Annotated in this window: 58 protein-coding genes and 1 other annotated feature (1 of these 59 only partly in view); of the genes, 8 read left to right on the top strand and 50 right to left on the bottom strand. The window is 40.9% G+C overall.

Annotation, left to right across the window (positions count from 1 at the left end):
• Positions 1 to 106 carry the start of a DNA polymerase III subunit delta gene (holA, locus tag HC179_RS11430; protein ID WP_168864420.1) on the bottom strand. It extends 920 nt beyond the left edge of the window, so 106 of the gene's 1,026 nt are visible here — the first part of the coding sequence; its start codon is at positions 104 to 106; its stop codon lies beyond the left edge, outside the window.
• A gap of 323 nt (positions 107 to 429) precedes the next feature.
• Here holA and HC179_RS11435 point away from each other — a divergent pair, with 323 nt between their 5' ends.
• Positions 430 to 564 carry a YqzM family protein gene (locus HC179_RS11435; protein WP_010196171.1) on the top strand — a complete coding sequence of 45 codons (135 nt, stop codon included), beginning with the start codon at positions 430 to 432 and terminating at the stop codon, positions 562 to 564.
• A gap of 139 nt (positions 565 to 703) precedes the next feature.
• Here HC179_RS11435 and HC179_RS11440 read toward each other — a convergent pair whose 3' ends face one another.
• From HC179_RS11440 to HC179_RS11450, 3 genes are all read right to left on the bottom strand, one after another.
• Positions 704 to 3,013, bottom strand: a complete 2,310-nt coding sequence (locus HC179_RS11440) for a DNA internalization-related competence protein ComEC/Rec2 (protein WP_168864421.1) — start codon at positions 3,011 to 3,013, stop codon at positions 704 to 706.
• Between the two features lie 6 nt (positions 3,014 to 3,019).
• Positions 3,020 to 3,589 (bottom strand): ComE operon protein 2, encoded by a 570-nt coding sequence (locus HC179_RS11445; protein ID WP_148988023.1) that lies wholly within the window; start codon positions 3,587 to 3,589, stop codon positions 3,020 to 3,022.
• A gap of 76 nt (positions 3,590 to 3,665) precedes the next feature.
• The gene (locus tag HC179_RS11450; RefSeq protein ID WP_168864422.1) at positions 3,666 to 4,328 is read right to left on the bottom strand and encodes a helix-hairpin-helix domain-containing protein; all 663 of its coding nucleotides are present in this window, start codon (positions 4,326 to 4,328) and stop codon (positions 3,666 to 3,668) included.
• An 82-nt stretch (positions 4,329 to 4,410) separates the two neighbouring features.
• Between HC179_RS11450 and comER the strand changes: the two genes are divergently transcribed.
• Positions 4,411 to 5,229: a late competence protein ComER gene (gene comER / locus HC179_RS11455; RefSeq protein ID WP_168864423.1), complete on the top strand. Its 819-nt coding sequence runs from the start codon at positions 4,411 to 4,413 to the stop codon at positions 5,227 to 5,229.
• A gap of 79 nt (positions 5,230 to 5,308) precedes the next feature.
• Here the strand turns inward: comER and HC179_RS11460 are convergent, their stop codons facing one another.
• From HC179_RS11460 to HC179_RS11495, 8 genes are read right to left on the bottom strand one after another with little or no spacing between them, the layout of a single operon-like run.
• Complete coding sequence (locus tag HC179_RS11460; RefSeq protein ID WP_168864424.1) at positions 5,309 to 6,061, bottom strand: class I SAM-dependent DNA methyltransferase; 753 nt, start codon at positions 6,059 to 6,061, stop codon at positions 5,309 to 5,311.
• Between the two features lies 1 nt (position 6,062).
• Positions 6,063 to 6,413: a ribosome silencing factor gene (gene rsfS / locus HC179_RS11465; RefSeq protein ID WP_168864425.1), complete on the bottom strand. Its 351-nt coding sequence runs from the start codon at positions 6,411 to 6,413 to the stop codon at positions 6,063 to 6,065.
• Entirely contained in the window at positions 6,414 to 6,992 is a 579-nt protein-coding gene (yqeK, locus tag HC179_RS11470; protein ID WP_168864426.1) for a bis(5'-nucleosyl)-tetraphosphatase (symmetrical) YqeK, read from the bottom strand.
• On the bottom strand, positions 6,985 to 7,551 hold the full coding sequence (locus HC179_RS11475) for a nicotinate-nucleotide adenylyltransferase (RefSeq protein WP_168864427.1): 567 nt from the start codon (positions 7,549 to 7,551) through the stop codon (positions 6,985 to 6,987). The genes yqeK and HC179_RS11475 overlap by 8 nt, the downstream gene beginning before the upstream one ends.
• 18 nt (positions 7,552 to 7,569) lie before the next feature.
• Positions 7,570 to 7,863: a ribosome assembly RNA-binding protein YhbY gene (gene yhbY / locus HC179_RS11480; protein WP_168864428.1), complete on the bottom strand. Its 294-nt coding sequence runs from the start codon at positions 7,861 to 7,863 to the stop codon at positions 7,570 to 7,572.
• Positions 7,857 to 8,693 carry a shikimate dehydrogenase gene (aroE, locus tag HC179_RS11485; protein ID WP_168864429.1) on the bottom strand — a complete coding sequence of 279 codons (837 nt, stop codon included), beginning with the start codon at positions 8,691 to 8,693 and terminating at the stop codon, positions 7,857 to 7,859. The genes yhbY and aroE overlap by 7 nt, the downstream gene beginning before the upstream one ends.
• 15 nt (positions 8,694 to 8,708) lie before the next feature.
• The gene (gene yqeH, locus HC179_RS11490; protein ID WP_168864430.1) at positions 8,709 to 9,812 is read right to left on the bottom strand and encodes a ribosome biogenesis GTPase YqeH; all 1,104 of its coding nucleotides are present in this window, start codon (positions 9,810 to 9,812) and stop codon (positions 8,709 to 8,711) included.
• 5 nt (positions 9,813 to 9,817) lie between these two features.
• Positions 9,818 to 10,333, bottom strand: coding sequence for a YqeG family HAD IIIA-type phosphatase (locus HC179_RS11495; RefSeq protein WP_168864431.1), 516 nt, complete (start codon positions 10,331 to 10,333; stop codon positions 9,818 to 9,820).
• A gap of 474 nt (positions 10,334 to 10,807) precedes the next feature.
• On the opposite strand from HC179_RS11495, the gene sda reads away from it, so the two are divergent.
• On the top strand, positions 10,808 to 10,948 hold the full coding sequence (gene sda, locus HC179_RS11500; RefSeq protein ID WP_010196138.1) for a sporulation histidine kinase inhibitor Sda: 141 nt from the start codon (positions 10,808 to 10,810) through the stop codon (positions 10,946 to 10,948).
• 201 nt (positions 10,949 to 11,149) lie between these two features.
• Here sda and HC179_RS11505 read toward each other — a convergent pair whose 3' ends face one another.
• The 4 genes from HC179_RS11505 to HC179_RS11520 all read right to left on the bottom strand — a co-directional run bounded on the left by HC179_RS11505 (position 11,150) and on the right by HC179_RS11520 (position 15,578).
• Entirely contained in the window at positions 11,150 to 11,932 is a 783-nt protein-coding gene (locus HC179_RS11505) for a phosphatidylserine decarboxylase (RefSeq protein ID WP_168864432.1), read from the bottom strand.
• Positions 11,933 to 12,077: 145 nt separating this feature from the next.
• Positions 12,078 to 13,853 carry a M3 family oligoendopeptidase gene (locus HC179_RS11510; protein ID WP_168864433.1) on the bottom strand — a complete coding sequence of 592 codons (1,776 nt, stop codon included), beginning with the start codon at positions 13,851 to 13,853 and terminating at the stop codon, positions 12,078 to 12,080.
• Positions 13,854 to 14,401: 548 nt separating this feature from the next.
• Positions 14,402 to 15,112, bottom strand: a complete 711-nt coding sequence (gene sigK, locus HC179_RS11515; protein ID WP_168864434.1) for an RNA polymerase sporulation sigma factor SigK — start codon at positions 15,110 to 15,112, stop codon at positions 14,402 to 14,404.
• A gap of 229 nt (positions 15,113 to 15,341) precedes the next feature.
• Positions 15,342 to 15,578, bottom strand: a complete 237-nt coding sequence (locus tag HC179_RS11520; RefSeq protein ID WP_060665104.1) for a hypothetical protein — start codon at positions 15,576 to 15,578, stop codon at positions 15,342 to 15,344.
• Between the two features lie 345 nt (positions 15,579 to 15,923).
• On the opposite strand from HC179_RS11520, the gene HC179_RS11525 reads away from it, so the two are divergent.
• Entirely contained in the window at positions 15,924 to 16,811 is an 888-nt protein-coding gene (locus tag HC179_RS11525) for a helix-turn-helix domain-containing protein (RefSeq protein WP_168864435.1), read from the top strand.
• 36 nt (positions 16,812 to 16,847) lie between these two features.
• Here the strand turns inward: HC179_RS11525 and HC179_RS11530 are convergent, their stop codons facing one another.
• Complete coding sequence (locus HC179_RS11530; RefSeq protein ID WP_168864436.1) at positions 16,848 to 18,371, bottom strand: ABC transporter permease/substrate-binding protein; 1,524 nt, start codon at positions 18,369 to 18,371, stop codon at positions 16,848 to 16,850.
• Complete coding sequence (locus HC179_RS11535) at positions 18,371 to 19,324, bottom strand: ABC transporter ATP-binding protein (protein ID WP_168864437.1); 954 nt, start codon at positions 19,322 to 19,324, stop codon at positions 18,371 to 18,373. The genes HC179_RS11530 and HC179_RS11535 overlap by 1 nt, the downstream gene beginning before the upstream one ends.
• 172 nt (positions 19,325 to 19,496) lie before the next feature.
• Between HC179_RS11535 and HC179_RS11540 the strand changes: the two genes are divergently transcribed.
• Positions 19,497 to 20,333, top strand: a complete 837-nt coding sequence (locus HC179_RS11540; RefSeq protein ID WP_168864438.1) for a thermonuclease family protein — start codon at positions 19,497 to 19,499, stop codon at positions 20,331 to 20,333.
• 49 nt (positions 20,334 to 20,382) lie between these two features.
• Here HC179_RS11540 and HC179_RS11545 read toward each other — a convergent pair whose 3' ends face one another.
• The 6 genes from HC179_RS11545 to HC179_RS11570 all read right to left on the bottom strand — a co-directional run bounded on the left by HC179_RS11545 (position 20,383) and on the right by HC179_RS11570 (position 25,923).
• Complete coding sequence (locus HC179_RS11545; RefSeq protein ID WP_168864439.1) at positions 20,383 to 20,616, bottom strand: YrhC family protein; 234 nt, start codon at positions 20,614 to 20,616, stop codon at positions 20,383 to 20,385.
• A gap of 118 nt (positions 20,617 to 20,734) precedes the next feature.
• Positions 20,735 to 22,270, bottom strand: coding sequence for a carboxypeptidase M32 (locus HC179_RS11550; protein ID WP_205825300.1), 1,536 nt, complete (start codon positions 22,268 to 22,270; stop codon positions 20,735 to 20,737).
• A 136-nt stretch (positions 22,271 to 22,406) separates the two neighbouring features.
• Positions 22,407 to 23,543 (bottom strand): bifunctional cystathionine gamma-lyase/homocysteine desulfhydrase, encoded by a 1,137-nt coding sequence (locus tag HC179_RS11555; RefSeq protein ID WP_168864440.1) that lies wholly within the window; start codon positions 23,541 to 23,543, stop codon positions 22,407 to 22,409.
• Between the two features lies 1 nt (position 23,544).
• Positions 23,545 to 24,468 carry a PLP-dependent cysteine synthase family protein gene (locus tag HC179_RS11560; protein WP_168864465.1) on the bottom strand — a complete coding sequence of 308 codons (924 nt, stop codon included), beginning with the start codon at positions 24,466 to 24,468 and terminating at the stop codon, positions 23,545 to 23,547.
• A 33-nt stretch (positions 24,469 to 24,501) separates the two neighbouring features.
• On the bottom strand, positions 24,502 to 25,203 hold the full coding sequence (gene mtnN / locus HC179_RS11565) for a 5'-methylthioadenosine/S-adenosylhomocysteine nucleosidase (RefSeq protein WP_168864441.1): 702 nt from the start codon (positions 25,201 to 25,203) through the stop codon (positions 24,502 to 24,504).
• A gap of 78 nt (positions 25,204 to 25,281) precedes the next feature.
• Positions 25,282 to 25,923 carry a class I SAM-dependent methyltransferase gene (locus HC179_RS11570; protein WP_168864442.1) on the bottom strand — a complete coding sequence of 214 codons (642 nt, stop codon included), beginning with the start codon at positions 25,921 to 25,923 and terminating at the stop codon, positions 25,282 to 25,284.
• Positions 25,924 to 26,133: 210 nt separating this feature from the next.
• On the opposite strand from HC179_RS11570, the gene HC179_RS11575 reads away from it, so the two are divergent.
• Both HC179_RS11575 and HC179_RS11580 read left to right on the top strand, forming a co-directional pair.
• Positions 26,134 to 26,349 carry a YrzA family protein gene (locus HC179_RS11575; RefSeq protein ID WP_168864443.1) on the top strand — a complete coding sequence of 72 codons (216 nt, stop codon included), beginning with the start codon at positions 26,134 to 26,136 and terminating at the stop codon, positions 26,347 to 26,349.
• Positions 26,350 to 26,407: 58 nt separating this feature from the next.
• The gene (locus HC179_RS11580) at positions 26,408 to 26,893 is read left to right on the top strand and encodes a hypothetical protein (protein ID WP_168864444.1); all 486 of its coding nucleotides are present in this window, start codon (positions 26,408 to 26,410) and stop codon (positions 26,891 to 26,893) included.
• 21 nt (positions 26,894 to 26,914) lie between these two features.
• Here HC179_RS11580 and HC179_RS11585 read toward each other — a convergent pair whose 3' ends face one another.
• The 9 genes from HC179_RS11585 to mltG all read right to left on the bottom strand — a co-directional run bounded on the left by HC179_RS11585 (position 26,915) and on the right by mltG (position 36,620).
• Positions 26,915 to 27,874: a nuclease-related domain-containing protein gene (locus HC179_RS11585; RefSeq protein ID WP_168864445.1), complete on the bottom strand. Its 960-nt coding sequence runs from the start codon at positions 27,872 to 27,874 to the stop codon at positions 26,915 to 26,917.
• 438 nt (positions 27,875 to 28,312) lie between these two features.
• The gene (locus HC179_RS21285) at positions 28,313 to 29,011 is read right to left on the bottom strand and encodes a DUF1510 family protein (protein ID WP_168864446.1); all 699 of its coding nucleotides are present in this window, start codon (positions 29,009 to 29,011) and stop codon (positions 28,313 to 28,315) included.
• Positions 29,012 to 29,104: 93 nt separating this feature from the next.
• Positions 29,105 to 30,880, bottom strand: coding sequence for a peptidoglycan D,D-transpeptidase FtsI family protein (locus HC179_RS11595; protein ID WP_205825301.1), 1,776 nt, complete (start codon positions 30,878 to 30,880; stop codon positions 29,105 to 29,107).
• 276 nt (positions 30,881 to 31,156) lie between these two features.
• Positions 31,157 to 31,630, bottom strand: coding sequence for a transcription elongation factor GreA (gene greA, locus HC179_RS11600; RefSeq protein WP_060665120.1), 474 nt, complete (start codon positions 31,628 to 31,630; stop codon positions 31,157 to 31,159).
• Positions 31,631 to 31,792: 162 nt separating this feature from the next.
• Complete coding sequence (gene udk, locus HC179_RS11605) at positions 31,793 to 32,428, bottom strand: uridine kinase (protein WP_148987711.1); 636 nt, start codon at positions 32,426 to 32,428, stop codon at positions 31,793 to 31,795.
• Positions 32,429 to 32,432: 4 nt separating this feature from the next.
• Complete coding sequence (locus HC179_RS11610) at positions 32,433 to 33,704, bottom strand: peptidase U32 family protein (RefSeq protein ID WP_168864447.1); 1,272 nt, start codon at positions 33,702 to 33,704, stop codon at positions 32,433 to 32,435.
• A gap of 22 nt (positions 33,705 to 33,726) precedes the next feature.
• Positions 33,727 to 34,653, bottom strand: coding sequence for a peptidase U32 family protein (locus tag HC179_RS11615; protein ID WP_168864448.1), 927 nt, complete (start codon positions 34,651 to 34,653; stop codon positions 33,727 to 33,729).
• Positions 34,650 to 35,312 (bottom strand): O-methyltransferase, encoded by a 663-nt coding sequence (locus tag HC179_RS11620; RefSeq protein ID WP_168864449.1) that lies wholly within the window; start codon positions 35,310 to 35,312, stop codon positions 34,650 to 34,652. The genes HC179_RS11615 and HC179_RS11620 overlap by 4 nt, the downstream gene beginning before the upstream one ends.
• A gap of 168 nt (positions 35,313 to 35,480) precedes the next feature.
• Positions 35,481 to 36,620: an endolytic transglycosylase MltG gene (gene mltG, locus HC179_RS11625; protein WP_168864450.1), complete on the bottom strand. Its 1,140-nt coding sequence runs from the start codon at positions 36,618 to 36,620 to the stop codon at positions 35,481 to 35,483.
• 245 nt (positions 36,621 to 36,865) lie between these two features.
• Between mltG and HC179_RS11630 the strand changes: the two genes are divergently transcribed.
• Positions 36,866 to 37,345 carry an RrF2 family transcriptional regulator gene (locus HC179_RS11630; protein ID WP_168864451.1) on the top strand — a complete coding sequence of 160 codons (480 nt, stop codon included), beginning with the start codon at positions 36,866 to 36,868 and terminating at the stop codon, positions 37,343 to 37,345.
• Positions 37,346 to 37,364: 19 nt separating this feature from the next.
• On the opposite strand, the gene HC179_RS11635 is transcribed toward HC179_RS11630, so the two are convergent.
• The 17 genes from HC179_RS11635 to HC179_RS21360 form a co-directional block, all read right to left on the bottom strand.
• Positions 37,365 to 37,649, bottom strand: a complete 285-nt coding sequence (locus tag HC179_RS11635) for a DUF1292 domain-containing protein (protein WP_010196082.1) — start codon at positions 37,647 to 37,649, stop codon at positions 37,365 to 37,367.
• A gap of 16 nt (positions 37,650 to 37,665) precedes the next feature.
• Entirely contained in the window at positions 37,666 to 38,082 is a 417-nt protein-coding gene (gene ruvX / locus HC179_RS11640) for a Holliday junction resolvase RuvX (protein ID WP_148987718.1), read from the bottom strand.
• 3 nt (positions 38,083 to 38,085) lie between these two features.
• Positions 38,086 to 38,352 carry an IreB family regulatory phosphoprotein gene (locus tag HC179_RS11645; protein WP_010196077.1) on the bottom strand — a complete coding sequence of 89 codons (267 nt, stop codon included), beginning with the start codon at positions 38,350 to 38,352 and terminating at the stop codon, positions 38,086 to 38,088.
• A gap of 272 nt (positions 38,353 to 38,624) precedes the next feature.
• Positions 38,625 to 41,258 (bottom strand): alanine--tRNA ligase, encoded by a 2,634-nt coding sequence (alaS, locus tag HC179_RS11650; RefSeq protein ID WP_168864452.1) that lies wholly within the window; start codon positions 41,256 to 41,258, stop codon positions 38,625 to 38,627.
• 478 nt (positions 41,259 to 41,736) lie between these two features.
• Positions 41,737 to 41,964, bottom strand: a binding site (T-box leader).
• 46 nt (positions 41,965 to 42,010) lie between these two features.
• Positions 42,011 to 43,069, bottom strand: a complete 1,059-nt coding sequence (locus HC179_RS11655) for an AI-2E family transporter (RefSeq protein ID WP_240948520.1) — start codon at positions 43,067 to 43,069, stop codon at positions 42,011 to 42,013.
• Between the two features lie 57 nt (positions 43,070 to 43,126).
• Positions 43,127 to 44,488, bottom strand: a complete 1,362-nt coding sequence (locus HC179_RS11660; RefSeq protein ID WP_205825302.1) for an aspartate aminotransferase family protein — start codon at positions 44,486 to 44,488, stop codon at positions 43,127 to 43,129.
• Positions 44,489 to 44,710: 222 nt separating this feature from the next.
• On the bottom strand, positions 44,711 to 46,177 hold the full coding sequence (locus tag HC179_RS11665) for a CoA-acylating methylmalonate-semialdehyde dehydrogenase (protein WP_168864453.1): 1,467 nt from the start codon (positions 46,175 to 46,177) through the stop codon (positions 44,711 to 44,713).
• A gap of 165 nt (positions 46,178 to 46,342) precedes the next feature.
• The gene (locus HC179_RS11670; RefSeq protein WP_168864454.1) at positions 46,343 to 47,950 is read right to left on the bottom strand and encodes a PucR family transcriptional regulator; all 1,608 of its coding nucleotides are present in this window, start codon (positions 47,948 to 47,950) and stop codon (positions 46,343 to 46,345) included.
• A 420-nt stretch (positions 47,951 to 48,370) separates the two neighbouring features.
• Entirely contained in the window at positions 48,371 to 48,604 is a 234-nt protein-coding gene (locus HC179_RS11675) for a hypothetical protein (protein WP_010196066.1), read from the bottom strand.
• 68 nt (positions 48,605 to 48,672) lie between these two features.
• On the bottom strand, positions 48,673 to 48,906 hold the full coding sequence (locus HC179_RS11680) for a hypothetical protein (RefSeq protein ID WP_168864455.1): 234 nt from the start codon (positions 48,904 to 48,906) through the stop codon (positions 48,673 to 48,675).
• Between the two features lie 21 nt (positions 48,907 to 48,927).
• A complete protein-coding gene (locus tag HC179_RS11685) occupies positions 48,928 to 50,394 on the bottom strand; it encodes an NCS1 family transporter (RefSeq protein WP_168864456.1) in 1,467 nt (488 codons plus the stop codon).
• Between the two features lie 495 nt (positions 50,395 to 50,889).
• The gene (gene hydA / locus HC179_RS11690; RefSeq protein WP_168864457.1) at positions 50,890 to 52,314 is read right to left on the bottom strand and encodes a dihydropyrimidinase; all 1,425 of its coding nucleotides are present in this window, start codon (positions 52,312 to 52,314) and stop codon (positions 50,890 to 50,892) included.
• A gap of 15 nt (positions 52,315 to 52,329) precedes the next feature.
• Positions 52,330 to 53,616: an NAD-dependent dihydropyrimidine dehydrogenase subunit PreA gene (preA, locus tag HC179_RS11695; RefSeq protein ID WP_168864458.1), complete on the bottom strand. Its 1,287-nt coding sequence runs from the start codon at positions 53,614 to 53,616 to the stop codon at positions 52,330 to 52,332.
• Positions 53,617 to 53,641: 25 nt separating this feature from the next.
• The gene (locus HC179_RS11700; RefSeq protein WP_168864469.1) at positions 53,642 to 55,000 is read right to left on the bottom strand and encodes an NAD(P)-dependent oxidoreductase; all 1,359 of its coding nucleotides are present in this window, start codon (positions 54,998 to 55,000) and stop codon (positions 53,642 to 53,644) included.
• Between the two features lie 132 nt (positions 55,001 to 55,132).
• Entirely contained in the window at positions 55,133 to 56,023 is an 891-nt protein-coding gene (locus HC179_RS11705) for a nitrilase-related carbon-nitrogen hydrolase (RefSeq protein WP_168864459.1), read from the bottom strand.
• A 379-nt stretch (positions 56,024 to 56,402) separates the two neighbouring features.
• Positions 56,403 to 56,642, bottom strand: coding sequence for a hypothetical protein (locus tag HC179_RS11710; protein WP_168864372.1), 240 nt, complete (start codon positions 56,640 to 56,642; stop codon positions 56,403 to 56,405).
• A gap of 99 nt (positions 56,643 to 56,741) precedes the next feature.
• A partial coding sequence (locus tag HC179_RS21360) for an IS3 family transposase (protein WP_168862685.1) occupies positions 56,742 to 56,822 on the bottom strand: 81 nt, incomplete at its 5' end.

The following is a 56,822-nucleotide window of genomic DNA, read 5'->3' on the forward strand; positions in this document are numbered from 1 at the left end:
TAATGGAGTCTCTAATTTCTTTCATTAAGAATGTTTCCGTTCCCAATAATAAGTATATTGGCGCAAAGTGTTTGGCCTTTATCTTTTTCAATGCTTCAATTCCCATTTGTTTGCTCCCGTCATCTATTTCTATGTACCCTTATCGTACATGAGAATTATGTAGATTGACAAGCATCAGAGCCTTAGCAAAATGCAAAGGAGACTAGTTCTCACCTACAAAGAACTAATCTCCATTTTATATAAACGTTAACGATGCAAGCCCCAGGTAACTCGCCCGTCAACGATTGCCCCGTTTTGGGTGTAATACTATGTTCTCCCCTAAATTGCGAACTATTTGTGACAACTCTTGTCAATGGAGGAAAAGCAAAAATGTCTGGTGGATTTTTTTTGCCGTATAGCTTATACTAATGTGTGATAGGAGGGATACTTATGAACGAATTTGAGAAAAGCGTCCAAAGTAAACGAAACGATGCAGTTGATTCTGGTGTCGGTTTTATCGTATCCTTCGGTTTTTTCGCAACAATCTTTGCAATGGCAACATTGATTCAGTACCTAGGATCTTAATGACGGCATAACGATACATACCGTCGTGATTCTTTTCCAAAGCCAGTTGTGAAAAGAATGAGGATAACTCAAAAGCTTCGCTATAAAAGAGACTGCGTCTAACATGGTGCAGTCTCTTTTTCATTTTTGATACTGTATCCTATGGGATTAAGGTGGAAAACGTTCCTCCTCGATGTGTAAAATCAAAGAGAATTGCACCTTGGAGGTCTGTCCTATACACTTTTGCATCCACTTGTGATAACCGATCCAGTACGTCTTGATGAGGATGTCCAAACCGGTTATTCCTTCCTACCGAGATAATAGCATCATCTGGACTAATAGTATCCAGAAAACCGGCAGTTGAAGAGGTGTTACTTCCGTGGTGACCGACCTTCAGTACATCCACATTAAGGTTTGGATAGTCATGTAATAAGTCCCGCTCTCCTTTCTCCCCGATATCACCTGTAAAAAGCCAGTTTTTTTTACCTAACACCGCAAAAAGCACAATAGATCCTTCATTTTCACTATCATAATATTTAGTCGGATGCAAATATAAAAAGCTCGATTCACCCTCCTTCCAACCCGTGTTAGAAACAGCCATCCCAATACTTACTCCCCTGCGCTTTGCTTCTTTCATTATCTCCTGCTCTACTTCACCTGCACCAAACCCTTTCGGAACAATGACCTCCTCTATTCCTATTTCTCCCCAGAGACTTTCCACATTGCCTGTATGATCAAAATCTCCATGCGTAAGAATTAATTTATCAAGCTGCCTAACTCCTTCTGCTTTTAAAAATGGGACCAATACATCTGAACCGCTATGAAATTCCCTCTTTCTCTTTTCCCATTCTTCTTTTGGAAAAGTAAACGAACCGCCAGTATCAATCAGATACTTGCCTTTATTAAAAGGGAGTCTTATAAATATCGCATCCCCTTGACCGATATCCAACACCACTACTTTTCCAAAAGGATTAAAGAAATTGATGTTCCAATGGAAAACCATACACAATATAAGAACAATCACAGCTGACCGTCGTTTATTTACTTCCCACTTGTAAAAAAAGAAGACGATAGAAAAACCATAGGCTGTCATTAAAAGGATAGAAGGCTTTCCGAAGACCAATGTGCCTATTGGAAATTCAGCCATTCCAACTGCAAAGGAATTCATATATTTCAACGGGTAGGACAAAAATGGAACTAAGAGGGAGACATGATCTGGAGATAGTAAAAGGATAAAAAACAGCAAAAATGAAACAGGAAGCACATAAAGGGAATAGAAGGGAACAAATATAACATTTAGAAGCGGACTCCACAGAGAGAACTGGTAAAAGTGGTATAGAAGTAAAGGCAAGGAGGCAACTTGGGCGATTATGGAGACGATAAATAGTTGAGCAACGCTATTATGCACCTTATGAAGGCTACCTGATGCTAAAAGTAACGACAGACTGACCGAAAAGGAGAGCTGAAAGCCTATATGATAAAGATAATATGGACTCAAAATCAAAACAAAGATACAAGCCAAACCAATGGTATCAATGGAAAAAACCTTCTTTTTCATCAGCATTAGGGCAAGCGCCACCCCTGTCATCGTTGCTGCTCTCATCACAGATGGTGCTCCGCCTGCAAGCAGGACATACAAGGGCAAAAGTAACAGCAAAAACAGGTTCATCCACTGCCGGCTAAATCCAATCCTGATTCCAACGTAAAAAGTCGCCGCCGTGATAATTCCAACATGCAAACCGGAGATTGCCAACAGATGGACAAGTCCCAACTGCTGATAGGCATCAAGTATATCTTCATTAATACTACTGCGGTCTCCGAAAATTAATGAAATCATAAAACTGGCATTCGGCTGATCCACATAGTTGTTAATCAAATTTATCCCTTGTTGCCTGACTTGTTTCATTGATGTTAAAAAGGGTGTTTTTTTTGGTGAGATGCAGGCTTGCGGCAGTGTATTTAGAGAAAGGATCCAGTGGATTTTTTGTTCATATAAATATTTTTTGTAGTTAAATGCGTGAGGGTTTCTTGCTGGTTGGGGCAGTTTTAATATACCTGACCATATACACTTGTCACCTACTGCCAGGTCACGGAGTTGAAATGACTCTTCCTCCGATTTTAAATAATATTCTATCATCACCACTTCATTAAGGATGCTTTTCATTTGGAAAATGGCCTTGTTTCCATCAATTATAAGTGGGGAATGGACAGTGCCTTGGAATTCAGTTTCACCTTCAAGATGCATGGAGAAATTATGATGGTCCACGTAAGTCATATAGCTAGAAAAACCCACAGTGAAAAGGATGGTCAGAAAAAGCAATCTTCGCGGTTTTTCATCAATATAAAAGATTAGATAAAAAAATAACAGAGTAAGGATGAGCAGCCCCCAATGGAAATCCGACCTGGAGACTGCAATACCCAAACAGCTTGCAATGGCTAAATAGGCATAAAACCCTGTCCTTTGTTTCATCGCATGCTATCCTTTTTTGCTGAATAAATCAGTGGAACGTTCGTACCAGCTTTTTATTTCTTCATCACTCGCCCCGGAATCCTCCAATCTTTCAATCAAACTGTTAATGAATCCTAATTTCTCCGGGTCATTCAAACTAACCGCCATCTCAGCCAGCTCCACTTGCTCCACTCTCACATCGGCTTGTTCAAACATTTCCAAAGCATATGGATGATTTTTGTATTCCATTGCGTAATAGACCGTTTTGATTCCTGCTTGAATTATGGCCTTACAGCAGTGAAGGCATGGAAAATGAGTGACATAAATTTCTGCTCCACTTGTAGGTACACCAAACTTGGAGCATTGAAGTAAAGCATTCATTTCAGCATGAATCGTTCGTACACAATGATTGTCAATGACATAACACCCTTCATCGATGCAATGAACCCCGCCTGCTATCGATCCGTTATATCCCCCTGCAATGATGCGCTTGTCACGTACGATGGTTGCTCCAACAGCAAGTCTTGTACATGTACTACGCAATGCAAGTAAATGGCTTTGTGCCATAAAGTATTGATCCCATGATATTCTCGTCATCATCCATCAAGCCTCCAGTTTCTTATAACAATATGCAATAACTCTAGTGTATCGGCTCTACTCGAATTTCGTCAATTCAATTGGCAACAGTAATTTCAGATCTTAACTTTTCAAAAGATTTTTGTCCGATTCCGATGACCTGCATGATATCTTCTTTACTTTTAAACAAACCATTTTCTGTTCTGTGGTCTACAATGGCTTTAGCTTTGGCGGGACCAATTCCGGTTAAGCTTGTCAACTCTTCCTCGGTTGCTGTATTAATATTGACCAGCGCGCCAGAGGTTCCAGATTCTCCACTTTCATTTGTTACCGGTTGTATGATCACTTCCTCCATCACTTCGCCCTCCGCAGGAACAATAATTACCATTTCATCCACCAACAACGCTGCCAAATTAACCTTATCAGAATCGGCTCCCTCCAAAAAACCACCTGCCTTTTCTACCGCATCGATGATTCTGTCTCCTATTTTCATACGATAAACGCCAGGCTCCATGACTTGACCTTTCAAATCAATTAGAATCTCTTGATTAGCAACCTCAACTTCCTCAAGCTTATCCTCTTCTTCTGGGCTGATTAATTCATTTTCTTCCCCTTGCACTTCCTCAATAAATCTTATTTGCTCCACGGAAGACTCTGCTTCACGCTCACTCAGACTGGACCAACCAAGTATGGAGACCAGCGCTAACACACTGATTGATACTAATACTTTAATCTTATGGACAGACCATAATTCTTTCATTGCTTTCACCTTCTATTCATATTAGTAAGCCTAAAAACATATAGTGTATGAGAAACTTTTTTGGATGGAGGAGGGAATAAACATGAAGATTGGAATGATCGGCACAGGCAACATGGGGAGAATCTTGGTTGAATCATTTGTCGACTCGAAAGCAGTACCTCCTGAGAACATTACGATTACAAATCGCTCAATAGAGAAGGCGTTTAAAATACAGAGCAAATACCCTGATCTCCATGTTGCGGAGACCGCCGAAGAGGTGGTTAGAGCTTGTGATATTATTTTTTTATGTGTAAAGCCATTGGATATACACCCCCTTTTAACAAAGATCAATAAAAATCTTACTGGCGATAAATGTGTTATCTCCATTACCAGCCCAGTATCTGTAGAACAACTGCAAACATTGGTCACTTGCCAAGTAGCGAGAATCATTCCGAGCATCACCAACCGTGCGTTAGCTGGTGTTACTTTAGTGACATTCGGAGATAATGTGGAAGAAGAGTATAGAGAGTATTTACTTTCCATTTGTTCGCAAATATCTACTCCAATTCATATTAAAGAAAATGTTACTAGGGTTGCCTCTGACATAGTGAGCTGCGGTCCGGCTTTTTTCAGCTACATTCTACAAAGATTCATTGACGGAGCAGTAAGCGAGACGGCTATTTCCAAGGAGCAAGCGACGGATTTGGCAAGCCAGATGATTATCGGGATGGGTAAGTTGATTGAAAAGGATATTTATACATTACAGACTTTACAAGAAAAGGTTTGTGTAAAGGGTGGTGTCACCGGAGAAGGCATTAAAGTGTTAGAAAACGAACTGGGTGATGTGTTCCATCATGTTATTCAGAAGACGCATGAGAAGTTTGATGAGGACATTACAGAGGTAAAAAAACAGTTTCATTGATTAAATTATTCTCTATCACTCGACATATTCCTTTAATTTTTTCAAGTTTTTTCAAAAAAAGGCGCCCATCTATCGGCGCCTATTTTTGTGCAACAAAAAACACTCTTTCCGCATGTTCAGCCATATATTCGGTAGAATAATCGCCGGTTATTGATCTGATGGTGAATCCCACTTCTTCTAGCCACTTTTTGTAGGTTTCCACATTGAAAGTCCGTTGGAAATGCCATTCGTCAAAACGCAAATAGCGATCTGATTCTTCTTCTTTTACAAAAAAGGATAGCTCATGCTCCACACTATTTGGATGCTCACCAGGAAAACTGTTCCAAATATAAGATACATCCTCTTCTACACTTGTAAAGGTGTTGTTCATGAACACTTGTGTCATTTTATAAAGAGAGTGAACATCAAAGAGCAGCAGCCCGCCTTTTTTTAACTGTTTGTAAGTTGATTGAAACGTTTTTTTTACGTCTTCCTCCGACTCTAAGTAATTTAATGAGTCGCAAAAAATCGTGACGCAATCTACCTCTTCAAAGCCTTCTAACTCTGCCATATTTTGCTCAAAAAGAGGGATGGAAAGCCCAGAATCCAATGCTTTTTCATGAGCGATGGCCAACATGCTTTCTGATAGGTCAACCCCTGATACTTCCCATCCTTCTTGGGCAAAACGAATCGCAAGCTCCCCTGTGCCACAACCAACATCTACAACAGAAAATCGTTCAGAGTCATCAGTCATGTACCTTTGTTTAACAGTTTGAACAAAGGAGACCCACTTGTCATAAGGAACATCCTGCATCAATTGGTCATATATATGGGCAAATTGTCCGTAAGCCATATTATGTTAACTCAATTTGTATATCTTCACGAGGAGCGTCTCCCCAAAGACGTTCTAAATTGTAATATCCACGCTCATCTTTATGGAATACATGTGCAACGACGTCACCTAGGTCCACAAGAACCCAGCGAGCTTCATCAAAGCCTTCCATTCTGCGAACGTGTTGTCCGCTTTCTTCCGCAGCTTCTTTAATAGCACGGGCAATTGCCTGTACTTGTTTGTCTGAGTTACCGTGGCAAATCAAGAAATAATCTGAAACAAGGGAAATCCCTTGCATATTTAAAGCTACCAATTCTTCTGCACGCTTATCATCTGCAGCCTTTGCTGCAAGCTGTAATAATTCGTTTGACATTTATGTTAACTTCCTTTCTTTTACCTTCATAGTCATATCGTTATAAGCATGGAACGTATCGGGATAGACTGGTTGATTTCGCGTAATTAAGTATGTGATCGTATTTTTCATGGCCTGAACAACGGCTATATCCAGCGAGCTCTTTGCAGAATCCCGAACTTGATCAACTCCCGGAAAGTCCCGGCCAGGCTCGATATAATCTGCTACATACAAAACTTTGTCAAGTGTACTCATGTTTATTTTACCCGAAGTATGGCAGCGTATCGCTTCAAGAACTTCTTTATCAGTAATTCCTGCTTCTTTTTCCACAAGGTACGCGCCTACAGGGGCATGCCATAACTCATCATGAAACTGCAATAAATCCTGTGGCATCTTCTGGTCGATGATGATTCTGCGCATTTCCTCTTTATCCCGAAACTTGGCATAATCATGAAAAATTGCTGCCAGCTCTGCTTTTTCCTTATCAACATCATAGCGCTCCGCAAGTTGGATTGCCGTTTCCATGACACCAATTGTATGAACATAACGTCGCTCTGTTAGCTGTTCTTTGACCAGCCTTAACGCTTTTTCTCTATTCATATAGGCGTTTCTCCTCTATGATTTCTTTTACCTTATCCGGAACCAAGTATTGAGAAGTCCATCCATCACGAACACGCTTCCTTATTAAGGTGGAGCTAATGTCCATTTGCGGGGTTTCCACCTCTAGGACTGGGTATGGTGATGAGAAAGAATATCCCGGACGCTTTACTCCTACAAATGTGACGAGTTCAATCAATTTTTCTATGTTGTGCCATTTGGGCAGGTACTCGACCATATCTGCCCCTATGATGAAGTAGAAGCTAGTAGTAGGATACTTTTTTGCTAATAATATCATTGTATCATATGTATAGGAGGGACCCTCCCTTTGAAGCTCAATGGTTTCCACCCGAAAGCTCCTGTTTGTTGCAACAGCAGCTTTAATCATTTCCACCCTGATGGGCGTCGGGGTAACGGATTTATTTTGCTTATGAGGAGGGATATGATTTGGCATAAACCATATCTCGTCTAACGCAAGCTTCTGCCTGACATCGTTTGCAATCAGAAGATGACTGACATGAGGCGGATCAAAGGTCCCGCCGATGATGCCCACTTTCTTCACGAAAATCCCTCCATCCCATTATCTTGGCAAGACGATTTGTTTGTTTTCTTTCGATTCTTTGTAAAGAATAATCGTACTCCCGATAACTTGTACTAGTTCGGCTTTCGTACCGGCAACAAGTTCTTCGGCCACATCTTTACGGTCTTCATCACAGTTTTGCAGCACACTGACTTTCAACAGTTCCCTTACTTCTAAAGCTTCTGAAATCTGCTTTGTCATATTTTCATTCACTCCGCCTTTTCCTACTTGAAAGATTGGATCAAGATGATGTGCTTCTGCTCGTAAGTATCTTTTTTGTTTACCTGTTAACATGTTTTTCCTCCTAGGTGTTCTTTTACTAATTTTTTCATTCTATCTGTATCGGGTAACTTCCCTGTCCAAATTTCAAACGCTAAAGCTGCCTGATAGGCAAACATATGGATGCCGTTTTGCGTAACAGCGCCCAAGTTTTTCGCTTCCCGTAATAATTTTGTTTCTAAAGGATTATAGATAATATCACTAAAAACTGCATGTTGTTTAATAGAGTTCAATGATAGTGGAATGTCATCGATTTCAGGGAACATCCCCACCGAAGTGGTTTGAACTACCACATCATACCTATCCAGCTCTTTTGCGGCTTGTTCCACCGTGATACTTTGTGAAATCCGCTCCAATGAAAATTCTTTAATTAAATCATCTGACTTGGATACCGTTCGATTACAAATATCGAGTTGTATCCCTTCTTCCAATGCTAATGTGTAAAATATAGACCTAGCAGCCCCACCGGCACCAATGATAAGTACATGCTTATCTTTAAGTTCCACCACTTCTTTTAAGGCCTCGACGAACCCTCGACCGTCGGTGTTGTAACCAATAAGCTTGCCACTCTTATTTACCACCGTGTTAACTGCGCCAATTTTCAGAGCTGCCTCTTCCACACTATCTAAGAGTGGAATGATCGCTTCTTTATGGGGAATGGTTACATTGAATCCAGTAACACCAAGGGCACGCATACCAGCAACCGCAGTCTCTAACTCCCCGGCTTCTACATGAAAGGCATGATAATGTGCGTTTATTCCGTTTTGAAGAAACGCGTCATTATGGATGAGGGGAGACATGGAATGTGCAATGGGAGACCCGATTACTCCGTAAAGACTCTTCATCAGCCTTCCTCCCTTTTAGATCAACGATTTTCTTACCATGACTCCTACTCCTTTAGGAACATGAGCCACCACTTTAATTCCCGGCTCATTGATTGTAACCCAACCAAGACCCGAGAAAACAATATCCGTTTTTTCATCTTTTATCGTAAACTCATGCGCAACAAGTTCCGGGAATGATTCTACATAGTCTTTACCAGGTGGTTGCAACATATCGCCCAAATGCTCTTTATACACATTATCTGCATTCTCAAGCTTGGTACGATGGATATATAGGTCATTAGACACGTAGCATGTAAAAGAATTACGCCCACCTTTTACATAATCAAACCGTGCCAAACCACCAAAGAATAACGTTTGAGCTTCATTTAATTGAAAAATCTTTGGCTTAATTTCTTTCTTAGGCGAGATGGTCTTTAGTTCCTTTTTATCAACAAAATGCGCCATTTGATGACGATTTATAATTCCTGGTGTATCAAACAACGAAGCGCCATTGTCCAATGGAATGTCAATCATATCAAGCGTTGTTCCAGGAAACTGAGAGGTTGTGATAACATCTTCCTCGCCAGAAAACTCACGGATAATACGGTTGATGAAGGTCGATTTTCCGACGTTCGTACAGCCAACCACATACACGTCCTTACCATCCCTGTAGTCTTCAATTGCCTGTGCCAATTCTTTGACACCTGTTCCTTTATCCGCACTGATTAGGAAAACATCTTCCGGCTTCATTCCGAGCTCTTTTGCTGCTTGCTTCATCCAATTGATTACTTTATTTGGCTTAACGGACTTTGGCAACAAGTCCACCTTGTTTCCAACTAGTAATACTTTGTTATTGCCGACAAAACGATGTAAGCCCGGCAACCAGCTGCCGTCAAAATCGAAAATATCTACAATCTTCACCACAAGACCTTGTGTCTGACCTATGGAGTTCAATATCCTGATAAAATCGTCATCTGTCAAGGAAACATCTTGAATTTCATTGTAATGTTTCAGGCGAAAGCACCTTTTACAGATAACCGCTTCCTTATTTAAAGAGGAAGGAGGTGCATATCCCAATCTTTCTGGGTTCTCTGTCTGTATGGCCACTCCACACCCTATACATACTATTTGTTCTTCCATATTCGTTAATCCTCCCAATTAATCATACCTTTTCGCTTCATCCACGAAAGAATTCGTCTTTCTACACGGCGATTAAATTTTGTAATAAAACCGTCCGTTTGTGCAACCGGAACAACAAGAATGGTATGTAAACCAATCCGATTGCCTCCAAGCACATCTGTCAAAAGCTGATCTCCAATCACGACCACTTCTTCTTTTTGAAGCTTCATATCTCTCAGCGCTCTTCTGAATGCACGTCGCATTGGCTTCCTTGCTCCATAGATATAGTTGATACCAAGTGGATCAGAAAACATCTTCACCCTTCTTAACTTATTATTGGAAACAATCGTTACTAAGATGCCTACCTCTTGCATTTCTTTAAACCATTTAATCAATGCAGGTGTCGCTTCCGGTCGATCCCATTCTACAAGTGTATTGTCTAAATCAGTAATGATCCCTTTGATTCCCTTTTCTTTCAATTCCATCGGCTTTATTTCAAATACACTTTTTACGTGCTGCGCAGGCAGAAAATACTTGATCATTTAATCACCCTCAATTTGTTTCTATAGTTATCGTTGTAAACATATTTAAATGGACGTTTTACGTTCAAATTAACACTTTACCATCTTACCTAAATTCCTTCTCCATGTTAAGCATATTATTGATATTTCTAGTGTTAGCATGCTTCAGTTTTCTAATAAAAAGAATTGAAAATAAAAATTTTTCGACAAATTCCTGTCGATTTCAACACCTGTGGATAAACTTATCTACATTATACAGTGTGCCCTATAACGTTTACTGGTAATTATAAACAATATACCCACATGTTATCCACCGTTAACTGTGGATAATAGAACGGTTGTTCTAAAAAAAAATACATGGTAGAGTAATCGTACAACCTACAGAATTTACAATTATATGCATGACAAATGTAGAAAAGAACTTAACCTAAACATAATTCTAACAACCATACATAGTGACGTAATAATGGGAGGTGTAGGGCAGAGGCCAATCTGATGAGAAAACTTTCTGATGAACTTTTACTAGAATCCTATCACAAAGCGACCGAGTTAAAACTAAGCACAGATTTTATCTTACTGATCGAGTTAGAGATTAAACGCCGTTCCCTAAGCTACAAAATAAAAGCAACTTCCTAAAAGAGCCGGTCATCTGGCTCTTTTTTGTATTAATAGTTTCTAGCTGTTGGTTGGAGCAAAAGACGAAAAATCCAGCTGGAGAGCAGCGGCAATGTTGAGCCCCGTAGGCAAAGCCAAGGAGGCTCAAGGTCGCGCCGCGGAAAGCTAAGCCTTTTGCGCAAATCAACAGCGGAGAAAAAAGAAAGAAAGCTAGTGCTCACACTAGCTTAGCCATGTTCCGATCTTTTGACCGACCTTTACCTCTTCCTTCTCTTTCAATGTATCCTCCATCATAAAGGCATTTTTCTCAAACAATAATATAACCGTGGAACCAAATGAGAAGTATGCCATTTCTTCCCCCTTGACAAGCTGCTCGCTTTCATGTGTCAACTCGATGCTATTGACAAACATAGCGCCAACTTTTACAACAACAACATGTTTTCCATCGTGTTCAATTTCAGTCAACCTGCGATAGTTTTTTGCTAGTGGTTCTTTTCCGTACTTTAATCCCATCTGATTAACTGGATAAGATTTCCCACCTAGTGTCCACTGTTTTGTGACATTCCCCGAAATAGGTGTATGAATTTTATGATAGTGGCTTGGACTTAAATAAAGGACCATATAGGAACCGCCCATATATTTTTTTGCTAATTCAGGATCTGAAAGCATTTCTCCAACAGAGTAATCGAGCCCTTTTGCTCTCAGCTGCAGAGAATCTGTAATAAGCCCTTTCTTTTCAATTACCGCATCAACCGGGCTAACCACTGAACTTTTTCCAGAATCTATCGGTCTGACATGAGGCTTTAAGTTTCGGATGAAAAATTGTTGCAAGGTAGGAAATGTATCCATCTTTTCCTGCATTTCTTCGGTATTTATATTATATACCTTCGCAAACGAAGGGATAAACCGCTTGCTAAGCCTCGAACTGGCAAAACGCTTAACAGCCATTGAAGAGATCTTATGATTGGTCAATTCAATAGCCAGTCTGTATATACTTTTTAACAAATTGCATTCCTCCAAGATAATAATCCTATATAAAAATGAGTTAATCTGCAGTGTGTGGTCGTCTACTTAAACTCCATGAGTGATATTATAACATTTGAGCATCGGAAAAGGCATCCCTATATTCAGGGATGCCTCAACTATCTACCTATTTGTTTGTAAGTTGTAGAAACTCTTCCACATCTTCAAGCGATTTTTTGACTGCTTTCTCCCAGAAGTCTCGCTGTGTCAGATCGACACCTAAATGCTTCATTGCTAAGTCCTCCACTGTCATGGAAGCTGTATCTTTTAATAGTGCAATGTATTTTTCTTCGTAGTTCGTTCCTTCTTCTAATGCTTGGGAGTAGATCCCCAATGAGAACAAGTATCCAAACGTATAAGGGAAGTTATAGAACGGAACTTGCGTAATAAAGAAGTGCATCTTGGAAGCCCAGAACGTTGGATCATATTCCCCTAAAGCATCGCAATATGCTTCTTTTTGCGCTTCTACCATTAGATCGTTTAACTTTTCCACACTTACCAATCCGTTTTTACGCTCTTCATAGAATCTAGTCTCAAATAAGAAACGAGCATGGATATTCATGTAAAATGCTACACTGCGTTGTATTTTGTCTTCTAAAAGAGAGATTTTTTCCTGCTCATCCTTTGCATATTTAACTGCAGCATCAGCCACAATCATTTCAGCAAAAGTAGAAGCTGTCTCTGCAACATTGCTTGCGTAGAAACGATTTAAAGTTGGCACTCCATGCATGGCGTGTTGATGGAATGCATGTCCTAATTCATGTGCCAATGTGGAGACATTAGAAAGTGTTCCAGAGTAAGTCATAAAAATTCTTGATTGACCGGAAACAGGGAAACTTGTGCAGAATCCACCTGGGCGTTTTCCTGCTCTATCCTCCGCCTCAATCCAGCGATCTTCAAATGATTTCTTTGTAAATTCTGTCAGTTCAGGACCAAACTTGGAGAACTGTTCTATTATGAATTCTGCTCCTTCTTGATAAGAAAGAATGGTTTCTTCTGAAGATAATGGAGCGGACACATCATACATGTTCAATTTTTCAAGCCTTAATAGTTCGGCCTTGCGTTCCAAATACTTTTTCAATGTACCTTTATGGTCTGTGATTACTTGCCACATAGTATCTAACGTTTCCTGCTTCATTCTATTGTTCTCTAGTGGTTCTTTAAGTACAGAATCCCAGCCTCTTTGCTCATATACTTGCAGTCGGAACCCTGCGAGATGGTTTAAAGCAGAAGCAATGGTTTCGGCTTGGCTTTCCCACGCTTTTTTCCACGCGTCAGAAACATTCTTGCGAACACTTCGGTCTCCATTTGAAAAACGGTTATGGGCTTGTCCAACAGATAACTCCTTCACTTCTCCGTTTTCTTCAACCGGTATTTTGATAGTACCAACGATAGAGTTATATAGTTTGCCCCAAGCATGATAGCCATCAACAGCTAATGAAGTGACCAGTTTCTCCTGTGCTGCCGGTAATTTGTCACCAGCTCTACGTCTTCTTTCATTTAATACATATTCTAATGGCTGAAACACATCTCTTTGAATGAGACTCGCCCACGCTGCTTCATCAATATCAACCAGCTTTTCATCCAATGCGCCAAGCTGAACCTGTAATTTGGCATGCAGTTGTGCGACTTTCCCTTGAAGCTGTGAAGCAGCCTTGTCCTTAACATCCTGTGCGAGAAGACAACCGATGAAAGCAGATGCCTGTACCACTTTTTTGACGACATTCTCATAGGAAACCAAAATCCCTTCAAGATTTTCGGTTGAGAAAGCTTCTATCTGTTGCTCAAATGTATGAAGTTCTGATTGTATCTCTGATAAATATGTATGAAATGCTTCTGAATTGCTTCCTCCTTGGAAAAATACATCTAAATCCCAAGTTTCACTATATGTTTTCGTTGTCACGTTGTAACTCCCCCTTTTAGGTTCATAGATTAATTATAAACGAAGAGTGTAAATATTTCTACAATTCCAAACTATTTGATTGGCGTAAATTTCGGATTGCGAAGTTCTTTCGCTTTTGAAGATAAGAAAAAAAGCCCATGCTAGGAAGCATAAGCTTATCTGTATAAGTGGTTTTTGTAATAATACGCGCCGCCAATGAGCAACAAGATAAATAGAATCACCAGAAGGCCATACAACCATCCACCATAATATCCAGGTCCGCATGGTCCAGGATAAGGAGGAGGACAACACCCAAAACCTCCGTAAGGGTACCCGTACATACCAACAACCCCTTTCTCCAACTAGGTATCTACACTACTACCATATGCACATCCCACAAAAGAGACAGGGCAAACGCGGAGAAAACCACAATTAATTTTGGGAAAGTTCATGATATTTTTGTTACAGTAATATTAAAATTCTGTGTGGGGGTCAGACCCCCACAGGATTTTCGCCCACCATGGCGAAACCCCTTGGCAGGATTGATGGCCAAGGGGTTATTAAACGTATTATTTTTTCTTTTCTTTTTCGGCACGGTAGAATTCGTGGAACATTTTCATGAGGGCACGCTTTTCGATCCGTGATACATAACTTCTCGAAATGCCTAGTTCTTTCGCTATTTCACGCTGAGTCTTTTCATCTTTAAGATCAAGCCCGAAGCGACCGACGATAACTTCACGTTCCCTTTCATCAAGCACGTCTATATAAACTTTTATTTTCTCCAATTCCATATTAAGCTGTATGGTATCTATAACATCCTCTGATTCTGATTTCAACACATCGATTAAACTGATTTCGTTCCCTTCCTTATCTTGACCGATTGGATCATGTAAGGAAACATCCTTCTTCGTTTTCTTTAGCGCCCTCAAATGCATTAATATTTCATTTTCAATACACCTGGCAGCATAGGTTGCAAGCTTCGTCCCTTTTCCGGAGTGGAAGCTTTCAATTGCTTTAATTAATCCAATTGTCCCGATGGAAATTAGATCCTCTGAATCTTCCCCGGTATTTTCAAACTTTTTGACAATATGCGCCACAAGCCTCAGGTTATGCTCAATAAGTAGATTCCTTGCCTCTTCATTCCCTTCTGCCATCAACTTTAGGTATTTCGCCTCATCACCTGATGACAATGGTTGTGGAAATGCATTGTTCTTGACGTAAGAAACTAGAAAAACTAGTTCTTTGATTAAGTATCCTACTGATGCTAATATGCTTGACACACTTTCACCTCCATAAGAAATGCTTAGGCAAGAGCCTAGTAATAATTCTTATGTAGGAAAAGGCCATCACGTGCAAGTACACTTCAAAATAAATCCAAATTAATATGGCATATTATCAAGTCGTTAAAATGTTCTATTTATGTTACAATTCTGACGATTAATGGTACAATTTGATAAAGAGGAACAAATGTTCAAGAAATAAAAAATCTCCCTATTTAATAGGAAGATTTTAATACTTAATATAAGGATACTTTTTCAACTTGGAAGGTATGGTACCTTTACCGACTTTCACCACACTGTACTCTTGGAACAATGTTTCAAACCACTTAGAAACTTCTGCATATGTTTTATTTTTGTAATCTACAAGCTGGGCAACACGGTAATGCCTACGCGCCTTTTGCTCACGATCAACAACGATAAACCAAAAGCATGTAAGCTCAAAAGTGTTTGTACTAGTCGCCGACATGGTATCAACCTTCCTTTGTTAATTTATTTATTAATGTAAAGGTGGTAACTCATTCGTTTTGTAATCAGGACCTGCATGAGAAGTAACTGCATTTGCACCAAACAAAGTCAAGGAAACTACTAGAAACGTTAAGATGAACTTCTTCATTATCATTACCTCTTTCTACTTTTTATTTGGATTACTAATTAGCTATCTTTATAAGTATTTTACACTATATTGAAAAGTCATATTTTCCTCAAAATTGAATGTTATGCCCATATAATCTATGGTTTTCTTCTGTTTTCTACGGTTTTCGCTTCAAATTATAACTCTAGGAATATTTTATTAGTTAGGATGTGATATATTGTGGATTTTTCTTTAATAGGAAAAGAGATAAAAGTCCTGCGGTCTGCACTAAACTTATCACAAGCAGAGTTGAGTGAGGGGATTTGTACGCAATCACAGATCAGTAAGATTGAGAAAGGGGAAGTATTTCCACTTGCTAATACCTTATATTATATAGCAGAAAGGCTTGGTGTGGATATAAATTATTTTTATGATTTAGCCACTAACCCTCAATTATCGTATGTGAAAGAGGTTTTTGCACAAGTACGAGAGTTATTAAATCGAAGTCAATTTGAAGAGATATCAATAATAGTGGAAAATGAGAGGAAAAATCCTCTATTTGTTAATAACAGAAATAATAAGCAATTTCTCTTATGGACTGAAGGAATATGTGAATATCACTTAAAGAAAAATAAACGAGAAGCATTAAAGCTCATGCAGAATGCTTTGGATTTGACAAAAATGACCTCTAAACTGTTAGGAGAGAGAGAAATTGAAATCTTAAACAGCATGGCGATTGTTCATTTCGAGACAAAGAACTGTGAAGAAGCTTTGAGAATTTTTAACCTTGCGATTAATAGTTATATGAAAATTCCATATCATCATGATCCTACTATAAAAACAAGAATCCTTTATAATAAGGCTAAAACCCTAACAAGATTAAACAAACTTGAAGAATCTAATGACACATGTAAACTTGCGGTAAAATGGTGTGTAAAACAGAATAGTCTCTATGGCTTAGGTAACTTATATTATCATATAGGTTATAATTACAGTCTATTAGACCATAATGACATAGCAATCGAATACTACAACAAGTCCATTCAAATTTTCATGATTCAAGAAAATAAGGTTTTCGTCAAGCACATTAAAGAAAAAATAGACGAATTATCTGTCTTAATTGATTAAAAAAAACTAGGCCTCGCAGCCTAGTTTTTTTAATATTTATTCCCCTATCAAGCCTTTCTTTTCCAAAAATTCTTTGGCTACTTCAAAAGTGGTTTTTCCTTCTACGGTTACCTGGTAGTTCATATCACGCATTTCGTCATCATTTATTTGGTTTTCCAATTGATTTAGAATTTCTTCTAGTTCTGGATGCTCATCAAGAGTTTCTTTTCTTAGCAATGCCGCTCCTTGATATGGTGGAAATAGGTTTTTATCGTCTTCCAAAACACGTAAACCAAATTGCTTGATTTCTGCATCTGTCGAGTAGGCGTCTACTAAGTTTACATCGCCATTTTCCACTGCCTGATAGCGTAGTTTAGCTTGCATGGTGGTCAGGTTAGGGAAAGTGATGCCGTACACTTCTTGAATTCCTCGGTACCCGTCTTCACGGTCAGAGAATTCCAACGTGAACCCTGCTTTAATTTCATTTTTGGCACCGTTCAAATCAGATATCGTATTAATGTTATTTTGTTCAGCAAAGTCCTCCGGGATAGCTAGCGCATAAGTGTTATTAAAGCCCATTGGTTGTAGATACACAAGCTCATCTTGTTCCAGCAATCCTTTTTTGGCCTGTTCAAACACTTCCTCATCGTCAATGCTGACAGGTTCCTCTTCTAACAAGGTGACAATGGCTGTACCCGAATACTCAGGGTAGATGTCAATGTCCTTATTTTTCAAGGCTCTGTATACAAAACTTGTGTTTCCAAGTGAAGGGCGCAATTCAACACGGAGATCTGTTTCATCTTCAATCAACAATTTGTACATGTTAATGATGATATCGGGTTCTGCGCCAATCTTTCCACTGATAACAAGGTCCGCTTCTGTCGCTTTCATTACTGCAAAAGGAGATAGGAAAAGAAGAACCACAGCAATTCCTATGATAAGTGCTTTTTTACCAGATCCTTTTCTTGCAGCCGTTTCAATCATACGTAAAATGATATCGAACAATATCGCAAGGAGTGCGGCTGGAATTGCTCCTAGTAATATTAACGCATTGTCGTTCCGGTCTATTCCAAGAAGAATTAGACTTCCTAATCCTCCTGCTCCAATTAATGCGACAATGGTAGCAGTACCGATAATTAATACCATCGCTGTTCGTATACCTGCCATAATAACAGGCAATGCAAGCGGCAACTCCACTCGAAATAACCTTTTCATAGAAGTCATTCCCATTGCTTTTGCCGCTTCACGCAAGGAAGGATCTACTTCTTTTATACCTGTATAGGTATTTCTTAATATTGGGAGCAATGCATAGAGAAATAATGCGATGACTGCTGGAACAAACCCAATCCCAACAAGAGGAATTAATAGCCCTAACAAAGCAAGAGAGGGGATAGTCTGCATGACCGCTGTTATACCAATAATAGGCTCTGCAATACGCTCTTTTCTCGTTAATAACACACCCAACGGTACAGAAATGAACACTGCTATGGCCAGGGCAATGACCGATATTTGAATATGTTCTAATAGCGCGGTCCAGAGCTGATCGCCACGTGCTGCATATAGTTCTTGAAGGAATGTCATTATACAAGCCCTCCTTCTTCGCTGTGCTTATGAAGGAAGTGAAGTACATCTTTCCTAGAAAGGACGCCTAAAGGTTGGTTATCTTGCATAATTGTAACGGCCTCTTCATCTGCAAAAAATGCAAGGAGGTCTCCAAGGGTTAGCTTACTGTCTACTTCTCGGAAAGGCGTTTCTGAAGAACCTATTTTCAAGTCTTCTATTAGTTCCTCAATGGTTTTCTGAAGAACACTGCGTCTATTCCCGATAAAAAATTTCACAAAATCGTTTTTCGGGTTATTGACAAACTCTTCTGGCGTTCCTATTTGTACTGCCTCTCCTTCTTTCATAAGGCAGATCCGGTCGCCAAGTGTTAGGGCTTCGTTCATATCGTGTGTGACAAACACGATGGTTTTTTGGATTTTCTTTTTCAAGCTAAGAAAATCTTGTTGCAACTGTTCCCTGCTGAGGGGATCAAGCGCACTAAATGGCTCGTCCATTAAAATGATAGGTGGATTGGCCGCCAAAGCTCTAGCCACTCCTACACGTTGTTGTTGACCTCCTGATAATTCAGATGGCTTTCGTTTTTTATAGATAGACGGCTCGAGTCCTACAAGGTCGAGCAACTCATCCACTCTTTTGGAGATGTCTGCTTTTTTCCAGGATTTAAGCTCTGGAACGATGGATATGTTCTCCTCGATCGTCATATGTGGAAAAAGCGCAATTTGCTGGAGAACATAGCCAATATTCCAGCGAAGTTCATGGATATTATGTTCTGAGATACTCTTCCCGTCAATGAGAATATCCCCATTGGTTACATTATGTAATCGATTGATCATTTTCAACGTAGTTGTTTTTCCGCATCCACTCGGTCCTATTAGGACAAAGAATTCTCCTTCTTTAATTTCTACATTAAAGGATTGGACGGCGGTTGTCCCATCTTCGTATGTTTTGGTTACATCCTGAAAGGTTATCAAAACCTTCTCACTCCCCCATACAAGTATTTATTTCTCTACAGTATTTCCTAAAAGCACAAACTATAAATACCCTACTTTTTAGAGTGTCAAACTTTGTTTTAAAAATCGCGCAGGACAAGACTTGTTGCATGATATAATGAGGAATACTTTTTTGCACCGAAAGGAGACACTTATGAGAATAAAATTATATACATGGTTTTTAGTTCTTGTTCTTGTATTGGCAGGCTGCTCTTTGGATGAGAGTTCCTCCACTGTGACAGAGAACAATTCAACTAAATCAGTTCAAGAGCTAGTTGATCCACCTGATGAGAGTTCATCCAAAACAGAAACAGAAACAGAGAATCTTGAAGAGACCGAACCAGAATACGAAAGGACAGAGGTCCCTCTCGTTCGTGTCATAGACGGAGACACAATAAAGGTGATAATTAATAATAAAGAAGAGAATATCCGGTTCTTGCTTGTAGATACTCCTGAAACGAACCACCCTAGAATGGACGGTCCACAGCCGTTTGGTCCAGAAGCGAAGAAGTTTATGGAAGAGTTCATGGAAGACGGAAAAGTGGAAATAGAGCTCGATGTAAGCGAACGGGACCACTATGGACGAATTTTGGCATATGTATTTGTGAATGGCTTGTCAGCACAGGAAGAGCTTCTCAAGCGCGGGTTGGCACGAGTAGCATATATTTTCCCACCCAACACGAGATATGTAGATACCTACCAAGCTATTCAAAAGAAGGCTCAAGCGGAAGGGATAGGCATTTGGAGTGTAGAGAACTATGCACAAGAAGATGGCTTTTTTCCTGAATATGTTGAGGACCCGGTTGCTGTAGTTCCTACCGAAGAAAATCCCGTTTCAGAAAGCTGCAAAGTAAAAGGGAATATCAGCTCAAGCGGCGAAAAGATCTATCACGTTAAAACAGGAGCTTACTATGATCGGACCATTCCAGAAGCTTGCTTTAACTCTGAAGAAGAAGCTGAAAAGGCGGGATACCGGAAGTCGATGAGATAAATTGGGATGAAAGAAGAGGAGCCCGAACAAAGGCTCCTCTTCAATTTATTTATTGTTCATCCTGTTCTTGTAAAATCTTTTTCAACTTTCTCGCTCTCCATACAAAGAACACTGCCCCACCAAGTAAAACAACTGTGGCACCCATCATTGTAAAAATCTGCAAAGCTTCTTTTCCTGCATGCTGAAAAGCTACTCCAATATATAAAAACACACTGACGGTCGTTAAAATAATGGCATATCTAGTATAATCTTGAATCTTTGCTTGTAATACCTTCGAATTCATCTAGATTCCCCCCATCTACTATTCACTTTAACATAGTTTGCTAGGTTTTCCGGTATGTAATTTCTTCCGGGAAACGTCAAAAGCCTTCTGCAGCAAAACAGAAGGCTTTTCCTATTAGTTAAAATTGATAGATAGCAGAATACTTCTCTTCTAAGTATCTTACCAAATGTTTTGCATCCAATTCTTCTCCCGTCACTTTCACAATCAATTCGTTTGGAGAATAAAGTTTTCCATATTGATGGATATTCTCTCTTAACCACCCGCGGATTGCCATGAAATCTCCCTGTTCAATTTTGTCATAGAAATCAGGCATCTCCTTGATAAACGTATAGAGAATTTGAGCCGCATAAAGATTACCTAGTGAGTAGGATGGGAAATAACCGAAACCGCCAAAGGACCAGTGCACATCCTGAAGGACACCAAGTGTGTCTGTTGGTGGCGTAATTCCTAGATATTCTTCCATCTTTTCATTCCATACCTTTGGCAGATCCTTCACTTCATATTCCCCGGCAAATAAACCTTTTTCAATTTCATAGCGAATCATGATATGAAGATTGTAAGTCAGCTCATCTGCTTCCACACGAATGAAAGATGGATCTACTCTATTTGTGGCAGCATAGAAATCTTCCAATGAGACATCTTGCAGCTGCTCAGGAAAATGCTCTTGTAAATCTTTATAAAAATAAGTCCAAAATTCCTTACTGCGTCCTACCATATTTTCTAAGAAGCGAGATTGCGACTCGTGAATACCAAAGGATGTCCCACGTCGAATCACTCTTCCTTCATAGGCAGGATTAACTCCTTGTTCATACATTCCGTGTCCAGCCTCATGGATGGTGCCAAAAATAGCGGAACGAACATTATCTTTCAAATAGCGCGTAGTGATTCGAACATCCCCAGTATTGACAGAAGAAGCAAACGGATGCACCGTTTCGTCCAAGCGACCGCCTTCCATATCAAAGCCGATTAAAGGCAGAATATATTGATTAAATTTCTTTTGAGCATCTATATCATACTCCTGTGCGAAAATATCTTCTCGCGGTTGAGATGGTGAAGCTTTGATTTTATTTAATATCTCCACACTTTTTTCACGAAGCTCTTTAAACAATGGATCGAGCTTCTCAACAGTCAATCCCGGCTCAAACTCATTTAGCATCGCATTGTATGGATGCCCTTCATAGCCATAATATTCACCAAACTTTTTCTTGAATGCCAGCACTTTTTCAAGAACAGGTGCGTAAGAGGCAAAGTCATTCTTTTCCCGTGCTTCTTCCCAGGCCTCATTCGCATCATTAACAAGAATGACATATTCTTGATATTCATCTGCAGGGATTTTTATTGATTTATCATAATTATTTTTCCTCTCGCCTACACATGCCTTTGTCGCTTCATCCAATTGCACCCAAACTTTTTCTTCTGTTAAGTATGTAAGCAATTCTCCCATTTCTTCTGAGATAGATAGTTTGAAAGCTTCCGTTGATAATGTTCCTCTTGCTTTTCCAAACAAGGAACGTCCTTTTTTAGGTGCTTTCGTTTTAGAATCCCAGCTAAGGAGCCCCAACACATCATTATAATGGCAAAGCTTCTCATCAAGCTTGTTGAATGCATCCACTTTTTCTTGAACATTCTTCTCTAATACAGGTACTGTAGACATGATAATCCTCCTAGTAAAAATAGTATGAAAATTATGTATTATTTTTATATTATATCAGATTTTTACTAGAACGCTAACCAACAGCCGCAAAAAAAGCCCTATAAGAGCTTTACTCTCATAGGACCTTACATCACTTTTAACCTTCAATAGCCTGTTTCAGATCTGCAATAAGATCTTCTACATCTTCAATACCAACTGATATACGGACCAATCCATCAACAATTCCAAGTTCTGCACGACGTTCTGCTGGAATGGATGCATGCGTCATTCGTGCTGGAACAGAAATTAAACTTTCTACCGCTCCTAGACTTTCCGCTAACGTGAAGTATTTAATTCTTGCCAATAGCTGATCTGCTTTCTCGGCACTTCCGATATCAAAGGACACCATTCCACCAAAACCGCCAGCTTGCTGCTTGGCAACCTCATGGTTCGGATGATCTTCCAATCCAGGATAATAAACTTTTCCTACGAACGGATGGCTTTCAAGGAATTCAACGATACGGTTAGTGTTCTTTTCCGTCGCTTCCATTCGAAGTCCAAGCGTTTTAATTCCACGCATCAATAACCAAGAATCCTGCGGTCCTAATATGCCTCCCGTTGAATTCTGAACAAAATGCAGCTCTTCTGCCAATTTCTCAGAGTTAACAACAACAAGACCAGCCACCACATCACTGTGCCCTCCAATGTACTTCGTCGCACTATGAAGAACAATGTCTGCACCAAGATTAATTGGTGTCTGCCAGTATGGCGTGCTGAACGTGTTATCGACAATCGTCAGGAGATTATGCTTTTTGGCAACTAAACTCGCTTTTTGGATATCAGTCACTTTTAACAATGGGTTAGTCGGTGTTTCAATGAAAAGCGCCTTCGTATTCTCTTGAATGGCTGCCTCAATATTTTCCACCTTGCTAGTGTCTACAAAAGTAGAGCTGATCCCCATTCTATTTAGCACCTTTGTCATGACACGGTATGTTCCACCGTACACATCATCTGTTAAGACCACGTGGTCACCGCTGTCAAACAACATCATAACGGCTGTAATGGCCGCCATACCAGAACCAAAAGCGAAGCCCGCTTTCCCATTTTCTAGATCCTTGATTAATTCTTCAAGCGCATGTCGTGTCGGATTTCCCGTTCTGGAGTACTCATACCCCTTAAAGTTTCCTACACTCTCCTGTTTATAGGTACTAACTTGATAGATGGGAGTGGAAACCGCCCCAGTATGAGGATCTCCAAATATTCCACCATGTATCAACTTTGTTTTTTTATGCATATCAAATTCCTCCTTCATAAATCTTTTTGCTTAAATAGCGTTCGCTGCTATCGGCAAAAATCATCACAATGTTGGTTCCAGGTTGGGCAATTTTTGCTTCATCCAAGGCTGCATGAAGTGCTGCCCCTGATGAGCTCCCGACCAACAATCCTTCTTTTTGCGCCAATTCTTTGACGCGTTCAAACGCATCCACATCATACACTGTGTGGATGGAGTCGAAGTATGCTGCATCCATGTATCCTGGTAAAAATTCCATCCCGATGCCTTCAGTTTTATGTGGACCGGACTCGCCGCCGTTAAGAATCGAACCCTCGGGCTCCACGATGACCGTTTTCACATCGGGGTTCTTTTCTTTCATATATTTTGCTGTTCCCATGAATGTTCCACCAGTTCCAGCTCCCGCAACAAATACATTCACCTGTCCATCCAACTGCTTCCAAAGCTCAGGACCCAGTGTCTTGTAATAGGTTTCTGGATTGGCAGGGTTACCGAACTGCTGCGGACAATAGGAATTGGGTATTTCCTTGTTAAGCTCCTTCGCTTTCTCTATGGCACCCTTCATCCCGAGAGGTGTTGGCGTGTGAACAATCGTTGCACCAAGTGCCTTCATGAGTTCTTGTTTTTCCACACTGAACTTCTCCGGCATACATACCATCACCTTATAGCCGGTGCCGACTGCTGCTAGCGCAAGACCAATACCAGTATTACCAGCCGTTGGTTCAATAATCGTCCCGCCTTCTTTCAGCTTTCCGGAACGAACCGCATCTTCTAAAAGCTCTTTTCCTAATCGGTCTTTAATACTTCCGCCTGGATTATAAAATTCAAGCTTAGCAAAGAGGCGCACCCCTTGTGGCACCTCAAAATTAGTCAACTCCACGACAGGTGTATTGCCTATCAAGCCATGGACATTTTTAAAAACGTTCATCATTTATCCCCCCGCAGACATTACTTCCGTGTGTTAAGCGTTTTTCAGCTCACTCAGCATATTTTCAATTAACATGGAAGAATGCAATGCTGCTTTACTTAGGAATTGATCGAAACTGATATTGGATTCTTTTCCTGCGATGTCAGACAGTGCACGGATTACCACAAACGGTACTTCAAACGCATGACAAACTTGTGCAATTGCCGCCGCTTCCATTTCCGCAGCTTGCAGCTTGGGCATCTTTTCACGAACCGCTTCCACACGTACCGGATCATTCATAAAGGAATCCCCTGTTGCAATCAGTCCTTCCACAACCTGCATACCGCTCACATTTTCAGCCGCTTTTTTTGCTAAAGCCATAAGCTTTGCATCTGCTTCAAATGCTGCCGGCAAGCCCGGAACTTGTCCGTATTCATATCCAAAAGCCGTCACATCCACATCATGATGACGAACTTCCGTCGAAATAACAACATCTCCAACATTTAATGCTGGCGAGAACCCACCTGCAGATCCTGTATTAATAACTACTTCAGGCTTGAAACGTTCTAAAAGTAAAGACGTACTAAGCGCCGCATTTACTTTCCCAATCCCTGATTTTGAAAGAACAACATCCACGCCATTCAATGTTCCTGTATAATATTCACAACCTGCAACAGTTGTTGTTTCCATACCTTCAATCTTTTCACGCATGATGGTTACTTCTTCTTCCATTGCTCCGATAATTGCTACTTTCATTATGAAATCCCTCTTTTCTTAATATGAGCGGCAGGAACATCCACCTCTTTAGAAAAGAGAACATGTAATGCCCACCTGCTATTGTTTCGTCGCTTCCATTACCCAGACAAAATGATTAAATCGCTGGTACTCCACTTCAAATCCATGCTTTTCAAAAATAGCTGTCAGGACATCCAGTGTTGTATAGTATTCAGTCTTTAAATCATTAGCCAGATTTAAAAACGTGTGCTTTTCTGCCTGTTCAATTGTCGCTCTGTACGCCTCTTTATTTTCAAAGACCGTATCAGCAAATACTATTTTACCACCTTTATCAAGTAACTTTCCATAGTGCGCCACCGCTTCTTCCTTTTCTGCATCTGTCAGATGGTGAAACGCATACGTGCTGACAATGGATTGGATTGGTTCAGTTGGTATCGGAAAGCTTAGGAAGTCACCATCCTCAAGGCTGACCGTCTTTGGAAGCTTTTCGGCAGCTTTTTCGCGCATCGTTTTGGATGGCTCGATAGCAAAAACTTCATAGCCATTTTTCAGCAGTTCGTTTGTGAGGTTCCCGGTTCCTACACCAAATTCTACGACAGGGCTTAGTGCCTTAGAGGCCACATCCTTTAAGATATCATCATACCCACGGAAAACCTCTGCATATTCTTGATCCTTTCCGCTTACTGTCGCATCATAATAATTTGCCCAATCGTTAAACAGTTCGACGAATTCACGTCCCATAGATGATCACTCCACGAATAATTTATATAATTCCTATAAGCATAGTATGTTTTTAAAAATTAACTGTTCTCAATCTAACACATGTTTCTATTTTCTTCAATGAAAATGTTTGGTAGGATATACTTAGATAGTTGGTAGGAGTAGGGTTAGAGCAATTTCAAAAGGGCTACAAAACTACATGGCATAAACCCGACGAAAGGACTTGGAATTATGAACTTTGAATTTAGTTTGTTGGAAGATAAAGTGGAATTCTTTGAAGCACTTGATTTAAAGACGTTAGAGAAAAAAATAAATGAGCAAATTGATCATAATCGCGCCATTATGCTTGGGGTTCACTCCGTATCCCATCAAATGCATGTGGACGAGGAAGGCAGACGCTTTTATAGTGCGGTCGTGCATTTTAGGTTGAAGGGAAATAAATTCTGATACGTGTAACTTATAGGAAAATCAGTACGTCTAGTAAGTTGAGAAGGAGGCGTACTGAATGCGTGTATTAATCTCTATGTTGGGATTGGGGATTATTTTGTTGCTGACCGGATGCTCCGGAATGTCAGGGTCAGTTGATACGGAACGGATTACACCACCTGAAGCTGTTGTAATAGTTGATGAAGATACATATGAAACGGTGCGAGGTAGCTTCTGTTGGAGCAACAATCGTCAAGGAGTGTGTGAAGACCACTCCGGCTCTGTTGACCTTTTGGCAGATAAAGAACCAATAATAGTAGCGCCAGGAGAGGAAATAACAATCGATATTTTGGATGGACCGGAGCCTAGTGAATATTCAGTGGATTTTTCGTTGACTGATCAATATGAGAATATTGTTGTCTTGGCAGTTAACAACAAATTCATTGCACCAACAGAAGAGGGTCTATATTACTTCTCCTACTTTGCAAGGTGGAAAAATAAAGCATATGACGGAGATGCCTACTACGCATTTCTGATTGAAGTGGACGAAAGCGCTCGGGAGTGAGCGTTTTTTTGTATTATTTCTCTACAGGAAATATCTCCGACCTTTATAGTCCCCTTCGAATCTAAGGTTTAATGAGGATAAGTATTTGGAAGTAGCTGTTGGAGAAGGTAGTTGAAGAAACCACCGTATTTCTTTATTTGTGACTATATTCCCTATCAACAATTTATGATCAGAAAGTGCTTCTAGATGTGAGACTTTAGAACAATCTCCACATTTAAAGCAATGCCATGTTGATCTCTTTTTTTGCATTGGGACACATTTACAAGAAGTACAGATTACCCCAAGTATTAGCTCATGGGGTTCAATATTATAATAGGAAAGAAGATTAAACTTATCAGGAGTATGCTTTTTTATCATCAGTTTTGAGAGTTTTAGGAGATCTTTCTTACTTAGTTGTTCGTGCCTATGATTACTGTTAATCTCTTGTATTCTGTTTGGAAGGTTCGTATGAAAAGTAACTTTTTTTAGAATAGAGGGTGTAGTCTTGATAAGAGTGGTATTAGTATGAGTTAAAGCGATGAGACTTGCGATTGGTATCGGAGGGAAATTGTGTTTCTCTAGCCAAAGTCCAAGCTGAAGCCTTTGACGTGCCGTTTGAGAAATCGGATCGCTTAATTTTTCTAATCCTCCATTTTCAGGTAAGTGTCTTATTAGTTGATTTGCCTGCTGGTCAAACTCTAAAACTCCATTTATATACTTTGAATCAACTATAATGCAGTGTGTCTGTGAGAGAAGAACTGTGTCCATTTGAAAGAATCTACCTTTTGGATCTTCAAGCCTGAGACTATTTAATATAAAGTATTTGTCATCAGGGAGATAGGTTAAAAAGTAATCCATTGCATCTTCCCCTTTATGGCCGTAGAATAATCTACCATGTTCTTTTTCTATTAGTGAGTATTTAGGATGATTTTTTGGGACTCTTCGCATTGCTGCTTCATGAGTTAGAAGTCTATGCGACTTTTCCCTTTGCTTTTTGATCATTTTCCACCTCCGCTTTTTCAATATTAAGTGTATTCTCTTCATCTTAGTTAATTTCCTGCACAAAAGTCATCTTTTTCTAAGCATTTGTTTTACGTGACCAATTCGAGAAATCTCGTTGAAAAGTTTATTTTCCAAACTCCTCATTTTATTTTCCGTTACGGAAATATACGAGCCGTAACGCACGATTTATTTTCCGTTTTTCAAAAATACGAGCCGATACATGACATTTACGAGCAGTTCGACAAAATACCCCAACATCCGACACCCGCGATACCCCTGTTTCGCCGCTTCCGCCCCCGCCCCCCCAACGCTAAACCACTCCCCCACCAAAAGCCCTTCAACACTTCAATCCCTTGACCTTGCACCCAAGTTCAAGCCCACAAAAAAAGACCCACCCCCAATGGGATAAGTCCGCCACCTTTATGAAAAATCACATACTTACAACGCCTTAACCTGCTCCACCTTTGTAGGTTTCCAACCTTTGTTGGTTACCCACTCCAAATAGACTTTGAAGTTCTCACCGGTGGATTTGTTTTTGATAGACGCTACAGATAAGTGTTCGCTGCCGCCATTACCCAGGAAGTACAATGTGTAATCCCCACTGTTTAAACGGGTAGCTGCCTCCACGGCTTTTAACTTTTCATTCCAGTCTACATGACCTTCTTCATAAACGGAAGTATGAGGTTCAGATTGAGAAGTTCCTACTGGTCCCCAACCAGGATTGGTCATCGTTTTAATAACATTTGGGTCATCGGAGTTTTCGGAAACCTCTGTCTCAGAATCGTCAGCTTCTTCGGATTCTTCCTCTTTTTCCTTTTCCTCTTTCTCCTTTTCTTTCTCAGCAGATTCTTCCGCTTCCTCAGATTCTGCTTCAGCTTCTTCCTCGTCAGTTGGAGCAGCTTCCTCGGATTCTTGCTCTGCTTCGTTCTCTTCTGTTTCACTTAATTCCTGTTCTCCTGTAGCCAGCTGATTTTCGTTATCTGTAGCTGGGTCATTCTTTCCGAAGAACAAGGAAGAAGCAAGAACGATGATAAATATAAATACAACACCAATCAGGATATTCAAGATCATGTTTGTTTTTTTACGCTTGGTTGTTCGGCCGTAACGTGAGCCACCTTTGTTAAAGTCTAAAGACACGACAGTCCCTCCTAGTCAAAGCCAAATATAGTATAATTACAATAGCTTATTGTACCATCAATACTATAAAAAGCACAGTGAAAAGGATTGCCATTATCTTTCTTGGTTTTCCCAGTTGTATATTTCTTCGACCATTTTGGAATACACAGATGAGACATTGTTCTCATCAACCACGTCTAATTCAACCATAACCATGGCATATTTAGGGCTTTTGATTGGAAAATAACCTGCAAACCACCTATTGTCCAGTTCCCGCCCGTCTTCTGTAAATTTGCCCGTCTGAGCCGTACCGCTTTTTCCTGCAACTTCGTAAGAGAGGCCGTTCATCCTCCAACCTGTCCCTGTTTCCCCTGCCACTACTTCTCTAAGCAAGTGCTGGAGTTGCATAACGGTATAGGATGATAGTTTCTCAACATCTCTATCATGGTCAGGAAAAGAAAACAATGTTGTTCCGTTTTTGTAAAGGATGTCACTTACAAGCTTCACTTCCTTAGATTCTCCACCACGCGCTATTGTTGCCATCATATTTGCCACGGCGAGCGGAGTCACCTTGACATCTTTTTGTCCAATAGATGTCTGGGCAACCGCGAGGGGAACTCCTTTATCTTCGTTGCTATCCCAAACCACATTCTCTTTTTCACGAGGGATTTGCACAAATTCATCAAAACCGAACATATCCCCCTTCCATCCAACGGTTCCTGTTAGTCCCAACATTGTTGCATACTTATCTAATGCATCTTTATCTTTTTCCACCAACAGCTTTCCAATCTCACCAAAAGTGTAGTTACAACTTTGGGCAAAGCTTTCTTCAAGGTTAAGACTCCCTTTACGATCTTTTTCTTCTTGAAGTAGTTCCCCCCTAATATCCAAATCACAATTAAACACCGTTTCATTATCCACTACGTTCTCCTCAATCGCCGCTGCCGTCACGACAGTTTTGAATACTGAGCCTGGAAAATGAGGTTCTAGCATGAAGTTATGTGCACCCGCTCCAACCAAAGGATTTTTTGGATCAAGCGATGGTTTTGACACCAATGCAACCACTTCATTTGTCTCAATATCAATAACTACAAGCCCGCCCTTTTTCACTTGGTATTCATTGAGCGTTTTTTCCGCCAGCTGCTGAATGTTCTTGTCAAGGGTTGTTTGGACAGATAGAGGATAATAGGGATTGGACGGAGACATATACCGGACATCGATTCCAAATAACGGTCCGCCAAAACGATCCACATGATAGAGTAATTTTGTAGAGCCTTCAGGAAGGATGATTTCATCAAATGCCTCTTCTAAGCCGGAGACTCCGATTGGCGTATGCGGGGAATAATTTTCTTTCTCCACCTTGTCGGCATAACGCTTCATAAAGGTCTCAGCTTCCTCACCAGTCACACCAATAACGTGTTCTGCCGTTTTTTCATCGAGTTCAAACTGGCGATACAGTGCGACTATCCCTGGATATTCAAGGTCATTAATTTTTTCCATTTTCTCATCAGTTAGACTTTCTGATAAAACGACTGGTTTTTCCGCATCAGCAAGCAGGCTGTCAATCTCGGATGCATTCATCTCCAAAATACCAGCTAGTTCATCTTTGGGCCAATCGAGGCCATTTAGGAAAGGGAATAAGATAACACTTGGAAAATAATCGTGAGTTAACGGCAGCCCATTACGGTCGATGAATCTGCCACGGCCTTCATCGATTACAAGAGACTGCGTTCGTTGTTTGACGCTTGCTTCAATTAGATTTATATGTTGATCGGTAAAGGATTCTGTGCTGATTAGCTGCACTTGAACAAGCCTTCCGATAAGCATGCTTAAGAGCAGCACGACACAGATTCCGAGTTTATTGATTCTCCCTTTGATTAACCGTTGCATAAAAAAACACCTCATCAACATTGTTGACGAGGTGTGTTCTTTTTAATCAAAAGCTGTTCTCTAGTTGATTTGTGTAATTGGCTTCATAGAATAAACGTTACTTTGCGCTACAGGCACTCGCTTTCCGCGGGGCAGTGCTTGAGCCTCCTCACAACGCTTCAGGGGTCCCAAGTCTACCGCTACCTCCCGCCGGAGTCGAGTGCCTTACGCTACAATCCACTTGTCCGTCTAATTTTATTATACCAACGAATCTTTAAAGATCAGCTTTTAAAAGTCTTACTTTACAGAAACAATCTTCACGTTCATTTCTCCGCCTGGAGTTTGGATGGTTACTTCATCGTTTACACGCTTACCCATTAGGGAGCTTCCCATTGGGGATTCGTTAGAGATGTTACCTTCGAACGGATCAGCCTCTGCGCTACCTACGATTGTGTATGTTTCTTCTTCGCCGTCTGGTAGCTCAACAAATGTTACCGTTTTACCAAGGCCGACTGCGTCTGTATCCTTATCTTCTTGGATGATTTTTGCGTTGCGGACCATTTGCTCAAGTAGGGTGATGCGTCCTTCTACGAATGCTTGCTCTTCTTTTGCAGAATCGTACTCAGAGTTCTCAGAAAGATCTCCGAAGCTACGTGCTATCTTAATCCGTTCCACTACTTCTTTACGTCTTACAGATTTTAAGTGCTCTAATTCTTGTACAAGCTTGTCTTTCCCAGCTTGTGTCATTGGATATACTTTCTCTTGTGCCATGACTTTTCACTCCTTCTAGTAATTGCATTCCCCAATTTACGTTGTATCTTTATGGCAATATGGTTCAAAGCCTATGTAAATGTGGAAAAAGATGTACCCATTAAATGGAATACATCGTCGCTCCTTCCACAATTGGAAAATTCTCTAGCTTATCATATGTTATTACAAAATCTCTTTTTGTTCAAGAATTGTTTGAATTTTTGTTACCATCAGGTCGATTGCAACGTGATTTTGTCCACCTTCAGGGATGATAATATCCGCATATCTCTTTGTTGGTTCGATAAATTGATTATGCATTGGACGAACTACAGTTACATATTGTTCAATGACAGAATCTATGGTACGTCCTCGTTCCTTGATGTCACGCAGCATACGACGGATGATGCGCAAGTCTGCATCTGTGTCTACAAAAAGCTTTATATCCATTAAGTTACGCAAACGTTCGTCTTCTAATACCAAAATTCCTTCTACAATGATAACATCTTTTGGTTCCACTTCAATTACTTGAGATGATCTTGTATGAATGGTGTAATCGTAGACAGGTTTATTTACTGTATCATAGTTTAATAAATGCTGAATGTGTTCAATCAATAAGTCGTTATCAAATGCCAAAGGATGGTCATAGTTAGTTTGTAGCCTTTCTTCCATCGGCACATCTGTTTGGTCTTTATAATAGTAATCCTGTTCTAGCATTAGGATGGACTTCTCTGTAAAATGATCAAAAATAGCTTTTGTTACACTCGTTTTTCCTGAGCCAGATCCTCCGGCTACACCGATTACGATCGGTTTTTTCCCCATGGTATTACTGCCCCTTTCGCATCATGTTGTTCGGATAAATCGGCTTTTCCACTTTGAATTTCACAATTTGTAATGGATGGCGGGCAGCATCTAGTTCATTGCCTTTTTCATCCCAAACCTTCTCTATTTTTTGTGTGAAGTTTTCAATTTCCGGACCGAAGAATTCCACTTCATCGCCTGGTTTAAAAAAGTTTCTTTGTTGCAAGGTCACCATTTGAGTTTCCTTATCATAGTCAAGTACCAGTCCAACAAAGTCAAAGTCTGTCTTCTTGCTATGGTTGCCAAACATTTGCTCTTTATACCCCGGAACACCTTCAAAGAAAGCAGGTGCTGTTTCCCGGTTTGCACATTTATCAAGCTCTTCCAGCCATTCTTGTTGGATCGTGAAGTTCTCAGGATCTGCACAATAAGCGTCGATTACTTTGCGGTACACACTTACTACTGTTGCTACATAATGAATGGATTTCATGCGGCCTTCAATTTTCAAGCTGTCGATTCCCAATTCAATCATTCTAGGAATGGATTCAATAAGCTTTAAATCTTTCGGACTCATGGCAAATGGTGCATCACCTTCAGCAAAAAGCGCCTTTTCTTTGCCACCATCCAATTCGTACAAATCGTAATCCCAACGACAAGACTGGCAGCAGCCTCCACGGTTAGAATCTCGTGCTGTCATATGATTACTTAGCGTACAGCGTCCAGAGTATGCGATACACATGGCACCGTGAATGAAGGTCTCAATTTCAATGTCAACTTTCTCTTTCATCTCACGAATTTCCTCTGCACTTGTTTCACGCGCAAGTACAACACGCTCCAAGCCTTCCTCTTTCCAAAACTGGACTGCTTTCCAGTTTGATAGAGATTGTTGAGTACTTAAGTGAACTTCAAGTTTAGGTGCCACTCTTCTGCAGGTTTCAATGATGAGTGGGTCAGCAACAATGATTCCATGAACCCCTGCCTCTTCAATGCCGCGAAGGTAATCATCAAGTCCGTCCATGTTTTCATTGTGTGCGAAGATATTGGTGGTTACATAGATTCTGGCGCCAAATTTTTCTGCAAATTGAACACCTTCCGCCATTTCTTCGAAGGTGAAATTTCCGGCATTGGAACGCAATCCATATTCTTGACCACCGATGAAAACGGCATCTGCACCATATTGAACAGCTATTTTTAATTTCTCCAGGTTACCTGCCGGTGCAAGTAATTCTGGCTTTTTAAAGATCACTCGTTTTCCATCAACTATCTTAGAAATCTTATCATTTATATAGGTTGTCATAAAAGGTTACCTCCTTTTCTTGTTAATAGACTGTTTCTTTAAAGAAGAATCCAGTATCTAGGGGACGGTGATCTTGTTGGAGCTCTTCCATTTCATTTAGCAGGTCCTCTTTGATGTCTTCATAGGCTTCTCTGTCATCTGCACAGAGGTCGATTGCTTTTCTGTATCTTTTTGTTACTTCTACTATATATTCAGGTGTTTGTAGTACACCGTCGATTTTGAAGCTGTCCACTTCTGCATCTATCATTTCTTCTAGTTCATCAATGATGCACATGTCGTTTGGACTCATGATGTGTGTGCCATTTTCATCTTCATAGACAGGATACTTATTACTTCTTTCTTTGTCATGAAGGATCATCGCCCGCTCTTTGCCTTTCTCCACTTCCATCTGTTTGCCTTGATATTCAAAATAGTGCCCAAGCAACGAACGTTTGGATTGGAACATACAGGTCATGCCATGGACTTGGACTTCTATTTCCACTTCTGCATTTTCCTTGATTTCAACAATGGCATCCATATTGATTTCTCGAGCCAACACGGCACGTTTAGAGCCTTTTCTGCCCCAATAATTACAGGTGTAGTAGTTGGTTGCAGTCGTTTCCGTATTCCAATGTAGCGGCATATTGGGAGCAACTTCTTTTGCTGCCATTAAAACAGCCGGGTCTCCGAAAATGACTGCATCTGCCCCTGCTTCATTCAAAAATTGAAGATAGTCGGATAATTCGTCCACTTTTTCATTATGAAAGAGTGCATTCATTGCCACATATACTTTTTTCCCGTGCTTATGGGCAAGTTCAATCGCCGCCTTCACTTCATCTTTTTTGAATTCACCAGCTAAGCGAAGTCCATAGCGTTCTTCTCCGACAACAAATGCATCTGCTCCTGCATCAATTAAATCCTTTAAATTTGTTAAGTTTAGTGGTGTCACTAATAACTCAGGTTTTTTCAACGTTCTTCACCTCTTTTTTTACTGATTGCAATTCCATCACCAACAGGTAAGATTGTGGAGATGTAGTCCGGATGTTCCATCAACCATCTATTGTATCTGTCAATTTTTTTTACTAGGTTTTTAATTCTTTTCGGTTCTATCGCTTCGTGGTCTTCTGCTACCTTCCCCCGGAAGAGGACATTATCGGTGATGATGATGCCTGCTTCATTTAAAAGGGTTTCATACATGGTAAAGAATCGCTCGTACTGCCCTTTTGCTGCATCAACAAATATGAAATCAAACGGCGCTTCTTTTTCCACTAGCTCAAATACTTCTAATGCATCTCCTAAAACAAGTTGGATTCTATCTTGAAGCCCCGCTTGTTCTATGTGCGATTTTGCTTGTAAGTATCTATGTTCATCACGCTCTATTGTCACAATGGTCACTTCCGGTAACGCTTGTGCCATTCTGATTGCGGAATAACCGATAGCTGCGCCTATCTCTAGGATCCTTTTTGGCGTGGAAAGCCTTAAGAGCTGAAGGAGTGTTTCCATTCCGACCAGGTCCATGATTGGGACATTTTCTTTTTCAGCAAGCTTTTCCATTTTGCTGACAAGTTCATTTCTAGAAGGAGTGAGATTATTCAAATAAGTAATTATTTTATTTTCATTGGCTTCCAACGGTGGACGCCTCCTTTAATCTTGCTAAAAACAAAGAAAATAGAGGTGACCTCGATGGAGGAACCCTCTTTAACGTTACAATTATTTTAGTTCAAAACAACTCGATATATTTTACCACAAAGAAAAAGGGAATGCGAATTAATTTCGCACTTCCCAATACTTTACGACCTATCCATTGTCCTGACTTGAGATATGTTCATTTTTGTCAATATTATGTTCTTCCAACGTTTCGTTGAATAGCACTTCACCATCAGGTGTGGCCAAGAAGTAATAATACTCCGTTTCAGCAGGTTTCAATGCAGCTTGAATGGATGATAAACCTGCATTGGCAATTGGTCCCGGTGGCAGGCCTTGATGCTTATACGTATTGTATGGTGAATCCACTTCAAGATGCTCATACAACGTTCGCTCTTTATGTTCACCAAGCGCGTATAACACAGTTGGATCTGTTTGAAGTGGCATTCCTACATTAAGGCGGTTATAGAATACACTTGAAATGCTTTCACGATCTGTTTGCATAGTTGCCTCCGCTTCTATCAAACTTGCCATCGTAAGCAATTCATGAGGTGTTAACTCTCTATTTCCCATACCTACTCGAACTGCATCATCCTGAAGAACCTCGTTTGTCTTTTGAAGCATAACATCAATAACTTCTTCTGCCGTAGGATTTTCTACATAGAAAGGATAGGTTGCAGGGAACAGATAGCCCTCCAAGGCATATTTTACGTCTTCGTCAAACATTTCATCGGTAATGACTTTTGGATATTTCTTCCTCATCTTATCAAGAAATTCTTTGTCATTTGCTTTTTCCAGAAACTCTTTTTCTGAAAGTCCCATTCTATTTTCAAGGATTACAGCAATTTGCTCCAATTGACGTCCCTCAGGAATAGTAATTTGAAATACCACTTCTTGTTGAACTCGTCCTTCTTTTAAGTGACCGATAATTTCATCCAAGTTCATAGAAGGACTTAACTCGTATTCTCCAGCCATGAATCCTGATTCATTCTTAAACTTTACATAATAACGAAATACTTTCCCATTATTTATGATACCATTTTCCTCTAAAATGCGACCAATCGATGTCGGGGACGATCCTATCGGAATTTCCACCTTTTCGGTTTTGGTATCTTCCTCATTCACAGGCTGCAATGCATTTTTTATATAAAAATAACCGCCGCCAATAACTCCAGTAAGGGCTAGCATGAGTATGACAAATACTGTAAAGACAATGCGACGCACAATCTTTGCTTCAAAATGTTTTTCCTTCAATTTTTCTTGAATATAGTCTTTATTATTTTTTTCAGACAAAAAAATACCCCCTCTCGTACACCTAACAATTATACAACAAATTCTTTATTTTTTTGACAAAAAAGCGTGTATTTTCTCTTTTCCGACACATTCCCACATCATATTTTACCATTTATTTCGCGATAATCATTACTTTTTTCCTAAATATTTTGAATTTATTAGGGTGTTTTTCTTACAGTCATCTAGTAGTTTTACCATTTTCAATCAGAATAAAGGGTATGGTAAAATTAATTTGGAGGTAGAATATGAAACTTACACTATACACGGACTACTCATTGAGAGTTCTATTATATTTAGCAAGTGCACCTGATAACAACAAACTCATTCAAATTAAAGAGATAGCGCAAGCATATGGTATTTCAAAAAATCACCTTATGAAAGTAACCTTTCATCTTGGAAAGCTAGGGTATGTGGAGACGATTCGTGGCCGAAATGGGGGTTTGATGTTAGCACAGGAACCCAAGGAAGTGAATATTGGTGAACTCGTGCGGCAAACAGAAGAGGATTTTCATATTGTGGAATGTTTTCAAGATCATGCTTCCTGTGTGATATCACCTCACTGTAAGCTAAAAGGGGTGTTATACCAAGCGACACAAGCCTTTATTTCCGTTTTGGATCAATATAGTTTAGAGGATTTGATTATCAATAAAGAGCAATTAACCACTCTATTGTTTTCAGATATAGAAAGCACGGACGGCCAAAAAAAAGAGAGCAAACAGGAATAGCCTGCTTGCTCTTTTTTTCTTACTCTTCTTCTTCTGCCAAGAATGTGTTCAGCATTTCTTCAATCATGTCCCACTCTTCATCCGTTTCAACCGGTTGAAGGTCGCCGCCTTCTTCTGATTCGCTAGGAACGAAGCTTGATGCATGGATTTCAATATCATCCTGATCATCATTTTCTGCGCCTACTGGATAATAAAGTACGTAGGATTTTCCAAATTCCTCCGAATCAAATGTGAAAAGCACCTCACATAATTGCTCATTTCCGTTTTCGTCTACTACTGTGATATTTTGTTCTCCGTGTTCCATTATGCTCACCTCTAATTTATTGTTGGCTGTCGAGGTATCCTTGTAAAATGACAACTGCAGCCATCTTGTCTATTACTTGCTTTCTTTTTTTTCTACTTACGTCAGCAGAAAGCAGAATTCTTTCTGCTGCTACAGTAGAAAGCCTTTCGTCCCAATAGATGATCGGAAGTCCCGTTTTGGCAGTCAACATTTCGCCATAATGCTTGCTGGCTTCTCCGCGTGGACCGATGGAACCGTTCATATTCTTGGGTAAGCCGATAACGACTTTTTCAGGCTTATATTCAGCGATGATCTGCTTCAATCGCTTAAAACCCAAGTTTTTTATTGCTTCATCAATTTTTATCGTTTCCAAGCCCTGTGCTGTCCATCCCATTTCATCACTGATGGCAACACCGACTGTTTTGGAACCGACGTCTAAGCCCAAAATGCGCATGTACTACTCCTTGCGGTGCTGTTCTAGGTAAGACTTCACTAATTCTTCAATTAGCTCGTCCCTTTCAATTTTCCGAATAAGCGTTCTTGCTTCTTTATGACGCGGAATGTATGCTGGGTCTCCAGATAGCAAGTAACCAACAATCTGGTTGATAGGGTTATAGCCTTTTTCCTGCAACGCTTCATAAACTGTTATTAATACGTCATCCACATTAGCTTCCAATGCATCTTCCGGAAAGTTAAACTTCATTGTTTTGTCAAAGGAGCTCATCATTTGCACCTCTCTCTTAGACTTCTTTTTTTCTAGGATCAGCTAAAACCGCTGTTGATTTCCGCCCCGAGCTTCGCTTTCCTAGGGGCTGACGTGAGCCTCCTCGGCTACGCTTGCGGGGTCTCCACCTAGCGCTATCTCCCTCAGGAGTCTTCGCTCAGTGTTTCAATCAACAGCTCTAATATCGCAATTTAACACGAAATTATTTTAACTTAGCCTTTTCTATCTGCTTGTAAATTGTTACCTATATTGTACACCAAATGTCGGCAATGTTAAACGGATTTTATCCAATCTTCAACAGATTGTAATGCAGAATCGACTTGTTCTGGGTTTTTTCCGCCTGCTTGTGCCATGTCAGGACGACCTCCGCCGCCGCCACCGCAACGTGTAGCCACTTCTTTAACAACCTTACCGGCATGGTAACCTTTTTCAATTAGATCTTTAGTTACCCCTGCAGAAATGTTTACTTTTCCATCTTGTACGCTTGCAAGTACTATGATACCAGAACCAAGCTTATTTTTTAAATCATCCACCATCGTACGCAGGTTGTTCATGTCGGTACCTGCTACCTTGCTCACAAGCATTGTTACGCCATTGACGTCCTTTGCTTTTGATGAAAGGTTGGATGCTTCTATGTTTCCAAGCTTAGAAGCCAAGGATTGATTCTCTCTTTGCAGCTCTTTCATATCGGATAAAAGAACGTCGATTCTTGTTCCTACTTCCTGTGGTTTCGTTTTAAGCTTAGCTGCTGCTTCTTTTAACAGCTGTACTTGATCATTTAATAGGCGATAAGCGCCTTCACCTGTCACAGCTTCCATACGGCGTGTTCCTGCTCCAATACCAGATTCAGAAACAATTTTGAATAGTCCGATCTCAGATGTGTTTGGAACATGACAACCACCGCAAAGCTCCAGGCTGTATTCACCAACCTGAACGACACGAACGATATCTCCGTACTTTTCACCAAACAATGCCATTGCACCCATTTCTTTTGCTTCAGTGATGGATTTGTTCTCAATGACAACATTGATGCTCGCCCAAATCTTTTCATTAACAATCGCTTCGATTTTCTCGATTTCCTCTTGTGTCACTTGACCAAAATGAGAGAAATCAAAACGAAGGCGGTCAGCCGTTACTTGAGATCCTGCTTGGTTTACATGAGTTCCCAGCACGTCTTTTAATGCTTGGTGCAAAATGTGTGTAGCTGTATGGTTCTTAATAATCTGCGCGCGGTTTTTCGCATGCACTTCTGCTTTGACAGCTTGTTCAGTTTTCAATACACCTTCTTCTACTACGATTGTGTGTAGGTTTTGTCCATTAGGAGCTTTTTGTACGTCCTTCACAAACCCTCTACCTGTTTCTGTAACGATATATCCATGGTCCGCGATCTGGCCGCCACTTTCTGCATAAAAAGGTGTTTCTGCTAACATTACTTGTACTTCTTCACCCGTTTGTGCATCAATAGCAAGCTCACCATTTTTTACGATGACTGAAAGCATTGTATCTGCACTCAGCTGGTTGTATCCTATAAAGCTGCTTTCATTACGGATTTCTCCTAGCACACCAGATTGAACTTGCATGGAACTGGAGTCTTGACGCGCAGAACGAGCACGGTCACGCTGCATTTCCATTTCTTTTTCGAATCCTTCGTGATCAAGCGTCATGCCCTGTTCTTCTACATATTCCTCTGTCAGTTCTACAGGGAACCCGTACGTATCATACAGTCGGAATGCGTCTGCACCAGAAACAACTGTACTTCCATTCTCTTTAGCTTTTGCAATGACAGTGGAAAGGATCGCCAAACCATCATTCAATGTTTCGTGGAAACGCTCTTCTTCGGTTTTCACTACACGCTGGATAAAATCTTGTTTTTCTTTAACCTCCGGGTAGAAATCGACCATGATTTCCGCTACAACCGGTACAAGTTCATACATGAATGGACGGTTGATGCCGAGTTGCTTAGCGTAACGCACTGCTCTTCTTAAAAGACGGCGGAGTACATAGCCGCGTCCTTCATTAGAAGGCAGGGCACCATCACCAACTGCAAATGTCACGGTACGAATATGGTCTGCGATAACTTTGAATGCCGTATCTTTTTCTGCGTTAGTGCGGTATTTTTCACCTGACACATTTTCAGTCGCTTCGATGATTGGAATGAAAAGGTCGGTATCAAAGTTTGTAGGCACATCTTGAATAACGGAAACCATACGCTCAAGCCCCATACCTGTATCAATGTTTTTCTTTGGAAGCGGTGTGTAAGTATGGTCTGGATTGTGGTTAAACTCAGAGAATACAAGGTTCCAAATTTCAAGGTAGCGTTCGTTTTCTCCACCTGGATATAGTTCTGGGTCATTTAAGTCGTTCCCATAACTTTCACCACGGTCATAGAAAATTTCTGTATTTGGTCCACTTGGACCTTCACCGATATCCCAGAAGTTACCCTCTAAGCGGATGATTCTCTCAGCAGGTATACCAATTACTTCATTCCAGTAGTTGTAAGCTTCTTCGTCTTCTGGATGAATGGTAACGGATAGTTTTTCAGGATCAAAGCCAATCCATTTTTCACTTGTAAGGAACTCCCAAGCCCAGTCGATTGCTTCTTTTTTGAAGTACTCACCGATGGAGAAGTTACCAAGCATTTCGAAAAAAGTATGGTGACGTGCCGTTTTACCTACGTTTTCAATATCGTTGGTACGGATTGATTTTTGCGCATTACAAATACGCGGATTTGCCGGAATGACACGGCCATCGAAGTATTTTTTCAGGGTTGCTACGCCACTGTTGATCCATAGTAGGGATGGGTCTTCGTGTGGGACAAGGGATGCGCTTGGCTCTACAGAATGTCCTTTTTCTTTGAAGAAGTCTAGGAACATTTGTCGTACTTGAGCGGATGTTAGATGTTTCATTAGATTTTCCTCCTTTAGATGCTACTGTTTAAACTCCTGTTTCCCTTCGTTCCAGGTGGTCGCTTATCCAGAGGGCGGTGCTGGAGCCTCCTCGCTGCGCTGAAGGCCACTGAAAAAGTCTTGGATTAAGATATTGTTCAGACACCGCTGCGGATTTCCGCAAATGGCTTCGCTTTCCTAGGGGCGCCGCTGGAGCCTCCTCGGCAAGCCTGCGGGGTCTCCACCTAGCACTATCTCCCTCAGGACAAGGAGGGCTTCGGCAGCGATTCATCGCACGAAGAAAATGCGTAGCATTTTCGAGGAGTCTTCGCCTTTTGCTCCAATCCACAGCTCGAAATTACCAAATACAATATCATATCAGTTTTACCGTGACCTCCAGCGGGGTCTCAAGTCTACCGCTACCTCCCGCCGGAGTCGACCACCTTGCACTTCAGTCAACAGGGAAATTTGAAGAAAACAAAAAACTCCCGTCCCTAATAACAGGGACGAGAGTGTTCTCGCGGTACCACCCTGATTATGACAGAATAACTCTGTCATCTCTCAGATTGCTTTAACGGTGCATGCCGGCAGGATTTTACCCTGCTCTCCGGATTAGCTTTCCATTACCCTTCACCCTGGAATTCTTGCAGCCGTGGAATTCCTCTCTATGGGAGCATTTGCTCGTCAGGATGGTCTGTAACGTACTTAGATCCTTCTTTGAATTAGTTTATGTAGCTAGTATGCTTCGATTATATGCAACAGAAAGAAAGTTGTCAATGTTTGATGAAATGAGCGGTAAGATGAGTTAGAGTGACTTTCATCACAGCGAATATTGGTACTGCCAAAATTAATCCTACCACCCCTGCAACCTCTCCGCCTATCAATAGCGCCAAAATGATGAACACAGGGTGAATATGGAGACTTTTGCCCACAATCAATGGCGATAAGATATTCCCCTCTATAAACTGCAGACCAAATATGATGATGATGACTAGAAAGACCATCTTTACAGAAACCGTCGCAGCGATGATTATTGCCGGAAAGGCTCCAATAATCGGGCCAAAATAAGGAATGATGTTAGTAATTCCTATTATTACACCGAGTACGAGAGGATATTTCATGCCAGCTAACCAGAGGCTGGCGGTTGCCAATATGCCTATTATCAAACAAACCGTCAACTGTCCTCTTATATAACTACCCAGTGAAATGTCTACGTCCTTTAAGAAGGCGATTCCTGGCTCCCTCCATTTTCGGGGCGTCAAGTACCAGACCGTTTTTTTCACCTGGTCATAGTCCTTTAACAGATAAAACACGATAAAAGGAATGACAATCAAAATAAAAAAGGAGTTCAACAAACCTTTTAATCCGGCTACAACTTTTGTAAGGAGATTTGTAAGCATTGCTTCAAATTCACTAAAGGTCTGATCTACCCTATCGTGAATTCCATCCGGCCAACCAGATGTAGAACTATGAATCTGCTTGATCCAACCGCTGTATGTTTCGGCTAATCGGGGAAAGTTGTCTGATAGCTCCCAAAGTTGATCAATAATAACTGGTATCCCTTTGTAGCCTATGAGACCGATTCCACCAAAAAATAAAAGATAGATGATGAGAATAGCAATCGGTCTAGGCATCCCTCTGTTATGTGTGTACTCTACAACAGGATGCAATAGGTATGTAATGAAAATACTGATAAAAAACGGGATACTAATAATGAACAGAACCCTCAAAACAGGCGCCCACAGTGGACTCAGTTTCATAAACACATACAAAATAATCATAACGAGTAGAAGTGTACCTAGGCGTAACAGCCATTTCTTCTGATTTTCCAAGAGAAACGCCTCCTACTCGTTATTCTCTATTTAGTTATCAAGATTTATACAGGCCTTTTACTTCAACTCTGAAATGGAGTCGGTCACTGTTTTAATGATAAATTGCAGGTCTTCATCACTGAGGGACAGCGGCGGTGACAAAGTAAGAACATTATTAAACCCTGCGACAGTAGCCCCGTTTTTCCCCACTATTAAGCCTTTCTTTTTACAAGAGGCAATTACCCCGTTTATTTTATCTATTTCAATTGGGTCTTTTGTTTCCTTGTTTTTAACAAGCTCCAATCCTACTAGGAGCCCTTTTCCTCGAACATCCCCAACAGAGGGATGGTCAGATAGACGGGATTTTAGTTCACTTAATAAAACTGCACCTTTTTCTGCAGAGCGCTCTATGAGCTTTTCATTCTCCATTATTTCAAGGTTTTTCAGTGCCAAGGCACATGAAGCGGGACTTCCGCCAAAAGTATTAACATGCCGCAAGTAGTCGTACTCTTCAGATCCTTTGAATTGGTCATAGATCTCTTTCTTTACAGCAGTTGCTGAAAGCGGCAAATAGGCACTTGTGATACCTTTGGCCATGGTGATGATGTCAGGTGTCACGCCATAATTCATGAATCCAAATGGCTTTCCGGTTCTCCCAAAACCGCAGATCACTTCATCTACTATTAAGAGGGCACCATGCTTTTTACATATTTCAGATACTGCTCCCATATAGGTGTCTGGCGGAGTAAGGATCCCTCCCCCTGTAATGATGGGTTCCATGATCATCGCAGCAATGGTTTCACTAAGCTCCCAAGTCATTACTTGATCTACATCTTTCACGCATCTCATACTCATAGGGTCAGCTGTTTGGGCATCTTCCATTCTATATGTGTCAGGAGGCGGGATGTGAACAAATCCTGGAGCGAGTGGTTCATATTTATATTTTCGTTGTGCCTGGCCTGTTGCTGCTAGGGATCCCATTGTGTTTCCGTGATAGGAACGGTATCTGGAAACAATTTTATACCGGTTGCTATCACCACGTTGGGCATGATACTGCCTTGCAATTTTGAAGGCTGTTTCATTCGCTTCCGATCCACTGTTGGAAAAGAAAATGACATATTCTTCTCCAAGCCACTCGTTTAGCTTTTCGGCAAGTTTAATGGCTGGGACGTGACTTTGTGTTAGTGGAAAATAAGCCAGTTCTTTCAGCTGTTCGTATGCCGCTTCTGCAAGTTCCGTTCTGCCGTAGCCGACGTTGACACACCAGAGTCCTGACATACCATCCAAATAGCGATTTCCATCAATATCCGTAATCCAAGCGCCTTTGGCTTCTTTTACAACCATGGTGGATGACGGGCTATAGGGTTTCATGGAGTGCCAAAGATAGCGATCATCTTGAGCCAATAAGTTTTGTTCTTGCGTTTGATTTATTTTAGCCAACGAAAACACCCTTTCTATGTGAGAAGCATTGCTAACCATTCACACTTAGGAACCTTTAAAACACCGCTGGTGATTTCCGCAAATGGCTTCGCTTTCCTAGGGGCTGACGAGAGCCTCCTCGGCAAGTCTGCGGTGTCTCCACCTAGCGCTATCTCCCTTAGGAGTCTTCGCCTTTTGGTTTAATCACCAGCTAGAAATCATCTCTATACTCTACAGCTTATTTTAAAAATCGAATCTTGATGTGATCATTTTTTTGCGGGTGAAGAAGTTGACACCGTCTTTTCCGTTTACGTGAAGATCGCCGTAGAAGGAATCTTTCCAGCCGGAGAATGGGAAAAATGCCATCGTTGCAGGAACTCCTACATTGACACCAATCATTCCTGCATCCGCTTCTTCCCTGAACTGCCTAACCGCCTTAGCATCTTTTGTGTAGATGGTTGCGCCATTGCCGAATCGGGATTTCTCGATATGAGCAAGCGCCTCGTCAAGGTCTTTTGCACGCAATAGGCTAAGAACAGGGGCAAAAATCTCTTCCTTGGCAATCGTCATTTCAGGGGTAACATGATCAAAAATGGTCGGTCCGAGATAATGGCCTTCTGGCATTTCATCCATTTCTTTACGGCCATCACGAATCAGAGACGCTCCCTCGGAAACTCCTTGTTTTATATAGCCTAGTACTTTTTCACGATGGCTTTCCCTAATAACAGGGGTCAACAATACGTCTTCATCCATACCGTTTCCGATTGTCAGGGAGTTTGCTTTGTTTTTCAGTTCCTCAACAAATTGATCGTTATTTCCTACTACTACAACGGCACTGCATGCCATGCAGCGCTGTCCCGCACTTCCAAAAGCAGATGTCAAAATATGCTGTGCAGCTTTTTCTATATTGGCATCCGGCATCACGACATGATGGTTTTTAGCTCCAGAAAGAGCCTGGACCCTCTTGCCATTTTTCGCGGCTGTCTCATACACATATTTTGCTACAGGCTGAGAACCGACAAAGGATATCGCTTTAACATCCTCATGATTTAGCAAACCATTAACCACATCATGTGCACCGTGGACAATGTTTAACACCCCGTCCGGGGCTCCTGCTTCTGTAAACAGCTCCACTAAACGATTGGCAAGCATCGGCGTCCGTTCAGAAGGTTTTAGGACAAACGTATTTCCGCATGCGATAGCGAGCGGGAACATCCATAGTGGAACCATCATTGGGAAGTTGAAAGGAGTAATCCCCCCTACCACTCCAAGTGGATATCTATACATGCTAGAATCAATATCTTCCGCAATATTTGATAAGGTTTCTCCCATCATCAATGTTGGAGCACCTGCTGCAAACTCTACACACTCCAACCCTCTTTGTACTTCACCATGTGCTTCCTTAAATGCTTTTCCGTTTTCAAGTACAATCAGCTTTGCAAGTTCGTCATGATTTTGTGTTAATAAGTGATGGTAGGCATACATAATGCGTGCACGTTTAGGCACGGGCATATCTTTCCATGTTTTAAAAGCAGTTTTGGCTGCCTTGACTGCCTCCGCTACATCTTCTTTGGTTGAGATCGGCACCTTTGCCAAACATTCCTTTGTAGCTGGGTTGATGACTTCCATTTGCTCTGAACCTTTGGAATCCACCCATTTTCCATCTATGAAATTTTGCAATACCCTCGTGTCTTTTGAAGTAATTGTCATGCTATGTCCTCCTCATCCTTTAATAGAATATTTAGAACTTATGACTATTATCTGACAAAATAGAAAGGCTTTCATTAGACAAAATGTAAAATGGATAAGGTTCCACTCCTGACATTTTGCCAAAAAAAAAGTTGGCTCCCTTAGGAAACCAACTTTGTCAGCATTTTAAAGACTATACGTTTTACTATCTCCGTCCAAATACGAATTGGTCGTATTCAAATATTCATACACCATTACCATAAATTCAATCACAAGTCTTTTTTCAGAAATCATGAAGTCTTCCCCCAGTAAGCTTTCTAATTTTTGAATCCTGTGATAGAGAGTCTGCCTAACAATATAAAGCTTACTTGCCGTCTCTTTTTTAGAACCATTGCAGGAGAGATAGATTTTTAATGTTTCTAGAAGCTTTCCGTTATGCTTTTGGTCGTAGGCAATGACAGGCTCCAAATATTCCATAACAAAATCACGAAGATCATGATGTTTTTGCATGAATGAGATCAACCGGTAAATGTGAAGATCCTCAAAAAAAGAGAAATATTCTTCTTTTAGCAGTTGTTCCTGGATTTGCATAGCCTCCCAGGAAGACTGATAGCTTTTGGAAAGTTGATCAAGTGGCAGCACATATTTCCCAACAGCAAAACGGAATGAATAATTCCCTTTGTTGTCTTTTTGTTTGTTGATAATATTTACTACTCCTTCTGTTAATCTATCCTTCCAGCCTCGTTCCTCCCTTTTGTTAATGAGAATGGCAGTTAGCGTATTTTTCATCTCTGTAAAGAATACCGAGAAGCCCTGTTGTTCAAAGATGGAGCGAAATAACAGGGTAAGATAAGTTTTATCAAGTGCGGGGGCCTGCTGGTTTTTCTTTTTACAAAGAAGTACCACTCCGCCTTTATGAAACATCGCATCATTTCGACCAAGGAAATCCCGAATGGATTCTTTGTGCTGGCCACCTTCAAGCCAGCTGCGGAGCCACTCGCTTTCTTCTAGTCTCCTTTTTTCTTCCACATACAACCCTCTTAATATATGCTGAGCTAGCGCAGTTATGGTTCGATCTAAAAGTAAATGATCAAACTCGCTCAATATGCGGTCTTGGGAAAAAATATGAATGACACCATGTTGCTTATCCAGTACCTGAACAGGCTCCATTAAGTATTTCTCTTTAACGGAATCCGATTTCATTGAACATATAATTTTTTTCCGCTCGTGAATTGGAACGTCAGGGATAAAGAATCTCTCACCAGTTTTATTTTCGTAAATAATTTGCGTTTCCAAGTGTTCTTGAAGATAGTGAAGTATTTCGAATTCGTGGGTAATGGTCAACAGTTTCTTGTTTAACGTTTGAGAGTAGCTTTCTAGTTGAGATATCATTTGATATTGTTGGTTAATCAACACAGAATGAATGTCTTGCGTAATATCTACAAATGACACTTCCTGATGAAAGAGAATGAGAGGGAATGCTCTGGCATTAGCTAGATTAATGATGTCCTGTGGGATGGAGGGGATATAGGCACCTTTTTCAATACATAATCCGGCTGCCTGACAATTTATGAGTTGCTGGACAAACGACTTGAATTTCTCTGTATTATTTCCAAAAGATACTCCGGTGGATAGAATAAGTTCTTGTCCATTCAACAGCTTTTCAATATTGGTTATTTCCACAACATGTACCCATTTCACTTGGCGGTGTATTCCTTGTTCGCCTGCTACTACCTCGGATGTTTCAAATTGTTTCCGCTTCATGATTTCCTGTAGAGACAACATGGTTTTCATGTATTCACCTCTTTGTTCAAGATGGATGATCCAATTATGTACGACTAGGTCCTAAAACGATACCTTTATTATAACGTAAGCAAAACGTATATTTAATTAAATATTCTGACAAAATTAAACAAAAGATGACATGTCGAGTGATTTTCAACATGTCATCTACTTTTTTACTTGGCTCTGTTAAAGCATACTATCGATTTTTGCAGCAACCTAGCTGTTGATTGTAGCAATAGGCGAAGACTCCTCGAAAATGCTACTCATTTTCTTCGTGCGATGTTTCGCTGTCGAAGCCTTCCTTATCCTGAGGGAGATAGCGTTTAGGGGAGACCCCGCAGGCGCTTTTCCGAGGAGGCTCCCCAAACGCCCCTAGGAAAGCGAAGCCTAGTGCGGAAATCAACAGCGGTGTTTAACAGATCGTTTTACTTAATTATTAATCGGAAAATATAGCTGTATCTCTTGGACCATTTCCTGAAATTCACCTTCATCGTTGAAATCGCTTGAATCCCAGTTCTCTAAAATCCAATTTACTAGTTCCTCAGGCGAATTAAAGAACTCTCCACTTGAATCTGCTTTACGAATAGTAAACCTGTTGTTATCCTCATCAATTGTTACTTCACAAGGGTAGGCGCTTTCTTTGCATTTCAGTTGATATTCCATAGAATTCTCCTTTCACGATGCAGTTTACCAAATTTTATTCCTAGCAAATTCAAACTATGAAGATTTCGTTAATTTTCTTGCCGTTGTTGTTGCTTGATCAAAAGTGATGCAAAGTACTTCCTTGAATCAGCATGTTTAATGTGCAGGGTCTCTTCTTGGGAAATCTCTTTCTTGCCATCGTTTCGTTCCAGAACAAGATAGGACCCTTCTAAGTTCTCTTCTACATCTTTAATACGAAACCCTTTATTGATGAAAAAGTCTATCTTTTCTTTTTCTGCTATATATTGTTGATAATCACTCAAAATATATTCCTCCTTACTAATTTAGCTCGAAAGCTCTTTTGGTTCCTCAAAAGTATCTGCATCCTCCAAAATCACCCAGTCTCTTCCAACTGTAATACCTAGGTACTTCTCATCATCCGGGTCTTCTATTTCAGCCTGCTGATACTTTTTAAAGTACCAATATTTTGCCAGGATGTAATATAATCCCCCACCAACAACAAAACCGACAATAAAGGAGTAGTTTGCAAGATAATAAGCTGCCGCTCCCCCTACAAACCAAGAAATAAATCCTGCTACATTGAAGCCATTTGTATACCTGAACTGCCCATTGTTCTCATAAAGATCATGAACATTCACACGGCGTTTTCTTAAAAGATAATAATCTGCAAACAGAATTCCCACAATTGCAGAAAGAATTCCACCGACAATCAATAAAACGGGAATCAATATTCCAAACAAGTTCCAGGGTTGAACAACAGAACCTACAATCCCCGCAATGACAACTCCAGCCCAGAACGGAACCTTAGGACCTCCGACATTTGAAAAGATGGTGGCAGCCGGGATAAGATTGGCTGAAGCATTGGTGGACCACTGAGCAAAAATGATCATCAATAACAAAACACCTAGAACAATACCGCTAGCTGCCTCCTGCAGTGCGACAACAGGATCATAGTTAGATACGGCAATATAAGAAACACCACCGATAGCTACCATGAAGGTTTGTGTAATTGGCAAGGCAATGACGCTTCCGACAATGCTGGATTTGTTCCGTTTTAACCAGTTCCGTTCATACTTAGGTGCTTTAATGAAACGTGAGATGGATGGAATATCCGCTGCCAATGTTGCCCAAAATCCCATGTTACTGAATATTACAATCAGGAATGCCGTCACTGCAGCACCACCTGTTACTGGACTTTCAATCCAAGACCAAACTTCCCGACCTTGTTCCAAAGCTCTGTCAGAAAGGGTGGTGTACATCCAGGCAGATATAATGATAATGATTGGTGCCGCAAGATCAGCAAAGCGCTCAACAGCTTTAATGCCAAGAGCGGTATTAAGTAATTGAACAGCTGCAAAAATGAGAAAACACACAAACCAGTTATCAAAGCCTGTCAGGGTAAAAAGTATGGCATTCATGGCGGTGGCTCCGAAATAGGTGTTTATACCAAACCAGAAAGATGCCGCCAAGCCACGGATGATGGAAGGGATATGTGTCCCTATCGTTCCGAATGGCGCCCTCATATAGACCGGGAATGATAGTCCGTGTTCAATTCCTATGTCTCCAGTTATGGTCATGAACAATCCGATGGCTACACTACCTATGATGGTAGCAAGTATGACCCAACCGAGGGATAAGCTTTGCACGCCTGCTCCTCCGATTGCAAATGCTGCAAGTACTACTGCCATGCCGACCCACATGACTGCAAAGCCTAGTGTGCCGATTTTTCTGTTTGAGTGAGAGATTGGCAGCAGGTCTGGCGATTTTAAGTAACTTTCATTCTTTTTCATCACAACACCCCATTAAAAAATTTAGATATCTATCAACTCATGCAAATCTCCGTTCCGGGTAATCGCTTTCCACTGGGCATGTGCTTGAGCCTCCCTCACCACGCTTAGATGCCACTGAAAATGTCTCTAATTTACGATGTTTGTTAGAAACCGCTGTTGATTTCCGCAAATGGCTTCACTTTCCTAAGGGCGTTGCTTGAGCCTCCTCGCTCCGCTGCGGGGTCTCAACCTACCGCTATCTCCCTCAGGATTCTTCGCCTTTTGCTCCAATCAACAGCTAGAAATTTCTAAGTACATGAGATTTCAGTTTTCAGTGGCCTCTCTAACGCTTCAGGGGTCTCAACTTACCACTATCTCGAGCTGGAGTCTCTCACCCTGCACTTAGAACTGCAAGGGAATAACGCTTGTTTTTGATATAACAAATGCTCGACCTAGGGTGATTTTGTAGGTCAAGCATACGGAGGTTGGTTGATAAGAATTAGTACGTTTGCTGGGTTAGATGGACAAGGTCTCGTTCTGTTTTAGTTGGGATGTTGCTCCATATTTGTTGCGTTTAATATACTGCCCGTTTCCTGCTTTACCGACAAATTGCTTATCACGGACGACAAAGTTACCTCGAACCAAAACAGAAACAGGTTCACCGGTAATTTTCATTCCTTCAAATGCATTATAATCAACGGCCATATGGTGGGTGGAAGCTGATATTACCCTTTCATGGTTCGGATCGAAAATGACGATATCTGCATCAGCTCCAACAGAAATGGTTCCTTTTTTAGGAAACATTCCAAAAAGCTTTGCGACTCTTGTGGAAACAATGTCGACGAACTGATTGATGGATATTCGGCCTTTTTTCACACCTTCTGAAAATAAAATGCTTACTCTGTCTTCAATCATTGGCCCCCCATTTGGTATTTTGGTAAAATCACCTTTTCCAAGCGTTTTTTGACCTTCAAAATCAAACGAGCATTGATCAGAGCCAAGAGTCTGAAGTTGACCGCTTTTTAAGGCATTCCATAAAACATCTTGGTGCCATTTATCACGCAATGGAGGGGACCATACGTATTTGGCTCCTTCAAAATTCGGTTTCTCCAAATAGCTTTTATCAAGAGCCAGGTATTGTGGACAGGTCTCTCCCCAAATTTCCACCCCTTTGTTTCTTGCTTCGGCAATTTTTTCTACTGCTTCCGCACAGGACACATGAACGACATAAAGCTGAGAATCAGCTAGAGAAGTTAGTTGTGCAGCCCTTCCAGTGGCTTCTCCTTCCACTTCTGGAGGCCTTGTTAGGGCATGGTAGATTGGGTCTGTATTCCCATTTTCCAATGCTTCTTTCGTTAGATAATCAATGACATCTCCGTTTTCAGCATGAACCATGACAAGCGCTCCGAGATCCTTTGCTGCCTTTAATGTATGAAACAGAGTTGCATCATCTGCCTGGAATACATTTTTATATGCCATAAATACTTTAAAAGATGTGATGCCTTCTTTCTCAATTACTTGAGGAAGCTCCTTCAATACCGTTTCGTTCATTTCACCAATCATCAAATGGAAGCTGTAGTCGATCACTGCTTTATGCTTTGACTTGTCATGCCAAGTTTTAATAGCATCTTGAAGCGGTCGGCCCTTTTCTGTCAAACAGAAATCAATGATGGATGTCGTTCCTCCAAATGCAGCAGCCATTGTTCCACTTTCAAAATCATCTTTTGTTACAGTGCCTCCAAACGGCATATCCAAATGAGTATGAGGGTCAATTGCACCAGGAAAGATAAAACAGCCTTTTGCATCGATCACTTCCGCATCTGCTGAGGAAAGGTTGAGCCCGATGGAAGAGATTGTTTCTCCGTCAATTAAGATGTCCGCTTCATACTGATCGCTTGCTGTCACAATTATTCCGTTCTTTATTAATTTTTTTGCTGCCATTTGTTTCATTCCCCCTTATTTAACCGTATCCACTTCACATTGCTTCAATAATCCAAGAGCAGACTGCCTGTCATTCCATGTCATCGGTGGCTGTTCATGTGGAAGCTCCACCATAGTAATAGCATCATCCACCGGACAGACAATGGAACATAAATTACATCCAACACAATCTTCTTCTCTAACCTGTAAGTATGGTTTTCCTGAAGGATCTTTCAGCATATCAATACACTGATGGGAAGTATCCTCACAGGCAATATGACATTTATTGCAGTTAATACAGGTATCCTGATTGATTCTTGCTACAATCTTATAGTTCAAATCAAGATTACCCCAGTCGGAATATTTGGGTACAGATTTCCCTACAAGGTCCATAACCCTCGCAATTCCTTTTTCATCTAAGTAATTGTTCAGTCCATCAAGCATGTCTTCTACAATACGGAAACCATGATGCATGGCTGCGGTACAAATCTGAACACCTGTTGCACCCATTAACATGAACTCCACCGCATTTTGCCAGTTAGAGACACCGCCCATACCGGAAATCGGCACATTTATTCTTGGATTTCTTGCACATTCTCCCACCATATTAAGGGCTATCGGTTTTACAGCAGGTCCACAATATCCACCATGGGCACCTTTCCCACCTACATGAGGTATCGTGTTCCAGCTATCAATGTCCACACCAGCGAGGCTGTTTATCGTATTGATCATACTGACAGCATCCGCTCCCCCTCTGACTGCTGCCTCTGCCGTTACCGTGATATCTGTGATATTTGGGGTCAATTTAACGATGACAGGAGTATTTGCTGCTTCTTTAGCCCAATACGTTTGCTTTTCCACTAGCTCCGGCACCTGACCGGATGCAGAACCCATGCCTCTTTCCGCCATTCCGTGCGGACAGCCAAAGTTCAACTCAAGTCCATCCACCCCTACTGCTTCGACCTTTTTCACAATTTCATGCCATTTTTCCTGTTTTGGTTCTACCATCAAGGAGGCAACGACCGCTCGATCTGGGAACTTCTTTTTTGTTTCTTCTATTTCTCTTAAGTTCACTTCCAAAGGTCTGTCGGTAATAAGTTCAATATTGTTGAATCCGGCTACTCTCTGTCCATTAAAACTAACCGCTGCAAATCGGGATGACACATTGATAATTGGATCGCCAAGAGTCTTCCATACAGCGCCTCCCCACCCTGCTTCAAAAGCACGCTGTACCTGATAACCAGAATTAGTTGGCGGTGCAGAAGCTAGCCAGAATGGATTAGGTGCTTTAATGCCTGCCAAATTTATCGATAGATCTGCCATTTGCTTTCCCCCCTCTTATACCTATTTAGGCTGTCTCCACCTTGCTTTTCACCAATTTTTCATATAGTGCATATGCGGTAAGTTTTCCTTGCTCCGCAGCAGTTACTACCATGGCCTCTCCTTGCCCTTTACCAAAAACGACATCCCCGCAGGCGAATACTTTTTCGTTTGAGGTTTGATGAGTATGCTTATCTATTTTCACAACTCCACCGTCGTGAGTGAGACCAAATTCTTCAATAAGACTTGTATATCTTGTTTGACCTATTGCCTTAATGACTGCGTCTACTTGAAGTGTAAATTCGGACCCTTCCACTTTCACAGGCCTTCTTCTTCCATCAGCATCTGTGGCACCAAGTTCCATCCTTATACATTCGATGGCCGTGACATCACCACTTTCGTTTCCGATAATTCTACTCGGCGCGGTAAGCCAGCGAAATTCTACACCGTCCTGCTTTGCAAACTCATATTCAAAATCATAGGCAGTCATTTCTTCCTGGGTTCGGCGATATAATATTTTTACATTTTCAGCGCCAAGCCTTACCGAACAGGTAGCACCATCAATGGCAGTATTACCTGCACCAATGACCACGACATTTTTTCCTTTGAATTTATCTGTAATGCTATTGGTCTTTGTTTCTTTTACAAAGTCTATCGCATCATACACTCCATTCAAATCTTCTCCGTCAATTCCTAGCATTGGAACACTAGCCATGCCAATCGCTAAAATAACACCATCATAATGAGTCAGGATTTCTTCTACTGAAATGTCCACTCCCACTCTTGTATTAGTACGTATCTCCACATCTAAGCTTTTAACCTGTTCCACTTCCCAAAAAGAAACACTTTTAGGTAGGCGGAAGGAGACTATGCCGTACGTATTCAGACCGCCTGCTTCTTGCTCTGCTTCAAAAACAGTAACCTGGAATCCAAGTAGAGCCAATTCACGTGCGGCAGAAAGCCCTGCTGGTCCACCTCCGACAATCGCTACTTTTTTTCCATTGGATTTTCCTTTTCGGAAAAGAACTTGCTCATTTTTAATAGCCCAATCTGTGGCATAACGCTGAAGATCACCAATGATAATCGGTTTTGTATGGTGATTCAGAACGCATGCCCCTTCACAAAGCTCCTCTGTCGGACATACCCGCGAACAGCTCGCTCCGACAGGGTTGGCACTCATAATTGTTTTAGCTGAACCTTTTAAATTACCGGAAGCAATTTTTTTTATAAAAGAAGGAATATCAATACTTGTCGGGCACGCTACAATACATGGTGCATCGTAGCAATATAAACAACGGTTGGCCTCTTCTAGTGCTTCCCTGTCTGTTAAACCCGGTTTTGCTTCCATAAAGTTAACCGTTAAATCTTCTAAATCAATTCGTTTCATGGCCCCTTTCACATACCCACTCCCCTTTATCCATTTCTCGCAAGAAAAAAAGGTAATCCATATCGACGGATGTGCCCAATATAAAATACTGGAATCAGGTTCACAAACTGCGAATGAATTACCTCTTGTCCTTTACGGCAAAAGTGCGGTCATTTCTTCATATGTCTCCGGTCGTCTGTCACGGTAAAATTGCCACACATCTCTCACTTCACGGATTAATTTTTTATTCATTTCACCAATGATAACTTCATCTTGGTCCCTGCTACCGATGGATACAAACGACCCTCGTGGATCAACTAAATAAGACTGTCCATAAAACTCGCCCATTTTCCAAGGACCTTCCACACCAACCCTATTGATGGCACCAACATAATAGCCATTTGCCACTGCATGAGCAGGTTGTTCAAGCTTCCACAAGTATTCTGATAATCCTGCCACTGTAGCGGAAGGATTAAAGACAATCTCGGCACCTTTCAAACCAAGCAGTCTTGCACCTTCAGGAAAATGTCGGTCATAGCATATGTACACACCAACTTTGGCATATGCTGTATCAAAAATCGGATAACCAAGGTTCCCTGGTTTAAAATAGAATTTCTCCCAGAAACCATGTCCTTGATTTCCTACCCCGACTTGAGGAATATGTTGTTTACGGTATTTTCCGAGATATTTACCATCCGCATCAATAACAGCTGCGGTATTGTAGTATGTCGCGATGCCTTCTCTTTCATAAATGGGAAGTACAATGACTACCCCAAGTTCTTTAGCAAGGTCTTGGAACAGTTTTGTGGTGGGACCATTTGGAATTTCTTCGGCAGCCTCATACCACTTCGCATTCTGTTCACTGCAAAAGTATGGACCGTAGAAGATTTCCTGAAGGCAGATAATTTGAGCACCCTTTGCTTTCGCTTCCCTTACAAGTTTAATGTGCTTTTCAATGGCTGCTTTTTTATGTACTTCCACAGCCTCTGAGCCATCCACATCATTAGAAGCTTGAATCAAACCTATCATCACTTTGTCGGACATATATGAACCTCCTTTTGATGATTGCATGAAAAAATAAATTATTAGAATAATTAGAACTTTATGTATATTTTACTGTCTTTAGGATTCTATTTCACTATACATAATGTCAAATGATACAAGGGTAGGACTGTCCACAATGTAAAACGACAGTAACCAAGTTGATTGGAGTGGAAGGCGCGTAGACGCGCGCTTGAGGAAGGGACATGTGAGACCCAGGAGGCGCAAACCCAGAGAGGATGCTCACGTCCCGCCTGGGGAAGCGCCTTGAACGTTAATCAACGCTTTAAACGCGAATAAGCATCTACCCTAAGGTAATCAAGTTCTCAGATGCTTTGATATATTGTCCCAAGCTTGCCTTTACGTTTCATCCTTTATGGTTTCATATCGGCGGAGAAGAAATCTCATCTTCTTTTTTCTCGTTACTGATACCTTCTCCTTTTTTCTCGTCAATGAGGTCTTCGTGACCTCTATGAGGACCTCTCTTCTCCTTTTTTCTCGTCGATGACGTCTTCATCACCTCTATGAAGACCTTTCTCCTCCTTTTCTTTCGTCGATGAGGGTCTTCATCACCTCTATGAGGACCTCTCTTCTCCTTTTCTCTCGTCGATGAGGTCTTCATCACCTCTATGAGGACCTCTCTCCTCCTTTTTTCTCGTCAATGAGGTCTTCATCATGAACTGCCCCCTGTCAAGTAGACACTTGAAATAATAAAACAAGACTAAGCTGTCTTAGCCCTGTATTCTAAAGGGCTAAGACCGTTTAATCGTTTTTGATAACGGTCATGATTATAAAAATGAAT

The organism is Bacillus sp. RO1 (assembly GCF_012524115.1).
In the GTDB taxonomy this organism is placed as follows: domain Bacteria; phylum Bacillota; class Bacilli; order Bacillales; family Bacillaceae_I; genus Sutcliffiella_A.

Coding starts and splice junctions, on each gene's coding strand:
- HC179_RS11435 (WP_010196171.1), top strand. CDS start 430: ATGAACGAATTTGAGAAAAGCGTCCAAAGTAAACGAAACGATGCAGTT.
- HC179_RS11440 (WP_168864421.1), bottom strand. CDS start 3,013: ATGAAACAAAGGACAGGGTTTTATGCCTATTTAGCCATTGCAAGCTGT.
- HC179_RS11445 (WP_148988023.1), bottom strand. CDS start 3,589: ATGACGAGAATATCATGGGATCAATACTTTATGGCACAAAGCCATTTA.
- HC179_RS11450 (WP_168864422.1), bottom strand. CDS start 4,328: ATGAAAGAATTATGGTCTGTCCATAAGATTAAAGTATTAGTATCAATC.
- comER (WP_168864423.1), top strand. CDS start 4,411: ATGAAGATTGGAATGATCGGCACAGGCAACATGGGGAGAATCTTGGTT.
- HC179_RS11460 (WP_168864424.1), bottom strand. CDS start 6,061: ATGGCTTACGGACAATTTGCCCATATATATGACCAATTGATGCAGGAT.
- rsfS (WP_168864425.1), bottom strand. CDS start 6,413: ATGTCAAACGAATTATTACAGCTTGCAGCAAAGGCTGCAGATGATAAG.
- yqeK (WP_168864426.1), bottom strand. CDS start 6,992: ATGAATAGAGAAAAAGCGTTAAGGCTGGTCAAAGAACAGCTAACAGAG.
- yhbY (WP_168864428.1), bottom strand. CDS start 7,863: ATGTTAACAGGTAAACAAAAAAGATACTTACGAGCAGAAGCACATCAT.
- aroE (WP_168864429.1), bottom strand. CDS start 8,693: ATGAAGAGTCTTTACGGAGTAATCGGGTCTCCCATTGCACATTCCATG.
- yqeH (WP_168864430.1), bottom strand. CDS start 9,812: ATGGAAGAACAAATAGTATGTATAGGGTGTGGAGTGGCCATACAGACA.
- HC179_RS11495 (WP_168864431.1), bottom strand. CDS start 10,333: ATGATCAAGTATTTTCTGCCTGCGCAGCACGTAAAAAGTGTATTTGAA.
- sda (WP_010196138.1), top strand. CDS start 10,808: ATGAGAAAACTTTCTGATGAACTTTTACTAGAATCCTATCACAAAGCG.
- HC179_RS11520 (WP_060665104.1), bottom strand. CDS start 15,578: ATGTCGGCGACTAGTACAAACACTTTTGAGCTTACATGCTTTTGGTTT.
- HC179_RS11530 (WP_168864436.1), bottom strand. CDS start 18,371: ATGACATTCCTTCAAGAACTATATGCAGCACGTGGCGATCAGCTCTGG.
- HC179_RS11540 (WP_168864438.1), top strand. CDS start 19,497: ATGAGAATAAAATTATATACATGGTTTTTAGTTCTTGTTCTTGTATTG.
- HC179_RS11545 (WP_168864439.1), bottom strand. CDS start 20,616: ATGAATTCGAAGGTATTACAAGCAAAGATTCAAGATTATACTAGATAT.
- HC179_RS11550 (WP_205825300.1), bottom strand. CDS start 22,270: ATGTCTACAGTACCTGTATTAGAGAAGAATGTTCAAGAAAAAGTGGAT.
- HC179_RS11555 (WP_168864440.1), bottom strand. CDS start 23,543: ATGCATAAAAAAACAAAGTTGATACATGGTGGAATATTTGGAGATCCT.
- HC179_RS11560 (WP_168864465.1), bottom strand. CDS start 24,468: ATGAACGTTTTTAAAAATGTCCATGGCTTGATAGGCAATACACCTGTC.
- mtnN (WP_168864441.1), bottom strand. CDS start 25,203: ATGAAAGTAGCAATTATCGGAGCAATGGAAGAAGAAGTAACCATCATG.
- HC179_RS11570 (WP_168864442.1), bottom strand. CDS start 25,923: ATGGGACGTGAATTCGTCGAACTGTTTAACGATTGGGCAAATTATTAT.
- HC179_RS11575 (WP_168864443.1), top strand. CDS start 26,134: ATGAACTTTGAATTTAGTTTGTTGGAAGATAAAGTGGAATTCTTTGAA.
- HC179_RS11580 (WP_168864444.1), top strand. CDS start 26,408: ATGCGTGTATTAATCTCTATGTTGGGATTGGGGATTATTTTGTTGCTG.
- HC179_RS11585 (WP_168864445.1), bottom strand. CDS start 27,874: ATGATCAAAAAGCAAAGGGAAAAGTCGCATAGACTTCTAACTCATGAA.
- HC179_RS11595 (WP_205825301.1), bottom strand. CDS start 30,880: ATGCAACGGTTAATCAAAGGGAGAATCAATAAACTCGGAATCTGTGTC.
- greA (WP_060665120.1), bottom strand. CDS start 31,630: ATGGCACAAGAGAAAGTATATCCAATGACACAAGCTGGGAAAGACAAG.
- udk (WP_148987711.1), bottom strand. CDS start 32,428: ATGGGGAAAAAACCGATCGTAATCGGTGTAGCCGGAGGATCTGGCTCA.
- HC179_RS11610 (WP_168864447.1), bottom strand. CDS start 33,704: ATGACAACCTATATAAATGATAAGATTTCTAAGATAGTTGATGGAAAA.
- HC179_RS11630 (WP_168864451.1), top strand. CDS start 36,866: ATGAAACTTACACTATACACGGACTACTCATTGAGAGTTCTATTATAT.
- HC179_RS11635 (WP_010196082.1), bottom strand. CDS start 37,649: ATGGAACACGGAGAACAAAATATCACAGTAGTAGACGAAAACGGAAAT.
- ruvX (WP_148987718.1), bottom strand. CDS start 38,082: ATGCGCATTTTGGGCTTAGACGTCGGTTCCAAAACAGTCGGTGTTGCC.
- HC179_RS11645 (WP_010196077.1), bottom strand. CDS start 38,352: ATGAGCTCCTTTGACAAAACAATGAAGTTTAACTTTCCGGAAGATGCA.
- alaS (WP_168864452.1), bottom strand. CDS start 41,258: ATGAAACATCTAACATCCGCTCAAGTACGACAAATGTTCCTAGACTTC.
- HC179_RS11665 (WP_168864453.1), bottom strand. CDS start 46,177: ATGACAATTACTTCAAAAGACACGAGGGTATTGCAAAATTTCATAGAT.
- HC179_RS11670 (WP_168864454.1), bottom strand. CDS start 47,950: ATGAAAACCATGTTGTCTCTACAGGAAATCATGAAGCGGAAACAATTT.
- HC179_RS11675 (WP_010196066.1), bottom strand. CDS start 48,604: ATGGAATATCAACTGAAATGCAAAGAAAGCGCCTACCCTTGTGAAGTA.
- HC179_RS11685 (WP_168864456.1), bottom strand. CDS start 50,394: ATGAAAAAGAATGAAAGTTACTTAAAATCGCCAGACCTGCTGCCAATC.
- hydA (WP_168864457.1), bottom strand. CDS start 52,314: ATGGCAGCAAAAAAATTAATAAAGAACGGAATAATTGTGACAGCAAGC.
- preA (WP_168864458.1), bottom strand. CDS start 53,616: ATGGCAGATCTATCGATAAATTTGGCAGGCATTAAAGCACCTAATCCA.
- HC179_RS11700 (WP_168864469.1), bottom strand. CDS start 55,000: ATGAAACGAATTGATTTAGAAGATTTAACGGTTAACTTTATGGAAGCA.
- HC179_RS11705 (WP_168864459.1), bottom strand. CDS start 56,023: ATGTCCGACAAAGTGATGATAGGTTTGATTCAAGCTTCTAATGATGTG.
- HC179_RS11710 (WP_168864372.1), bottom strand. CDS start 56,642: ATGAAGACCTCATCGACGAGAGAAAAGGAGAAGAGAGGTCCTCATAGA.